Origin of the sequence: Providencia vermicola (assembly GCF_020381325.1) — a bacterium.
Classification (GTDB): Bacteria; Pseudomonadota; Gammaproteobacteria; order Enterobacterales; family Enterobacteriaceae; genus Providencia; species Providencia vermicola.
Genome location: NZ_JAGSPI010000008.1, coordinates 173,015 through 230,685 on the forward strand (window position 1 = coordinate 173,015; position 57,671 = coordinate 230,685).

Genomic DNA, 57,671 nt, shown 5'->3' on the forward strand with positions numbered 1-57,671 from the left:
GAAGAATTGAAAAGCCTGCCAGTGCCGTTCTTACGGATTTATGGTTACCTCGATGGTTTAGTGCCGCGAAGGATAGTGCCTATGTTGGATGCGTTTTATCCAAACTCTCCATCCGTGATTATGCGTAATAGTGCTCATGCACCATTTATTTCACACCCCGATGAGTTTTGTGAATATTTGTTGGATTTTCAAAGTCGGTTGGAAGAGTAAAGCGAGTAAGCCGCTGAGGTTGTGGCTTACTTTATCTTATATACAAAATGGGCGCAGTCGGTGCTTTCTGGGCAGCCTTTGCAGCTGGAGCCCGTTAAGCAGGCGCTTATATCCACCTGCTCAATTTTCCCTAAGCTTTCCAACTTTTCCACCATCGCTTTTATCATTGGCGTTGGGGTCTTAAGTTGTTCGCTAAGTAGCGCGATGTCAGCTTGCCCGTATAAAGCAATCAAATCTCTCACTTGTAGCAAGCTGACCATCGTTTAGTCCTTAGTGGCAGGTATTGCTAGAGCAGCCAGAGCACTGCTGTGCGGTTTTGCTTTTAATATTCAACGTCACGCGGCTACGCATACGACGTAGGAGCATGAACAGGGCGATATTAAATACCACAACAGCGATGATGGTAATTAGGCTACTTTGTGGGTGCTCACTGAACGTCGCGGTTTGGTAAAACAGCGCTGACAGGCTATAGGCCACATTCAGTCCCCAGAAGATGGAGAAACTCATCCAGCTTTTGTTCGTTTCACGAGCAATTGCCCCCATGACTGACACACAAGGCACATACAGTAAGACAAAAATCAGGTAGCTATAGGCAGCGATACCTGAGCCAAATTTCGCGGCCATGGTGCCCATTGAGCCTGATTCCATTTCGCCATCTCCTTTGCTAGCTTCGATTGGGTTCGATAACGCGCTTAGGGTAAAGGTTTCTTTTAAGCTATCCCATGTTTCAGATACCGCATCTTCCAGCTCATCCCATAAGTTGAAGGACTCTGCATCGAATGGCTCCGAGGTAATCGCTTCGGCGGTGTAGAGGGTATTTAACGTCCCAACGACCACTTCTTTTGCCATTGCACCGGTAATCAAGCCCACCGTTGCTTGCCAGTTGTCGGCGTGAACACCGATTGGCTGCAATGCAGGGGTGATCACTTTACTGACGGAAGCCAGAGCTGAGTCATTAATGTTATCAACAGGTTTACCTGAGAATGAGAAGCTATTGAGTGCGCCGATAAAGATACTCGCCACGACAATGACCTTACCTGCACGCACCACGAAGCCTTTTAAGCGCTGCCAGGTTTGGATCAATAATGTTTTGACGTGTGGCACGTGGTACACGGGTAATTCCATCACGAATGGCGAAGCTTCACCACGCATTAGGGTATGTTTAAGTAGAAGCCCAGTCAGGATAGCCACCACAATCCCTAAAATATACAGGGAGAACACGACACTCGCGCCATTTTTACCAAAGAAGGCTGCGGCAAATACCGCGAAGATTGCCAACCGTGCACCACAAGACATAAACGGCGCCATGAGGACGGTAATCAGCCTTTCACGTGGGGCATCTAGGGTACGAGCGCCCATAATAGATGGAACGTTACAACCAAAACCGACGATTAATGGGACAAACGATTTGCCTGGTAGGCCCAGCGCCTGCATCAATCTATCCATCACGAAAGCGGCACGCGCCATATAACCTGAGTCTTCTAGAATAGAAAGGAACAGGTACATCATCCCGATTTGTGGCACCAATGGTAGGACGGTGTTAATACCACCACCGACACCTTGTGCCAAGAAGATAGTGAGCCAATCAGGGAAACTAAAATAGGCACCAACCCACTGAATACCATGAATAAATATTGCCTCAGAAGCCCCTTCAAAGAACGGCTGGAGTGCCCCACCAATATTGATGGCAAGGACGAACATCAGGTACATCACAAACAAGAAAATGGGTACGCCTAGCCAACGGTTGAGGATAAATTTATCCAGTGATTGCGTCAGTCTGTTAGGTTCAGCGGCACTATTGTTGATCGCCGCTTGGCAAATGGTCGCAATAGATTGATAACGCGCATCAGCAATCAGCAGTTCAGGTTCTTCATTTAATGTTTCAGTGAGTTGCTGGCGAGTGGCTTGTAATTGCATTTCTGAAATTTCAGCACGTTGGCGACTATAAATATCCCCTTCAAGGATTTGTAAGGCCAGCCAGCGACGTTGTTGGTGGCTAAATTGTTGAGCTGAAATTTGTTCAGATAATGAATCAACAGCTTGTAATAGCTGTGGTGGATATTCAACAAGGGCTTTTTGGTTATTTTGCGGATGAGTATCAATGGTTTTTTTCAGTTTATCGATACCCGTTGCACGGGTTGAAACCATTGGGATCACAGGGCAGCCCAGCTGTTTTTCCAGTTTAACAATATCGATATCAATATGTTGGCTTTGGGCGATATCCAACATATTCAAGGCGACAATACAGGGGACGCCTAACTCAACGAGTTGTAGTGTGAGATAGAGATTGCGTTCTAGGTTCGACGCATCGACGACGTTAATCAACATGTCAGCTTCGCCACTTAAAATAAAGTAGCAGGCGATTTGTTCGTCGAGGGAGGTTTGTTCTGAAATGGTTGTGAGCGAGTAGGTGCCAGGGAGGTCGACAAGCTCAATTTTGTGGTCATCCGTGTGAAAGCGGCCAACCTTGCGCTCAACGGTGACGCCAGCCCAGTTACCAACACGTTGCCTTGACCCCGTTAGCTGGTTAAAAAGGGTCGTTTTACCTGCATTGGGGTTACCAATTAAGCCGATAGTCAATCGTTTCATAGTGTTTGCCAATAATCAAAAGAGAAGACTTAAGCGGTAGGCGCTTCATCAAGGTTTAGTAGGGCGAGGTCCTTTTTGCGTAGCACTAAGCTGACGCGGTGAGTTTCGATTTGTACAGGATCGCCAAAAGGCGCTAAACGCACCACTTTAAAAACGGAGCCCGGTAATAAACCGAGAGACAATAATTTTTGTCGGTATGCAGGGCTTATTTCGGGAGAGAAGCCCAGAATTTTGTAACTGCATTGAGGAAGTATAGCCATAGTGTCTTCCTATTATCTTCCTAACGATTCAATTCATAATGATACGGATAATTATTGTTAGAAAAGTTTGTGTCCACAAGCAAAACGCAGAGTAAAACAAAAATAAATCTAATTAACAATGAGAATCATAATCATCCACCTTTTGTTATATTTAGCCTCTTTTTTCGTCAATTTGACTTGATGTGGATCAACGAAGCATGGAGTTAGCGGTGTTTTTTAGATAGCGATGGGATAAAGCGAAAAGAATTGGCTGGGTTGATTTTTGAACAATATATTGGATTTATTTATTAATTTAGCAGTGAAGATATTTCTAGAAAATACTAAATACCCCAATGAATTTATTGGGGTATTTAGCTTAGTCAGATTACTTTTTTTTGCCAAATGCAGCAGCAAGAGCGTCGCTCATAGCACTGTTGCCTGATGAATTCGCGTTTTGGCGCGAGTTACCACGAGGTGCAGGGGCTTTACGTGCGTTTTTATCTTGCGCTGGCGCGGCTTTGCGAGGTGAGCTGTTGGAATCACCTGCTTGCTCGTCCAAACGCATGGTGAGGGCGATACGCTTGCGGGCAATATCCACATCTAACACTTTCACTTTCACAATATCGCCCGCTTTCACCACTTTGTGTGGGTCTTCGACGTAACTATTGGAGAGAGAAGAGATATGCACTAAGCCGTCTTGGTGTACGCCGATATCCACAAATGCACCAAAGTTGGTCACGTTGGTCACTGCACCTTCTAAAATCATGCCAGAAACGAGGTCATTCATCGTTTCCACACCTTCTGCAAAGGTAGCGGTTTTAAATTCAGGGCGTGGGTCACGACCTGGCTTTTCTAACTCTTTGATAATATCCGTAACGGTGGGTACACCAAATTGTTCTGTGGTGAAATCACGCGGACTCAGTGTGTTGAGCACTTGAGAATTACCCATAATGTCTTTCAATGGCTGGCGTACGGTTTGCAGAATTTTTTCAACAATAGGGTAAGCTTCAGGGTGAACTGTTGATGCATCTAGCGGGTTCTCACCATTAGTGATACGCAGGAACCCTGCACATTGTTCAAAGGCTTTAGGCCCAAGACGAGCTACTTTCAACAACTGTTTTCGGTCATTGAATTGGCCGTTTTCATCACGCCAATCAACTACGTTCTGCGCGATCATTTTGCTCAAGCCTGCAACACGAGTCAGCAAGGCGACGGATGCAGTATTTAAGTCTACACCAACGGAGTTTACGCAATCTTCAACGACGGCATCCAGTTTACGGGCGAGTTGGGTTTGGCTAACATCATGTTGATATTGACCCACGCCAATAGATTTCGGGTCTATTTTAACTAGCTCAGCTAGCGGGTCTTGTAAGCGACGAGCAATCGACACAGCACCACGCAAAGACACATCCAAGGTTGGGAATTCTAGCGCAGCCAGTTCAGAGGCCGAGTACACTGACGCCCCAGCTTCACTGACAATCACTTTTTGCGCAGTCACTTCAGGGTATTGTTTTTGCACCTCCGCAAAGAAACGTTCAGTTTCGCGAGACGCGGTACCGTTGCCAATCGCCACTAATTCAACGTTATGTTTCTGGCACAATGCCGCCACGATGGTTGCTGCTTTCGCTGCTTGCCCAGTGTGCGGGTAGATAGTATCGGTCGCGATCAGTTTCCCTGTCGCATCCACAACCGCAACTTTCACCCCGGTACGTAAGCCAGGATCGAGACCCATCGTTGCACGCATACCTGCAGGCGCGGCCATCAGTAAATCGCTGAGGTTACGGGCAAAAACATTAATCGCTTCTTCTTCAGCTTTTTCACGTAGAGCGCTCATTACTTCTGTTTCTAAATGCAAAAGCACCTTGACGCGCCATGTCCAGCTAATGACCGCTTTGCGCCATTGGTCGGCAGGGGCGTTGCTCAAACGCACATCTAAGTGGCGAGTAATAATCTCTTCGCAGTAACTTTCTTTGGGTGGCTCATCAAACTGTGGGTCACAGTTTAACGAAAGTTGTAAAATACCTTCGTTGCGACCGCGGAACATCGCCAGTGCGCGGTGTGAAGGCACTTGAGAAACGGGTTCTTGGTGTTCGAAGTAATCGCTAAATTTGACGCCTTCTGCTTGTTTGCCTTCTGCAACGACGGAAACGAGGTGCGCATTTTTCCAAATATAGTCGCGAACTTTCGCCAATAAAGCTGCATCTTCGGCGAAACGCTCCATCAGGATGTAACGTGCGCCATCTAAGGCAGCTTTCACATCCGCCACACCTTTATCTGCATCTACATAAGTTTGTGCGAGTGCTTCAGGGGATTGACTTGGGTCTGCCCACAGCGTATCCGCTAATGGCTCCAGCCCTGCTTCAATGGCGATTTGCCCACGAGTGCGACGTTTTGGTTTGTAGGGTAAGTAAAGGTCTTCAAGCTCGGTTTTATTGAGTGTGCTGTTGATTGCAGCAGCGAGTTCAGGGGATAACTTTCCTTGTTCATCAATCGATTTGAGAATGGTTTGCTTACGGTCGTTGAGTTCGCGTAAGTACCCTAAGCGGCTTTCTAGCTGGCGAAGCTGAGTATCGTCCAACCCTCCGGTAACCTCTTTACGGTAACGCGCGATAAACGGGACAGTATTGCCTTCATCCAACAATGTGATGGCAGAAAAAACCTGTTTCGGTTGGGCTCGCAGTTCTGCTGCAATAATTTGGCTTAGAGTTTCATTCATGTCGTGTTTAAATACCTACTGAAAGAACAGTTAAAAAATTTACTGCACTGTTATACTTGGTGGTAGCAAGAATTTCCAGACTGAATTTCGGTCTATTGGTAGGAAAGTCTCAGATTATGTTCTATAAAATATTATAATTATTGTCCTTATTGACTAATATTCTAAGGTTATGGCGAAAAGTCTATTAATAACGCGTGAAGGTTGGGATACGCTCGACAAAGAGCTTAAGTATCTGTGGAAAGAAGAGCGGCCTAGAGTGACCCAATCGGTCTCAGAGGCTGCGGCACAAGGCGATCGCTCAGAAAACGCTGAATATATTTATGGTAAAAAAAGGCTGCGTGAGATAGACCGACGCATTCGTTTTTTATCTAAAAGATTGGATCAGCTCAGGATTATCGAGCCAGATCCTCGCCAAGAAGGCCGTGTCTTTTTTGGTGCATGGGTTAAACTTGAGGATGATAATGAAAATATCAGAATATTCCGCATAGTTGGCGCGGATGAGTTTAATCCTGCAAAACAATGGATTTCAATTGACTCTCCTGTTGCACGCGCTCTGATTGGTAAGCAGGTTGATGATGAAATTACGGTGAACACGCCAGGTGGGGATGTCACCTATTTTGTTTTAGAAATAAGCTATAAGCCACTAACCGACTGAAGTGTAAAATGATTCATTAAATCTATGGTTAATGGTAAATTAGTGAACATTAAACGTGTTTTTGTTCACTTTTAGAACAATAATTTGAAAGATGCACATCTTGAGGGCTACAAAATGCAGGAAAGTTATAAAGTTCTTGTCGTCGATGATGATATGCGTTTACGTGCACTGCTGGAGCGTTACCTCACTGAACAAGGCTTTCAGGTCAGGAGTGCTGCAAACGCCGAACAAATGGACAGGATCCTGACGAGGGAATCTATTCATCTGATCGTGTTAGATTTAATGCTTCCAGGTGAAGATGGCCTATCAATTTGCCGTCGTTTACGTAGCCAAAATAACCCAATCCCGATCATTATGGTTACAGCAAAGGGTGAGGAAGTTGACCGTATTGTTGGTTTAGAAATCGGGGCGGATGACTATATTCCTAAACCGTTCAACCCACGTGAGCTGCTGGCCCGTATTCGCGCCGTATTACGTCGCCAAGCAAATGAATTGCCAGGTGCGCCATCTCAGGATGACGCAGTCATTACCTTTGGTAAATTTAAGCTAAATCTTGGAACGCGTGAAATGTTCCAAGGTGATGAAAATATGCCATTGACCAGTGGCGAGTTTGCGGTATTAAAAGTGTTGGTTTCTTATCCAAGGGAGCCGCTATCTCGTGACAAGCTCATGAGCCTAGCAAGAGGCCGCGAGTACAGTGCGATGGAGCGTTCTATTGACGTTCAAATTTCGCGTCTGCGCCGCATGGTTGAAGAAGACCCAGCGCACCCACGCTATATTCAAACGGTTTGGGGCTTGGGCTATGTGTTTGTTCCAGATGGAAGTAAAGCATGAAGCGACTGAGGTTCTCACGACGTAGTACATTTTCTCGTTCGTTGTTTTTATTTGTTGCGCTGCTGTTCGCGAGCTTAGTGACCAGCTATATGGTGGTATTGAATTTTGTTGTGATGCCTAGCTTACAACAATTCAATAAAGTCCTCGCGTACGAAGTTAGAACATTGATGACCGAGAAAATGGTTCTACAAGATGGAACCTCAGTGCGGGTTTCCCCCGCTTTGCGTAAGAAAATCTACAATGAATTAGGTATTACGTTCTATGCCCATTCTGCCGCCATGGAGGAAGGGCTGAATTGGGCTAAAGAGTATGATTTTCTGAGCGAACACATGTCGCAATACTTAGGCGGTAAGGCAAATGTTCATCTTGAACTTGGCCGTGAGTATCCGATTTTGTGGTTAACGTCTTATCTCGCACCAGATATCTGGGTGCGAGTTCCTCTGACTGAAATTGGTCAAAACCAGTTTTCCCTCGTTTTTAGGTATACCTTAACCATTTTCCTCACCATCTTTGCAGGGGTATGGCTGTATATTCGTTACCAAAACAAGCCATTACTTGAATTGGAATACCATGCAGGGGAGGTCGGTAAGGGCTTTGTATTGCCCCCGATGCAAGAAAAGGGGGCAACGGAAGTTAGGGCAGCAATTCGGTCTTTTAACCACATGGCCGCAGGGATTAAAACCCTTGAAAATGACCGAACTGTCTTGATGGCAGGGGTCAGCCATGACTTAAGAACACCATTAACTCGTATCCGCTTAGCGACAGAAATGATGAGCCCAGAAGACAGCTATCTGGCAGAGTCTATCAATAAAGATATTGAAGAGTGTGACGCGATTATTGGCCAATTCATGTCTTACCTGAAAACGGGTCAAGAGATGGATATGGAATTCTGCGATCTCAACGCGATTCTGATGGAAGCCGTCAATTCAGAAAGCAGTGTGGTTGGCGAAATTGAAACGGCGTTAGAACCAGGATCCATGATTGTGAACGGTAACCCGTTGGCCATCAAACGTGCAATCACTAATATGATTGTAAATGCGTACCGCTATGGAAATGGCTGGATAAAAGTCAGTAGTGGAAAAACCGAAGATTTTGTCTGGTTCCAAGTGGAAGATGACGGCGCGGGTATCAAAGACGAAGATATCCACCGCTTATTCCAACCGTTCGTGCAAGGCGAAAAAGCACGAAGTAATACAGGGACAGGCCTGGGGCTAGCGATTATACGCCGTATAGTGGACGCCCATGAAGGGAGTATTGAGATCCACAAAAGTGAGCGCGGCGGGTTTGCGATTAGGGCTTTGCTTCCTCTCAAAGAAAAAGAAGACTGATATCTCGTCATATTTCAAGCCGTAGGGGTGTTGCCTGCAGCTTGAACTATTTAGAGCTATCCCTTTACTCTTCACACTTTGCGCCGCAGCGTTGTTGGCTGCACTCGGCTACTCGGGTCACATACTTGTGTATGCTCCCCGAGCTAAATACTCTTCACACTTTGCGCCGCAGCGTTGTTGTCTGCACTCGGCTACTCGGGTCACATACTCATGTATGCTCCCCGAGATACCCTCGTTTGCCGCCTAGCTGCGACACAAATTGTTTTGAGTATTATCTGTATTCAAGCTCCTTTGGCGCCTAGCTGCGACACAAATTGTTTTGAGTATTATCTGTATTCAGGCTCCTTTGGCGCCTAGCTGCGACACAAATTGTTTTGAGTATTATCTGTATTCAGGCTCCTTTGGCGCCTAGCTGCAACACAAATTGTTTTGAGTATTACTTTATAGTTACAGGATAAAAATATTTTCGCTTTTATGACAGCCTGTCATTTTTCTTTTTCAAACATATTTTGATGTGACATTTATTTAATTATTTGAATTTACTTTGTTTTTATTTTTATCCTTCCTGGTTTTATCTCGTCCTCAGTGAAAAAATAATCAATTGTCATAAAACTGTCATAAAAACGACATGTTGTCGTAACTAAATTGTCCTATTTTTCCTACCGTGACATACACCCAACAATTTTATACTTGATTGTTTCTATACATCCCCGGAGGGATTATGAAAATGACGCGTACCACCTTAGCAAGCGTAATGGCAGCAACTTTATCTCTGACTGCAATGTCTTCTTTTGCTGCTACCAGCCTGACCGGAGCTGGCGCGACCTTCCCTGCTCCTGTTTATGCGAAGTGGGCAGACTCTTATCAGAAAGAAACAGGTAATAAAGTGAACTATCAGGGGATTGGCTCTTCTGGTGGTGTAAAACAGATTAATGCAAAAACAGTTGATTTCGGTGCATCTGATGCGCCATTGACTGATGAAAAACTAAAAGAAGATGGTTTGTTCCAATTCCCTACCGTTATTGGTGGTGTGGTGTTGGCGGTTAACGTAAAAGGTATCGAATCAGGTCAACTGACTTTAGATGGCAACACATTAGGTGATATCTATTTAGGTAAAATCACCAAATGGAACGACCCAGCTATTGCAAAATTAAATCCGAAAGTGAGCTTGCCAGACCAAGCTATTGCGGTGGTAAGACGTTCTGATGGCTCAGGTACTACATTTGTTTTCACCAGCTACTTAGCAAAAGTCAGTGCGAGTTGGAAAGATGAAATCGGTGCGGGCTCAACCGTTAACTGGCCGAAAAACAGCGTAGGCGGTAAAGGTAACGACGGTGTTGCCGCATTCGTACAACGTCTGCCAGGCTCTATCGGCTATGTGGAATATGCTTACGCAAAACAAAACAATCTTGCGTATACTAAGTTAGTGTCTGCGGATGGCGAAGCTGTATCACCAACAGGCGAAAGCTTCAGTGCAGCAGCGAAAAAAGTTGATTGGTCGAAGTCGTTTGCTCAAGACCTGACTAACCGTGATGGTGCAAACGCTTGGCCAATCACGTCAACAACGTTCATCTTAGTACACAAAGAACAAGCCAATGCTGAAAAAGGTAAAGCCGTTCTCGACTTCTACAACTGGGCGTACGATAAAGGCGGTAAACAAGCAGAAGCGCTGGATTACGCCGTTTTACCTCAAGAGGTTGTAACAGCCGTTCGTGCAGCATGGAAAACAGAAATTAAAGATAGCCAAGGTAAAGCATTGTTCTAATGCACCTCGGGTTGGAAATGGCGGGTAAGTACTGAGGAACAGGGCTTACCCGCTCATTGTTGTAACACAATCCTACAGTACAAGTAGGAATGGAAAGAGAACAAAGCGCATGGCCGAAAAAACAACGGCATTTAGAGCTCCCAGCAAATCAGGTGATATAATTTTTGGTGCACTGGTAAAGATTGCCGCGCTAATCACCTTATTAATGCTAGGTGGCATTATTATTTCCCTTATTTTTGCATCTTGGCCAAGTATGCAGAAGTTTGGGTTTTCGTTTTTATGGACCAAAGAGTGGGATGCGCCTGCAGAACAGTTTGGTGCCCTTGTGCCAATTTATGGCACCATTGTAACCTCGTTAATCGCCCTGATTATCGCCGTCCCTGTCAGTTTTGGTATCGCGTTGTTCTTAACGGAACTTGCGCCAAACTGGCTAAAACGCCCATTAGGGATTGCTATTGAATTGCTCGCCGCCATTCCCAGTATCGTTTACGGGATGTGGGGCTTATTTGTTTTCGCACCACTCTTTGCCGAATATTTCCAAGAGCCAGTTGGCAACGTGATGTCGAGTATTCCAATTGTCGGCGAATTATTTTCAGGCCCTGCATTCGGGATAGGTATTTTAGCGGCGGGGATCATCCTCGCGATTATGATTATTCCATACATTGCGTCTGTAATGCGTGATGTGTTTGAACAAACCCCAGTGATGATGAAAGAGTCAGCCTACGGGATTGGCTGTACCACTTGGGAAGTGATTTGGAACATCGTATTGCCGTATACCCGTAACGGGGTAATAGGCGGGGTGATGTTAGGGTTAGGCCGTGCATTGGGTGAAACCATGGCGGTAACCTTCGTGATTGGTAATACCTACCAGCTCGATAGTGTGTCCCTCTTCATGCCAGGAAACAGTATTACTTCTGCATTAGCGAATGAGTTTGCGGAAGCAGAAAGTGGCTTACATACCTCAGCGCTGATGGAACTTGGGCTTATCTTGTTTGTTATCACGTTTATTGTGTTGGCGATTTCCAAGTTGATGGTAATGCGTCTTGCGAAGAATGAGGGGCGTTAATATGTCAGAATCTCAACCTTTTATCATCAATGAGAAAGAACGTGCACGCCGTCAAGCATGGCGTCGCCAAGTTAACAGAATGGCACTGCTTGTCTCAATGTTGACCATGGCATTTGGGCTGTTCTGGTTAGTGTGGATTTTATTTTCGACGGTGACCAAAGGGATTGACGGTATGTCCCTTAACCTGTTTACCGAGATGACGCCACCACCGAATACGGAAGGTGGTGGTTTAGCGAATGCGATCGTCGGAAGTGGTTTATTAATCCTGTGGGCTACCGTGATTGGAACACCTTTAGGAATTTTAGCGGGGATTTACTTGGCAGAATATGGTCGTAAATCATGGTTAGCCTCTGTAACCCGCTTTATTAATGACATTCTGTTATCAGCACCATCTATTGTTGTCGGTCTGTTTGTGTATACCATCGTGGTTGCGCAAATGCAGCACTTCTCTGGATGGGCTGGGGTGATTGCACTGGCATTGCTGCAAATCCCCATTGTTATTCGTACCACTGAAAACATGCTGAAACTGGTACCAGATAGCTTGCGTGAAGCGGCTTATGCTCTTGGAACGCCGAAATGGAAAATGATTTTATCCATTACATTAAAGGCATCTGTATCTGGGATTATTACAGGGATCTTACTGGCAATTGCGCGTATTGCGGGAGAAACCGCACCGCTCCTGTTTACTTCACTGTCGAACCAGTTCTGGAGTACAGATATGAGCGAACCAATTGCTAACTTACCTGTAACTATTTTTAAATTCGCAATGAGCCCATTCTCCGAATGGCAAGAGCTCGCATGGGCTGGGGTGCTGTTAATTACCCTGTGTGTCCTGCTGATTAACATCATTGCCCGCGTTGTGTTTGCACAGAAAAAACACTAAGCGCCCAGATAAATAAAGATTTAGAGAGAAAGTAACCATGATTAATGCAAACGAAATTGCGAACAGTAAAATTAAAGTCCGTGACCTCAATTTCTTTTATGGCAAGTTTCACGCACTGAAGAATATCTCTTTAGATATTGAAAAAAACAAAGTGACAGCATTTATCGGACCATCAGGTTGTGGTAAATCGACGTTATTGCGTACATTTAATAAAATGTATGAACTGTACGGTGAACAACGCGCTGAAGGTGAAATTTTACTGGATGGTCAAAATATCCTGACGGACAAACAAGATATCGCATTATTACGTGCAAAAGTGGGGATGGTGTTCCAGAAACCAACGCCATTCCCAATGTCCATCTATGACAACATTGCATTTGGTGTACGTTTATTTGAAAAGCTGTCTCGTGTGGAAATGGATGAGCGCGTGCAGTGGGCACTTACCAAAGCAGCGCTGTGGAATGAAACCAAAGACAAATTGCACCAAAGTGGTTACAGCTTGTCGGGGGGTCAGCAACAACGTCTGTGTATTGCGCGAGGTATTGCAATTCGCCCAGAAGTGTTATTGCTGGATGAGCCTTGTTCAGCATTGGACCCTATTTCCACAGGGCGCATTGAAGAGTTAATCAGTGAGTTAAAATCAGAGTATACGGTCGTGATTGTTACCCACAACATGCAACAAGCGGCACGTTGTTCTGATTACACAGCATTTATGTATTTAGGTGAACTGATTGAGTTTAATCATACCGATAAGATGTTCACTACCCCAGAAATGAAGCAAACCGAAGATTATATTACTGGCCGCTACGGTTGATATGGAGCCGACGATGGATACGCTGAATCACAATAAACATATATCTGGGCAGTTCAATGCGGAACTGGAACATATCCATACTGAATTAATGACAATGGGAGGGCTGGTCGAAGAACAGCTCACCAAAGCCATTACGGCAATGCATAACCAGGACGAAGCCCTAGCGCGCGAAGTTATCGAAAATGACCACAAAGTCAATATGATGGAAGTGGCCATTGATGAAGAGTGCGTCAAAATTATAGCCAAGCGCCAGCCAACGGCGAGTGACTTGCGACTGATTATGTCAATTTCAAAAACGATTGCGGAGTTGGAAAGGATCGGCGACGTTGCCGATAAAATCTGCCAAACTGCATTGGAGAAATTTTCGCAGCAACATCAGCCGCTTCTCGTCAGTTTAGAATCGCTAGGCCGCCACACAGTGCAAATGTTGCATGATGTGCTAGATGCGTTTGCGCGAATGGATCTCGAAGAGGCGATTCGTATCTACCGCGAAGATGAAAAAGTTGACCAAGAGTACGAAGGTATTGTCCGTCAGCTCATGACCTATATGATGGAAGACCCAAGAACAATTCCAAGCGTATTAACAGCGCTGTTCTGCGCACGCTCAATCGAGCGTATCGGTGACCGCTGTCAAAACATCTGTGAGTTTATTTTCTACTATGTGAAGGGGCAAGATTTCCGACATGTGGGGGGGGATAATTTAGAAAAAATGCTCACCAAATAAATTTTCGTCATCCTTCGTGCTGTGGCGGTGTTGGCTTTATTCGGCTACTTGGGTCACATACTTATGTATGCTCCCAATTTTCGTCATATTTCACGCTGTGGCGGTGTTGACTGCACTCACTCACCCAAGTCACATACTTGTGTATGTTCCTTGGGATGAGTTCCTTTGTCGCCTAGCCACAACGCGAACTATTTAGAAAATTAAATACTCACTATGTTTTGTGTTGTGGCGGTGTTGGCTTCATTCATCTACTCGGGTCACAGACTTATGTATGCTCCTAGGGATAACGTTGTTTGCCGCCTTGCTACAGCACGAACTATTTAGAGCATTGATACATTTGAACAGTTATTTCCTTAATAACTATTGGTGTATATTTTTAGGTGCAATGTATCTAAAAATTTAGCTTAAGGTTTTTATACAGACTTTCTTCTTGCTCAATAAGAGTCTATTGATGGTGTAAGCCATATTTGGGGGCCTTTGTTATAGCGGTTGCCCCTTTTTTGTATCTCTTCATATTCCATTAAGTTATAAATATATTATTTAATATTATTTCAGGTGCTAAGAGATAGTTGATAGCTTGTGATGGTCGATTTACATAAATTTACCACTAGGGGTATTCAATGAAAGCTCGTATTCTGACGACTGTTTTACTTACAGGTTTGGCGCTGACAGCGAATGTCGCTAGCGCAGATAAATTAGATGATATTAAACAAGCGGGTGTGATCCGTATTTCCGTATTTGATAGCAACCCACCGTTTGGTTTTATTGACCCACAAACAAAAAAATTAGCAGGTTATGACGTTGATATCGCACAAGAAATTGCAGATGGCTTAGGTGTAAAACTTGAACTGCGTCCAACGAACCCTGCAAACCGCATCCCACTGCTGACATCGGGTAAAGTAGACTTGATTGGTGCGAACTTTACGATTACTGATGAGCGTGCAAAACAGGTTGATTTCTCAATCCCTGATTTTGCCACGGGCCAAAAATTTATTGCCCGTAAAGGTGTATTAAAAACCCCTGATGATATCAAACCACTGCGCATTGGTGCGGATAAAGGAACGGTGCAGGAAGTGACGCTGCGTGAACGTTTCCCAGACACCAAAGTGATTTCTTATGATGATACCCCGCAAGCATTCGCAGCGCTGCGTAATGGTAACGTGCAAGCTATCACGCAGGATGATGCAAAACTAGTGGGATTACTAGGTAACTTACCTGAGAAAGTTAAAGCGGACTTTGAAATTTCCCCCTTTAGCTTAACTAAAGAGTATCAAGCTCTGGCAGCTAGCAAAGGCGAAACGCGTTTAGTGGAAAACGTGAATGAAACGCTGCTGAAATTGGAAAAAGACGGTAAAGCTGAAGTCATTTATAACCGTTGGTTTGGTCCAGACACCAAAGCAGCACAGCCACGCGGTGACTTCAAATTTGCCCCATTGAGTGAGCAACAACCACAGTCGTAATCGACAATGGCAAGTACTGAGTAATTTGAAACCCTGCACTGTGTGCGGGGTTCTTGGTTATACGGGGTGAGGTTTTTCGTCACAGGGTGTGAAAGAAATAGGTCGTGAACTATGTTTGAGAAATTTGTCAGTGGTGATTTTTGGTCTGAGCATCTTCTAGCGCCTCAGTACCTTGAATGGTTCGGTTATGGCTTTGTTTTAACAGTCTGGATTTCGATTTGCACCATTATTGCCGCTACCTTTTTAGGCTTTTTAGTTGCATCAGCAAAGGATAGCCAGATTGCCTTTCTGCGTTGGGCAGTCAGTATCTATATTTCTATTTTTAGAAACACGCCTTTGTTGGTGCAGTTATTTTTTTGGTATTTTGCCTCGGGGGAAATACTGCCTTCAGCCGCAATGGAATGGCTCAATACTCCCCATGAAATCAACATATTTCGGATTACCGTGGGCTGGCCGTCCTTTGAGTTTTTAGCCGGTTTTATTGGGTTAACGTTATACACTGTCCCTTTTATTGCGGAAGAAATTCGTGCAGGGATCCGTGGGGTACGCCAAGGGCAAAAGTATGCCGCGTTCGCACTGGGGCTCACTTCATGGCAAGCAATGAAATTAGTGGTCTTGCCTCAAGCGGTCAAAATCGCGATGCCGCCGTTGTTGGGGCAATATATGAATGTCGTTAAAAATTCCTCATTAACCATGGCAATTGGCGTCGCGGAGCTCTCTTATGTATCTCGCCAAGTCGATAGCCAAACGTTACAAACCTTCACCGCATTTGGTGTGGCCACCGTGTTGTATATCGCCATTATTGCCCTGATGGAAGGTTGGGGACAATGGCGCGTGCAACGAAACTTGGCTCAGGGGGTATAATATGGACTTTTCAGTGATTGAACAAAATTGGCAATATTTACTGTTTGGTACTTTCCCTGATGGCCCGTTAGAAGGGGCGGCGTTGACACTCGTGATTAGCCTGCTGGCAGGGGCGGCATCGATTGTCTTAGGGACACTAGGTGGTATTGCTTTGGCAATGTTACGTGGTTTTTGGGTTAATTTATTCGCGGCAGTTTTAGGTTTTTTCCGTGCAATTCCAGTCATCATGTTAATATTCTGGACTTACTTCTTGTTGCCCATTTTGTTAGGTACGGAAATTCCTGGGATCACCACTGTGGTTTGTGCACTCGCCTTAATCACTTCTGCTTATTTAGCACATGCTGTGAAAGCAGGGATCTTAGCGATAGGTGCAGGGCAATGGCAGGCCGGGTTGTCCCTTGGTTTCAACCGTTGGCAGGTATTGTGGAATATCGTTTTACCTCAAGCATTGCGAATGATGGTGCCGTCATTTATCAATCAATGGGTGGCGCTGATTAAAGATACCTCATTGGCCTATGTCGTTGGTGTGGCTGAGCTATCTTTCTTAGCAACTCAAGTGAATAACCGCGAAATGGTTTATCCGTTGGAAGTTTTTTTATTCGTGGCATTTATCTATTTTGTGATGTGTTTTACGGTAGAAATTATTGCCAATGTGGTGGCGAAAAAACTCAGTGCACAAAACGACCCGCACAAGTCTGTGGTAAAACGCAGTTTATTGTTTTGGCGTAGACAAAAATTACTGGCGCTATCCTAAATTTTAATGGCGGTTTTATACCGCCATTCCCCAAATTCTATTTTTATTCTTTTGCTTGATTCATCGCGTGTTGTATCAGTTAGTTAGGACATTTTGCCCATTGAATTTTACGCAATCGTTTTCTTTTTCGATTTTTAATTGTAGTATAGGGCGAAAAAAACTTTTTTTGGGCGCGATATCTAATGAGTAATCAATCTTCTAGCTCGGCACAATCGCAGAGCTTGTTTCAGCGTGTTTTTAAATTACAAGAACACGGCACAACTGCACGAACTGAAGTTGTTGCTGGCTTCACGACCTTCCTGACGATGGTGTATATCGTCTTTGTTAACCCACAAATTTTATCAATTGCAGGCATGGATATTAAAGCCGTGTTTGTTACCACCTGCTTGATTGCCGCTATAGGCAGTATTTTGATGGGCTTACTGGCTAACTTACCGATTGCGGTCGCACCAGCGATGGGGCTGAATGCCTTTTTTGCGTTTGTGGTAGTTGGCGCGATGGGGTATTCATGGCAAGTCGCAATGGGTGCTGTTTTCTGGGGCGCAGTTGGCTTGTTTATCCTGACATTATTCCGCATTCGTTATTGGATTATTGCTAATATTCCCCTGAGTTTACGTGTGGGGATCACCAGCGGTATCGGTCTGTTTATTGCGATGATGGGGCTGAAAAACTCGGGTATTATCGTGGCAAACCCAGACACTTTGGTATCTATCGGTAATTTAACACATCATAACGTATGGTTAGGGGCGTTGGGCTTCTTTATTATTGCCATCTTAGCGGCGCGTAATATTCATGCGGCGGTGTTAGTGTCGATTGCGGTGACTACGTTAATTGGTCTGGCGCTGGGGGATGTAAAATACACGGGTATTTTCTCTATTCCACCAAGTGTTACCAGCGTCGTTGGGCAAGTGGACTTCGCTGGCTCATTAGATTTAGCGTTATCTGGCGTGATTTTTGCTTTCATGTTAGTTAACTTGTTTGACTCATCGGGTACCATGATTGGTGTGACTGACAAAGCGGGGATCACCAATGAACGCGGAACTTTCCCTCGTATGAAGCAAGCCCTATATGTTGATAGCTTAAGCTCTGTAGCGGGTTCGGCGATGGGAACCTCATCAGTTACCGCGTATATTGAAAGCTCTTCAGGGGTTTCAGTCGGTGGGCGTACGGGGTTAACGGCAGTTGTTGTGGGTATCTTATTCCTATTAACCATGTTTATCTCTCCACTTGCGGGTATGGTTCCTGCTTATGCAACTGCAGGTGCATTGATTTACGTAGGTGTGTTGATGACTTCAAGTCTGACTCGCGTGAAATGGGATGACTTAACTGAATCAGTACCTGCATTTATAACCGCAGTTATGATGCCGTTTAGCTTCTCGATCACAGAAGGTATCGCACTAGGGTTTATCGCATACTGCGCGATGAAAATTGGGACAGGGCGCTGGCGCGACCTGGGTCTGTGTGTGATTTTAGTGGCGGCGTTGTTCTTGCTCAAAATGGTGTTAGTCGACGCCTAAAATGCTCGTCATATTTTGCGCCGTAGCGGTGTTGGCTGCGGTTGCTAACCCTAGTCACATACTTATGTATGCTCCTAGGGATTAGCAACTCTTGCCGCCTTGCTACAGCACAAACTATTTAGAGCATTAATGAGTCACATTTTGCGCTGTAGCGGTGTTGGCTGCGGTTGCTAACTCTAGTTACATACTTATGTATGCTCCTAGGGATTAGCAACTCTTGCCGCCTTGCTACAGCACAAACTATTTAGAGCATTGGAATAATTAGAATTACCAAGAATGTAATTCAAAACGATACTCTCCATTCTTGGTACAACCGATTTTGAATATCCTTCAGTTTCGTTCCCTTCTTTTTGCTTGCATGCAACTCGAATTATTTAAGGTATAATCAATAAAGTACTATTGCGAAGGCAGGGTGGAATAAAAAATCCGCTGAAATTGCAAACTAGTGCTTTCCCCCTTTATGGGATCCTGCTAGATTTCGCAGCAGAAACTGACTTTATCAAGGTATCAGACCATGAATGCACCAAAAAAACCGGCAGCTAAGCCAAAGAAAAAATACCGTAAAACCAAAGAAGAATTGAACGCGGAAGGCCGTGAACGTAAACGCGAGAAAAAACATCGTGGTCATAAAGCTGGCAGCCGTTATGAAGAACAAGCATCCAACAAACAAAATGGTGGGCAAAACGCCTCTGCTGACCCGCGTTTAGGTAGCAAAAAACCAGTCCCTTTAATTGTGGATGAAAAACACATTACCAAACCTGTTGTTGAGAAAAAACAGCCAGTCGTTAAAGAAAAACTGACGCCTGAAAAAGAGTTAGAACTGTTAGAAAGCGATGATCGCTTAGATAGCTTACTTGCGCGCCTAGAAGATGGCGAAGCGGTTAACGCAGAAGAGCAAAAATACATCAATACTTGTTTAGACCGTATTGATGAACTAATGAGTATTTTAGGCATTGAATATGCTGACGAAGAAGAAGAGGAAGAAGACGAAGATAAACTAGATGACATCATGCGCATCTTAAAAAGCAAATAACTTCGTTTAATCATCCCTCGCGCTAGCGGGGGATGCGCCTGTTTTTTTCTACAAACACACTTTTCTTTGATGTTGCATCAAGTCTCTTTTCTCTAACATCTTTATAATATCACTATGTAGTGAAGCTTTTTCACACTCACCGAATAACAAATTAAATAAGGTGCAACCCGTCGTCATGGTTTGAGCTTTTGGTCAATTGAGGAATGTTATGTCAGAGCAAAATATTGTTTGGGATCTTTCTCTCATTCAAAAATACAATTATTCAGGGCCTCGTTATACGTCGTATCCCACCGCTTTGGAATTTAATCAAGACTATGATGAACAAGCGTTTATTAGTGCGACAACACGTTTTCCAGACCGCCCGTTATCGCTCTATGTCCATATTCCTTTTTGCCATAAGCTTTGTTACTTCTGTGGTTGCAATAAATTAGTGACACGCCAAAAGCATAAGGCGGATGAATATTTAAAAGTTATTGAAAAAGAAATTATTCAACGTGCATCTTTGCTAAAAAACCGCACTGTCACACAAATGCATTGGGGCGGAGGTACACCAACTTATCTTGATAAAGCCCAAGTTAGTCATTTAGTCGGCTTATTGAAAAAACATTTTCATTTTGCAGATGATGTGGAAATGTCCATTGAAGTTGACCCGCGTGAAATCGAACTTGATATGATTGATCACTTACGTCATGAAGGCTTTAATCGCCTAAGTATGGGCGTACAAGACTTCAATAAAGAAGTTCAGGTGTTGGTAAATCGAGAACAAGACGAAGACTTCATTTTTGCCTTGATTAAACGCGCTAAAGAAACAGGCTTTACATCAACCAGTATTGACCTAATTTATGGTTTACCAAAACAGACCTCAGAAAGCTTTGCTTTTACACTGAAAAAAGTCGCTGAGTTATCACCCGACCGTTTAAGCGTGTTTAATTATGCTCACTTGCCAAATTTATTTGCCGCGCAGCGCAAAATTAAGGATGCGGATTTACCAAGTGCAGAGCAAAAACTCGATATTCTACAAGACACGATTGCAACGTTAACCAAAGGTGGCTATCAGTTTATTGGGATGGATCACTTTGCCCGGCCTGAAGATGAACTTGCTGTAGCGCAGCGTGAGGGGATATTGCACCGTAACTTCCAAGGCTATACGACCCAAGGTGATTGCGATCTCTTAGGGTTAGGCGTTTCGGCGATCAGTATGTTAGGGGATAACTACGCGCAGAATCAGAAAGACTTAAAAACTTATTATGCACAGGTTGAAGAGCAGGGGCATGCCCTGTGGCGTGGTTTAGTCCTAACGGATGATGATTGCTTGCGCCGTGATGTGATTAAAACATTAATTTGTAACTTCCAACTAGATTTCGCACAAATAGAAGCCCTATACCCGATTGATTTTAAATCTTATTTTAAAGAAGATTTGGAATTGCTAAAACCAATGGCAGAAGATGGGCTGGTGGAAATAACCGAAACAGGTATTAAGGTGACACCACAAGGGCGCTTGCTGATCCGCAATGTTTGCATGTGTTTTGATGTGTATTTGCGGGGGCAGATGAGGCAGCGGCAGTTTTCCCGTGTCATCTAAATACTCGTCATATTTCGCCCTGCCGCGTTGTTGGCTGCGTTCGCTAACCCTAGTCACATACTTAGTGTATGCTCCTAGGGCTTAGCTTTCCTTGCCGCCTAGCGACAGAACGAACTATTTAGAGTATTGAATATTCGTCATATTTCGCCCTGTCGCGTTGTTGGCTACGTTCGCTAACCCTAGTCACATACTTAGTGTATGTTCCTAGGGTTTAGCTTTCCTTGCCGCCTAGCGACAGAACGAACTATTTAGAGTATTGAATATTCGTCATATTTCGCGCAACAGCGTTGTTGGCTATGTTCGCTAACCCTAGTCACATACTTAGTGTATGTTCCTAGGGCTTAGCTTTCCTTGCCGCCTAGCGACAGAACGAACTATTTAGAGTATTGAATATTCGTCATATTTCGCGCAACAGCGTTGTTGGCTGCGTTCGCTAACCCTAGTCACATACTTAGTGTATGTTCCTAGGGCTTAGCTTTCCTTGCCGCCTAGCGGCAGAACGAACTATTTAGAGTATTGAATATTCGTCATATTTCGCGCAACAGCGTTGTTGGCTACGTTCGCTAACCCTAGTCACATACTTAGTGTATGTTCCTAGGGCTTAGCTTTCCTTGCCGCCTAGCGGCAGAACGAACTATTTTGAGTATTACATTGTGATATCAATTCTGGTTATCAATCTTTTCAATTAGCTGATAAGCGGCATTAATGCGGTCGGGGATCGGATACCATTTATTAGCAAGGATCACCACGGCGACTTGTTCTTCGGGAATAAACACAGCATAAGTGGCAAAGCCATTGGTTGACCCTGTTTTATTATAAAATGCACGGGTTTCTGGTGGCATTGCGGGTTTAATTGCTTCGACTTTTTGTGGCTGTAATGCCATTTCATCACGGTTACCTTGTTGTAATTGTGATAAAGAGACTGGCCACGGGTAACTTTCCCACATCATATCTTGCACAAATGAATCGGTTAAATATAACCCCGTGTGGGTATCTTCAACGGCTTCTTGCCACGATTTTGCGACTTTTACCGTTTGCATGTTAATTTCAAGAAAACGAATTAAATCCTTCGCGTTCGATTTTAAACCATAAGCCTCAGCATCTAGAATTTGTGGAGTGACTCGTACAGGTTGGTCTTTTTTATTGTAGCCTTGTGCATAATTTTTTTGCTGATTCTTAGGTACATGAATATAAGTGTGCTTGAGGCCAAGAGAAGGTAGCATCAATTTTTCCATGGCTTGTTCAAAAGGCATTTTTAACTGTTTTGCTGCCACAATACCTAATAATCCCACCCCTAAATTAGAGTATGAACGAAACTGACCAATCGCTTTTTCAGGGATCCAGTTTTGGTAATAACGCGTTAATTCCATTGAATTTGTTATTGTTTCAGGTACAAACAAAGATAAACCCGATGTATGGGTTGCAAGATTCATAACGCTAATGTGGTCAAAGGCAGAACCTTTTAATTCAGGCAGATAATGACTCACGGTTTGTGAAAAATCTAATTTTCCCTGCACTTGTGCATAGGCAGCCAAAGTCGCTGTGAAGGTTTTAGACAGCGATCCAATTTCAAACAGTGTATTGTTATTGACAGGCTCTTGGGTTTGTTTGGATTGCACGCCATAGTGGTAAATATAGCGTTTGCCTTCCATGGAAATTGCGACAGACATCCCTGGGATACCTTGCTGTTTCATCAGCGGCTTAATAATGCTATCGACATCTTGTTGGTTTAAAGCGTTAGCTGAAATGGCAGTAAAAGCCAAACTCAGGGCGATAAAAATCCGCCCCTGACGAAAAAGATTTCTCATAGAGTTGTCCAATTAAATAAAAGTTTAAGTTATTGATAGCTGATTTTGAAAAGTACTTTAGTACGACAAATAAGTGCCGTAATATAGCATTTATTCGGTTAAAGTAGCCGTTGAGCAAGAGTATGCGTGTTTTAAGCTATTTTTTAAAACGATATAAAATTCGATGAGCCAAAAGAAAATCTTATGTCAGGAAATTACCGTCATCGCCTTCCACTTAATGCACTTCGTGCATTTGAAGCCTCTGCAAGGCATTTAAGTTTTACGCGAGCTGGGCTTGAATTGAATGTCACTCAGGCTGCAGTAAGCCAGCAAGTTCGGTTGCTGGAAGAACAGCTAGGTTTGGAATTATTCATTCGTTTATCAAGAGGGTTAGCATTAACAGATGAAGGTTTGGCTCTGTTACCTGTGCTGAGTCGTTCTTTTGATCAAATCGAATCGTTATTGTTGCAATTTGAAGATGGCCATTATCATGAAGTGTTAAGTATTTCAGTCGTGGGAACCTTTGCAGTAGGTTGGTTATTACCGCGTTTAAGCAAATTTTCTGATTTATACCCATATATTGATTTACGTATTATGACCCACAATAACGTGGTCAATTTAGCGGCTGAAGGTGTTGATTTTGCTATTCGCTTTGGGGAGGGCTTGTGGCCATTGGTGGAAAATATGCCATTATTTACAACGTCGCATACGGTGTTATGTTCAGAAAAAGTGGCGACTGGCTTAAAATCGCCAGTGGATTTAAAAGAACAAAAGTTACTGCGTTCTTACCGTAAAGATGAGTGGGAAAAATGGTTTCTCGCTGCGCAAATAGATCCATGGCGAGTGAAAGGTCCTGTATTTGATTCTTCTCGATTAATGGTTGAGGCGGCAATCTTAACTGAAGGTGTAGCCTTAGTCCCGAGCTGTATGTTTGAGCACGAAATTAGCGCAGGCACACTCGTTCAGCCTTTCGATATTGGTGTGACGTTAGGGGGATACTGGCTAAGTCGTTTAAAGTCGAAGCCGATGACATCGGCAATGATGATTTTTCAGCAATGGATATTAGAAGAGGCGCAATTTAGTTAAGCCAGCACAACAATGTGACTGGCTTAGGTAAAGTTAATTTGCAGTTTATCTGAGGGCCATGCTTTAAAACACAAGCGTTTCGGCTTCATAGAAACTTTTCTTGTCATGAATAAAATTATTTGCATGATTTAATGGGTTATAGTCAGTGAAAAAATAGGCGGGGTCGATATCGAATATTTGGCAAAGTTGGAATAACGTATCAACATGGATATTTACCTCTCCATTTTCATAGCGAGATTGATGTTGTTGGCTAATTCCTAACAAGGTACTGAGTTCCTTGCCACTCATTCCGTAGCTTTCTCTTAATGACCTAATTTTCATACCAACAGATGTGGATATTTTTTTGTTCATAATATGCCTTAATAGATGTTTATTAATATTACTTCGGATGTTGTTACTTATTCTAATTTAGCTAACTCTTTTATATCTTTATCCGATAATAAATCATAAAAGTTAACTTTAAAGTAATTAACATATTGGGCTAAACGGTCTAAATTAATACGGTTTATTCCCCGTTCATACCTTGATTGCTGTTGCTCACTAATTCCAAAATCATTGGCAATTTTCGATAATGAAATTCCTTTCATTTTCCGATAGTAAGTTATTTTACGACCGACTAATTTTGATGCAGGGTAATATTTCTGCATAGTTGACTCCTTTTATATCGATAAGACTATTTAAAAATGATTACTTTGATATAAAAAAGAATATTAAATTAAAATTAGTTTTTTATGTTGAATGATTACTCTAACAGAGAGTAATTCATATAAAAATAGATATTGATCATTAAAATAAAAAATTTTTAAAGCAGGTTAAATTATAAGTGCTGAATTTATTTCATATTGAAACATACAATATTCTTATTAAGAATATAATTAAATGAGTGTTTCGATTTAATAATATAATATGCTTGTGTTTTTAATGTTATTTTCTATTTTTATCCAACAGTTTAATTGCGATGCCTATTTATGAGTTTCCCCAAAAAGAGTGCTGCGCCTCTCACTACACATTGAATTATTGATCCTTAAAGCGCAATATTGGTTTGCATAAGCAGAAAAGGATGATAAAAATCCAATAATGAATAAATGATAAATTTCACTAATCCTCCTTCATACTTAAGTTAAGTACATCAAAAATTTCTTGATTTTCTTTTTCATTTAAAATAAAGAATCTTTCTAATTCAATTCCAAATATATTGGCATACTCATTTAACCTATCTAAATTAATTCTGTTTATCCCTCGTTCATATCGTGATTGTTGTTGTTCGCTAACACCAATGATAATTGCAAGTTCATGAAGGGACATCCCTTTCATTTTTCGATAATATGTGATTTTATTTCCAATAATTCTGGATACGGGATAATACTCAGGCATTTAACCACCTCTAATCAGAAATAGAGCAATACACTATTTATTCGCATAATTAATGATAAACAAGATTAAACTCTAAATGGCTACGAAATGAACCAGGCTCCATACCGCTACCGTATCCTACCACTCGAGCTGAAAATGAAAATTCTACACTGCGAGTTGGGTAATGAACTGGAACAGAAATCTTATCCCCATTTTTGATTGTGACTTTATTAGCAGTGTTGGCTAAATTCAGGGCGACATTTTTTGCTGTACCATTATTAATAAAATAGTCGGGTGTAGTGGTATCCGGTGTACCACTCAATGTCATGATTGCTTCCGTGGTTGATAAAGGGCAATTTTTTAATTTTACTGAAAAATCCACCCAAGGGGATTTTTGAGTATCTTTAATATTCCAAATATTAATTTTCTTCAGGTCAATCACATAGTTTGTGGTGTCTAATTCACACGGCATCGCCGTAACATAGCCATGAACATTGATATTAATTTGCTGGTCGGCGGCAAACAGTGAACCAGATACCAGCAATAATGAAAGTGCAAATTTTTTCATTATGTAATTCCTTTGCTTATAAATAGGTAATGGTGGCGGTAATATTGGCAGAAATAGACCCTGGTACCACATTACCCACGGCACTGTAAGCACGAGTACGTAATGGAATGGCAATATCAGATTGCCCATTGAGCGGCACCTGTAACACTTTTAAATTACCTAAGGGGGTTGCTCCGTCATCGCTTTGTAATTGCACGGCAACATTTTTTGCAGTACCTAAGTTTTTATATAAGCTACTGGTGGTATCCCCTGTTTCAGCTGTGCCTGTAAAGGTTAGTTTGATTTGGTTCACAAATGATGAGCAGTTATTTAAGTGAATATTAAAGGTATTCCAAGCGGAGCCTGTTTGTGCGCCATCAAATATATCCATGGGCAAACGTTTTAAATCAATATCGATATTATTGCCACCTGAAATATTACAGGTAGCGGCTTTAATATTGCCGGTAAAATTAACCGTAATATTGGTAGCTGCAAATGAAGATAAATGCACAGCGAATAAATTTATCGATAAAATAGTGAGTAATATTTTTTTCATGGCATTATTCCTACTCATAACGAATATTAATAGTGGCTGTACCATTTGCAGGGCCTGGGGTAATTTTATCGGCGGTTTTAATATATCGCGCTTTCCAACCGAAAATATAATCACCCGCGGTAGCATTATTTCTTATCGTTCTTTTACTTCCCAATGGGATAGGTGTTTTATTGGCATCGATAATTTGTATTGCAACCCCAGTGGCTTTGTTTGTGCCTGAAAGTGCGAGTTGACCTTGTGCGGCATTTACAGTGCCGCTGGTTGCTGTGACAGTTGCTTTAATATTGGTACCTGCTATGCAGTTTAATGTAATGGGGATATCGACTTCTGTACTGGTGCTACCAACCGTAGGGAACTGAGTATCGTACCAATCACCTAAGTTAATTGTTGGTACGGGACTTTTTAATGAACAGCTGAGTACATTTATTCGATAGCCACTTTGAAACCGTAAAATAGAACCTACAAATCGAGTTCCTACGGTTGTGTTATATTGTGTTAAATGAGCCACTTCCCCACTTCTTATTGTACCCGATGTGGTAATGGCTCCAGTTTTTATTATATCAATAACCCAAGATGTGGCTCCAAACCCCCAACTAGTTTCAGTTTTTTGAGATTGAATAGGAATATAACCACTATTGCCAAATGTATTTAGCCTAACTCTGATTCCAATTCCAGGAATGGCAGTTGGTGCAATTTTACTTGCATTACTACTCCAGCTATTAACATAGTATAAATCTTGGTACCCACCGCAATATTGCGCATTAGCATTGGCGAAATTGTAGCCTGATAAACCTGGAAAGGCAGCAACACTATGTGTTGTTATAACATAATTATTGGTCCACGTATTATCATATTGTATATTCAGTGTGCTATTGGGTATATAAGCTGCCAGTCTATTTGTGGGGTTTTGTGTGCAAGCAGCACTCGCATACCCTGAATATAAATATAAACAGCTAGCCGCTAATATTGATGGATAAATTAATTTTTTCATTTTCTATTTCCTTATTATCGGCAAACCGCAGTAGTTTTATATAACCCCATATAATCTGAAATCCCTGCTAAGTTATAATTCACTTGGCATTGTTGTTTCTCGTTATATTGAATAATAAATTGACCACTTTCCGCTAAACCGGATAAATACACTTCACCGTCATTGCCGACTAGGCTATTTAATTGGTTGTTATCGTTAAAGATGGCCTGCGCCCCAAATGGTACGGGCTTGCCGTCTGCAAAAGTCAACGCCATAATTGCGCGATAACCGACATTCGCCGCAAAGCTCGCTTTTACTAAGGCACCGCGGCTTGGTGCGACGGTTTGGCTGGTTAACTCCATTTCGGTATTATTGGGTAACGCCGAGGTATCGATATCCACGGCATTTTTGCGGTAAGCCGTCACGTACGGCACTAACGCATAACCTTGGTTATTGGTTACCACGCCCGCTTGATTCATAATCGGCACATCCCCTGCATTCGGGATTTCCACAAGAGCAGCAGTCTCACCTAATTGTTGGCCTAACACTAACCCGTTTGAATGTGCGACTAAGCTACCGTTCACTCCGTAATAGAGGTTATAGTTGTCTTTGCTATAACCCGAACCACCAGAAACTTCACCGTATTGTCCTTTATAGGATGCGTTCAAGTTACCTGTTGTTCCCGTTTCTTGGTTGGTAAAGCCTTGTTGCATACTCCAATTTAAACGGTTATTAAGCTGAGATGCAGAAACCCCCATGCTGCCTGTGCTGGAGTCACGGCTGCTATGATTACTGACAAAGTTGATGTACGCCGTGTCATCAAATAAATTAAACGGAATATTCACCGAGAATGTGAATAAGTGGTCTTCATCACTCTGATTTTTCGTTCCTGTTGTATATGAATAGCTGCGGGTATTTTTGTTATAGGTATAATTCAGCCCGTAACTGATCCCCTGCCAGCTATTGTTATAACCCAGTGTGGCGGACTGAGTTTTGCGGTCACTGTTCCAATAGTCTTCGTTAACATAACCTGCTGAAATCGAACCGTAAGCATCCCCAAGATTTTGGCTTAAGGTAATTTCCCCTCGATTACGGCGGCGTTCGATTTCAGGCACATAGTTGGTATCACGGAAGGTATCGAACACTTCCGATAAACTGTAAAACCCTTCAGTGGAATAGCGGTAACCCGCTAATGCGATATTGGTGCCGATATCATTCAGGTTTTTGTTATAGCGAAAACGGTATGATTGCCCGCGCTCTTTGAGGTCACTACGCAACTTAGCGTGGGACTGGGTGATGTCTATGGACACTGCCCCAAATCGACCTAAGTTTTGCCCCGCACCTACTGAATATGATTGATAATCTTCACTTAACTGGCTACCACCGTAGGCAGTTACGCCATAGGGCAAGCCATAAACGACAGTAAACTGGCCAAACTTAGTTTTATCTACATGGCTGTCATAAGCGCGATATTGCCCCGCGGTGGCGCTATAGGCTAAATACCCCTCGCGCTGCAACACAGGCAGTGATGCAAATGGCACGATCTGCACCTGTTCGCTGCCGTTCGACTCTTTTATCGTCACATGCAAATCACCGCTACCCCCAGTCGGGTACAGATCACTGATTTCAAACGGCCCTGCAGCCACGTCGGTTTGGTAGATGGTATAGCCATTTTGGCGAATAGTGATTTGTGCATTGCTGCGCGCTATTCCACGGACCACGGGGGCATAACCGCGTAAACTTTCGGGGTACATATCGTCATCAGTAGCGAGCTGCGCCCCACGAAATGGCACGCTGTCAAATACTTGAGAAGGTGATACGCTGTCTCCGAGGATTAACTGGCTTTTTAGGCTATTGATCCCACGCGAGGCATAAGTGTAAATGGTGTCCCATTTATTGGATTGCCCGCTGCTATTTGACCACGTCGTGTAGTTGCGCAGGCGCCATGGGCCGATATTAATCCCAGGGCGCAGGTTTACGTAGTTTGATGTGGTATCTTCGCCACCTTTACGGTCAGTATTCTTCGACCCACTGTAGCTGTAATTAAGTAGCAGGGCGGTGATGCCATTGTCAATATCCGCTAAGTCTACGTAACCTCGCGGGTTTTTCGCCAATGCGATTTGTGGAATGCTTAAATACAAACGTTGAGAATCAAAATCAAAGTCGCTTTTGGCATCGGGGATCGCGGCCAAATTGACACAGCCATCTTGGCTATTGTTTAATTCAGGGTAATCTGCAACTTTAATATCAAAACTTTTTAAATCATCCAGCGTCAAACAAGGTGCTAATGTATTGTTGCTATTTTTATCGAACTTTAAATTTTTGGCGCCAATTAAATTAGTGTTCACATAAATATCGACATAATAACTGCCGGCTAATTGTTGGTTATTTTCAAATTGGCTTAAATCCACCGCCTCTTTATTTGGCAGTTCTAAAAAGTCAGGATCAAAATATGTTTTTCCTTCTGCCGTATTATTGTTGGTCGGGTTTTCTGCGTATAAAGGTACCGTATAGCCTAAATAAATGAATAGGCTAAGGCATATTTTATTTATTTTCATGGTGACAACCTACAAAGATATTGGGCTATATTTTTGCTTCAGACGCCTCAGCGGCAGAGCCATAATCATTAATTACTTCCCATTTCACGGTGCCGTGGGCGGCGTTGTCATTGATGTCAAAGGTCGCGCTAGAAAAGGGTGCAGCGTAGGAGACATCACTCACTTTTTTGCCATTAAATGAGATACTTTGGAAATTCATAAAATAGGGTGTTGGGTTCTTTACGGTTAATTGGCTACCCGTTTTAGACCATGTCAGCTTTTTTTGTTGTTCTTCAAAGTTCACGTCTTTAATGGCAGAAGGTCGGTAAATTAATTTCATTTGTGTTTTAAAGGCAATCTGCAAAGAATTTTCCGTGCGTTCGGTCGCTGGGATAGTTTTAATATTGAGCCAAAATAACGATTCTTTATCTTTGGGTAAGGTATTCGCGGTTAAAAAGATACGCAGTGCATTGGTTTTATCGGCATTTAATCGGAATAGTGGTGGTGTAATAGTAAAATCCGATTGTTTTTTTTCGTCGATACCATCAATCCACGATTGAATTAAATAGGGAATTTTATCAGGGTTTTCGACACTGATACTGACATCTTTATTCCCTTCATTATAAATAACACGAGTGCCGCCAATAATTACACCCGCGTTAGCCGTTTGTATAAATAAGAATAAAGATATAAAAAAACAAATTAAGCGTTTCATATTATCACCTAGTAATACAGGAATAAGGTTTAAGTCCGTTTAAACCTTAAAGTCCAATTAGTTATAATTGATTGTGAACGTTGCGGTGCCGTTAGCAGGACCCGTTGTTACCGTGTCAGACTTCGCAATATAACGCGCTCTAAAATCTAAGTTATTTTCCACATTTTGCTGTAATGGGTAGTTTTTAGATGCTGTAAACAGTGGAACAACGGTATTTACATCATCGGTAATTTGGATCCCTACACCTGTAGCCACACCCGCTTCTTCTTTCAGTTTGATAACCGTGTCATCCCCTAAATACGAGTCAGCATCGAATTTTACGGATGCTGTGGTGACGGTGGCAGGGCAGTTAATTAATTTGATGGTGAATTTAGTGGCAGCGGCAGTGCTTCCAGCACTAGGTAATGCGGTTTTAGAGACTTTCCCTAAGTTTACTTTTAATGCATCAGAGCCCGCTGCTAATTCACAGGCTTGGTCGGTAATTTCACCCGTGAAATCGATAGTTCCGTCAGCGGCCAATGCATTATTAATAGCAAAAATAGACGACGCTGCAATTAACGTTGCGATGATATTCTTTTTCATTTATGACTCTCCAAGGAAGATATTTTATTTGATGGTATTGAGAGCGGGCTAAATATTCGCTTACTCAATAGGAGGGTATTTTGTGATTATTTTTTTAAATAAACAAGTCAGCGAGGAAATAGAATTAAATAATAATTTAATTCTATTCTTGGTTTTTTTAGAATAAAAAACACATTATGTGTTAGGGAATGGGGTTATATCGTGAAATGAAAGATATTTTACTTTTTATTAATGAAGCGCTAAAGTTAAATAAAAATAAAAAACCAGTAATAAATTTAGTGTGATTTTAAAGTTTTATTCCTCTCGTATAGTGTGATTTTTGGGTTTTTAATCTTAAGTTAAATTTTCTTTTTGTTTGGAAAGAAAACAAAATAACGGAAAATAATGATTGATATTGTAATGTCTAAATGCGTAATTCAAAATGGTATAGTCTAATTTCATTATTTTTATAGAAAATATCTTCATTATTGCTAACAAGCCTTATGATGATAGAATAAAAAAAACACGATAAAGAAGATGTTTATTTTAGTCGTTAATTTTTAGGTTTTAATCATAAAGTGGAATTAACCTATTTGTAGAGGAAATAGTGCTGTTCAGGTGATAATAATAGCTCCGCTTCAATAAGTTGTTTGTTGGTGGTCTGGCAATTAGGGCTTTGATTTTCATGTGGTACTATGAAATCAGACATGAGAACTTCTACACTAACCCCAAAAATTTCAGCAATACGGAATAGTGTATCAACATGAATGCGTATCTCTCTAATAATTTCACTGAGCTAAATAATATATATAATTCTATTGAAATGAATCATTAATGTATTGTATTAATTAGAATATCGTACCTCAATGGTCAATATAAGGAGTGGAATATGGCTAGGTTGTCTAAAATAGAGCATGCTTATTTTTTCTAATATTAAACGATAATAAAACTATTTTATATTTAATATAAAGAAGTAGAGTTCTTCTCTACTCCTTTTTGAATGATTGTTAAAATCAAGTGAAGTTACTTAATTTTATTGTGGTTTATTCAATGCCTAATTCTTTTAATTTACGGGTTAGGGTATTTCGCCCCCAGCCTAATAAACGGGCCGCTTCCTGTTTATGTCCATCGGTGTGCTTCAGTGCGCAGTTAAGTAGAGTGCGTTCTAATAGCGGCACTGTTTGTGCTAGTAAATCGTCTTTACCTGCTGATAATGCGTGATCAGCCCATTTTTCCAATAATTCAAACCATTGTGCATCTGAGGTGAATTGATGCACAGATAAAGAAGCCTTTGCTGGTTCATTAGCCTTCAGTTTATTGGTTTCAGTATTTTGTATTGAGTGCTCTTCCAGTAAATCATCTGGCAAATCTTGCGGTAAAATTTCTTGGCTTGCCGCCATAACGGTCAGCCAGCGACAGACATTTTCCAATTGGCGAACATTACCTGACCAATAATAGCGCTGCAGAATTTTTTCACTGTCAGGGTGCAGTACTTTACTTTCTACACCTAACTCTTTTGCAGTATTTTGTAAAAAATAGTGTGCAAGACGTGGAATATCTTCCGTTCGTTCTCGCAAAGGAGGAAGTTGAACTCGAATTACATTTAATCGGTGAAATAAATCTTCACGAAATAAACCTTCTTTAACCCGTTTTTCAAGATCTTGGTGGGTGGCGGCAATAATTCGCACATCCACTTTCACAGGAGTATAGCCACCAATACGGTAAAATTGCCCTTCAGCAAGAACACGTAATAACCGTGTTTGTACATCAAGGGGCATATCCCCAATTTCATCTAAAAATAATGAACCGCGGTTGGCTTGTTCAAAACGCCCTTGACGAACTTGGGTTGCCCCTGTGAACGCGCCTTTTTCATGACCAAAAAGCTCCGACTCGATGAGATCTTTTGGAATAGCGGCCATATTCAGGGCAATAAATGGTTCATTAACTCGTGGACTATGTTGGTGCAACGCGTGAGCAACGAGCTCTTTCCCTGTCCCTGACTCACCGTTAATCAGTACGCTAATTGATGAGCGCGATAAGCGGCCGATAATGCGGTACACCTCCTGCATTGCAGGCGCTTCACCGATCATGGTGGATGATACGATCGGCGCTTTTTGCTTTGTTTCACGCCCCGTGTGGTTCTGTTCACGGCTATGATTTAACGCACGTTCAACCAATGCCACAGTTTCATCGATATCAAACGGTTTAGGCAGGTAATCAAAGGCACCAGATTGATAAGCATTAACGGCAGCATCGAGGTCTGAATGAGCTGTCATAATGATGATTGGCAAAAGGGGATGGGATTGCTTAATGGTATTAAGTAGCTCAATACCATTGGTTCCAGGCATGCGAATATCGGATAACAAAACATCAGGGAGTGCGTTTTCCAATGCAGCAAGTACCGCATCAGCACTGTCAAAGCAGGTGCAGACAAATTCTGCACTGTTGAGTGCTCGCTCTAAAACCCAGCGAATGGAACTGTCGTCATCTACGACCCAAATTTTTCCCTGTGACATGGTTATCCCCTATTTTTTGATGGGTAGATAAATAGAAAACTCAGTGTGCCCAGGCCAACTCGTAAACTCGATTTTCCCAGCATGTTGGTCCACTAAACTTCGCGCAATTGACAGGCCAAGCCCTGTCCCATCAGGCCGTCCACTCACCATTGGGTAGAAAAGCGTATCTTGGATAGCTAATGGGATACCAGGGCCATTATCTTCAATATCAATACGCGCAGCTAACCGATAGCGCTCCCCTTGTAGCATGACTTGAAATGCAGTGCGTGTGCGTAGTGTGATATGACCGCCCGTATCAGCGACGGCTTGTAGCGCGTTACGGGTGATGTTCAGTAAAACTTGTTCGATTTGATCGGGGTAATAGTCTAAATCGGGCAAACTTGGATCATAGTCGCGAGTTAATGTGACATTAGCAGGTTTTTCGAGGGAAACTAAGCGCACCACATTTTCCATAATATGGTGAATACTTTGCTGAGTTTTTGGTCCTGGATACTGTGGCCCTAGCAATCTATCGACCAAGGCTCTTAAGCGGTCGGCTTGTTCGATAATGACTTGAGTATATTCATTTAATTGTGGGGAGGGCAGCGCCTTAGATAACAACTGCGCAGCACCTCGCAATCCACCTAGTGGGTTTTTTATTTCGTGAGCCAGACCGCGGATCAGCTCGCGCGCGGCAAGTTGCTGTGCATTTTGCGCCAATTCTTGGCTAAGGCGCCGCTGGCTATCGAGCTGAGATAGCTCAACTAAAATAAATTGTTCTGAAAAAGGCTGTGCGCTAAATGACATTACGTGGGAATGGTTGTTAAACACCAACGTGACCTCATTTTCAGTAAAACTGTGGCCTTCTTTTAAACTATTGAGCATTAATTCATCATTGAGTGAGCAATAGCTAAATAAGAGTGGAAGGGGAGTACCATAGAGTTTGCGCTGACTTTGGGTTAGGATTTGCAATGCGGCATGATTGGCATAATGGATAACCAAATCGTAATCCAAAATAAGCACGCTATTAATGAGGGAGTCGAGGATTTGTTCGGGTGCTGGCAAATGTTCGGTTTTCATGTCATGTCACTCCTGCACTATTTTGGTGCATTATACCTGATAGACCAAACAACCGATATTTGATTTTTGTTTCTTTGGTGCAGTTTTAGAGAGAAAAGGCCCCATCAAAAGATGGGGCAAGTGCTTCACGGCAACAAAGACTATCAGTGGAACGGCGTGTTACACACTGTAGTACATTTCAAATTCGAGCGGGTGTGGTGCCATACGGACACGTTGGATGTCAGCACGGGTTAATTCAATGTACGCATCGATAGCATCATTTGTGAATACACCACCACGAGTTAAGAACTCGCGATCGTTATCCAGTTCCGCTAGTGCTTCATCTAAAGAACCTGAAACAGTTGGGATTTCTTTTGCTTCTTCTGGTGGTAAGTCATACAGATTTTTATCCATTGCATCACCAGGGTGGATCTTATTGATAATGCCATCAAGACCCGCCATTAACTGCGCTGCAAACGCTAAGTATGGGTTAGCTGCTGGGTCAGGGAAACGCACTTCAATACGACGTGCTTTGGTACTTGCAACCACAGGAATACGGATAGATGCAGAGCGGTTACGTGCAGAGTAAGCTAGCATTACAGGGGCTTCAAAGCCTGGAACTAAACGTTTGTATGAGTTCGTTGTTGGGTTTGTAAATGCGTTCAGCGCACGAGCATGTTTAATGATACCGCCGATATAGTACAGCGCCATTTCAGATAAACCGCCGTATTTGTCACCCGCAAACAGGTTCACGCCGTCTTTTGATAAAGACATGTGGCAGTGCATACCTGAACCGTTATCACCGACTAATGGCTTAGGCATAAAGGTGGCAGTTTTGCCGTATGCATGGGCAACATTGTGTACAACATATTTATAAATCTGAGTTTCATCCGCTTTTTTGGTCATTGTATTAAAGCGGGTAGCGACTTCGTTTTGGCCTGCAGTTGCCACTTCATGGTGATGAGCTTCAACAACTAAGCCCATTTCTTCCATTGTGGTACACATTGCAGAACGCAGGTCTTGTGATGAGTCTACAGGTGGTACTGGGAAGTAACCGCCTTTAACGGCTGGACGGTGGCCTTTATTGCCGCCTTCGTATTTTGTGCCAGTGTTCCATGCCGCTTCGATATCATCGATATGGTAGTAGCTGCCGTGCATATTGTTGCCGAAACGAATATCGTCAAAAACGAAGAATTCAGGTTCTGGACCAAATAACACGATGTCAGCGATACCGCTTGAACGCAGGAAATCTTCCGCACGTTTGGAAATGGAGCGTGGGTCTCTGTCGTAACCTTGCATGGTACCTGGCTCTAAAATATCGCAACGGATAATTAAGGTCACATCAGCAAAGAATGGGTCTAACATTGCCGTAGATGCATCTGGCATCAGTACCATGTCAGATTCGTTGATGCCTTTCCAGCCACCAATTGATGAACCGTCGAACATCTGGCCTTCTTCAAAGAAGTCTTCGTCAACTTGGTGAGCAGGGATAGTGATGTGTTGCTCTTTACCTTTTGTGTCGGTAAAACGCAGATCAATAAATCTTACATTGTGCTCTTTAATTAACGATAAAACATGTTCAGCGGACATTCTCGGCTCTCCTGGTCGGGTCTAATCAACAAACCGCATCATATTTTGCGTTTGTTGGTTTGTCTGGCATGGCGGCGGTGATTAATCACATTAATGCACGTTGCTCGCTCACTATAAATACTATAAGCGAAAATCGTGCCAACTTTTAAAAGAATAGTAAATACGGATTGTTACGAGAGAATGTCAATCGATTGAGTTAAAAATAGTCACAATTTGCACTTAGTTGGTGCGTTTTTGATGATGAGCGCACTATTTTAGTGCAAGGAAGAGAAAGGGATAGAGAAAAAAGCCAGCTTTGTGCTTAATAATAAGCCCAAAGCTGAATTGGCAGACATTATTTAACGAGCGAGGAGGTGTTATTCATCATCACTGTTGGTTAATAAGGTATTCACTTCTTCAATCTGTTTTACGGCATCATTGATAATGGAAGCAATTTGACGCGTTTGTTCTTCATTCAATTGTTTCAGAACCATTTTGTGGCGCAGTAGGGCTTTAAAGCGGCTGACTGCCATTTCAATGTCTTCTGCTAAATTGCTGCCTTGTTGCATATCACGTGCTTTCGCCAGCTTACGAGCAATAACCGCTTCTGTTTCTTTATTTTGTGCTAAGTGCGCAGCGCCTTCTGGCGTAATAGTAAAACTTTTGCGATTGCGCTCAACAATTTGAGACTCTAAAAAGCCTTGTTCTTCCAATAGTGTTAGTGTTGGATAAATAACGCCTGGGCTAGGGACATAGAGGCCATTTGAGGCTTCTTGGATGTCTTTAATGATTTCGTAGCCATAGCTTGGTTTTTTCGCCACTAATGAAAGAACCATAATGTGAAGATCCCCGTGGTCGAATAAGCGACGTAGGCCTTTGCCTCTTCCGCGGCCTCTTTGACGCTCATCACTGTGGCCATGACGGCCTTCACCGTGGCAACGTTCACCGTGTCCGTGGCCATGACGGCCTTCACCGTGGCAACGTTCACCGTGTCCGTGGCCATGACGGCCTTCACCGTGGCAACGTTCACCGTGTCCGTGACCATGACGGCCTTCACCATGGCAACGTTCGCCGTGTCCGTGACCATGACGGCCTTCACCATGGCAACGTTCGCCGTGTCCGTGACCATGACGGCCTTCACCGTGGCAACGTTCGCCGTGTCCATGGCCATGACGGTCATCACCGTAATAATGGTCGCCGTGGCTGCGATGTTTACCTTCATGACAACATTCACCATGACCATGGCGGCGTTCACTGTGCCCATGACGGCCTTCTCCATGGCAACAGCCATCGTGGTGGCCGCGCTGATTTTCGTCATGGTGTGCATAATATACATGACGACAAGATTTAATTAGCATATAGTTACTCCTTAGTTTGTAACTTTAGATATATCGAATTCATTTTGTTGTTTCACTATATTTAGATATATCTAATTAGTCAATTTAGATATATCTAAATAACATAAAAAGACATTAAAAATGGCGGTTAAGAAAGAAAGTCTATTTTTTGTTCTTTTTTGGGGCTGCTAATATTAAGTTTTTAGCGTATTATTCTGTCACTTCGTGGTTTCGCAGAGATGATGCTCATTATTTTGTGGGGAAATCTGGCACTGTTACGCAACTGAATGTTTTTTCGTTAAAAACTTTTTATACAGTGATGGGTTTCACATTTATTCCACTTGTGCGGAAAAACGTGTAAAATAACAGCAAATTAACGTAGAAAGTATGTTTGGGTAATTAGAATACCACAAAAAACATATTCCTTTCCTGTCAATTAAACGGTAAAAATCCTTGTCAATTCAAAACTTAAGAAACATCGCCATCATCGCTCACGTTGACCATGGCAAGACAACACTGGTTGGTAAATTATTGCAACAGTCAGGTACGTTCGGCGAACGTGAAACTGTTGATGAGCGTGTTATGGACTCCAACGACTTGGAGAAAGAGCGTGGTATTACCATTCTTGCTAAAAATACTGCAATCCAATGGAATGGTTATCACATCAATATCGTAGACACCCCAGGCCACGCCGATTTCGGTGGTGAGGTTGAGCGCGTAATGTCTATGGTTGACTGCGTTCTGCTGGTTGTTGATGCGATGGATGGCCCAATGCCACAAACACGTTTCGTTACGCAAAAAGCGTTCGACCACGGTTTGCGTCCTATTGTTGTTATTAACAAAGTTGACCGCCCAGGTGCACGTCCTGATTGGGTTGTTGACCAAGTATTCGACTTATTCGTGAACTTAGGTGCAACGGATGAGCAACTCGATTTCCCTATTGTTTATGCATCTGCATTAAACGGTATCGCAGGTCTTGACCACACTGAAATGGCTGAAGATATGACGCCGCTGTACGAAGCTATCGTAGAGCATGTTGCGCCACCAGCAGTTGATGTCGATGGTCCTTTCCAAATGCAAGTTTCGCAGTTGGATTACAACAGCTACTTAGGTGTTATCGGTATCGGCCGCATCAAACGTGGTGTGGTTAAACCTAACCAACAAGTGACTATTATTGATAGCGAAGGTAAAACTCGCAACGGTAAAATCGGTAAAGTACTCACTCACTTAGGTTTAGAGCGTATCGATTCACAACAAGCTGAAGCGGGCGATATCGTTGCGCTGACAGGTTTAGGTGAACTGAACATCTCTGATACTATCTGCCAAGTGGGTAGCGTTGAAGCACTGCCTGCATTAGCAGTTGATGAGCCAACAGTTAGCATGTTCTATTGTGTTAACACCTCACCATTCTGCGGTAAAGAAGGTAAATTCGTGACTTCACGTCAGATCCTTGACCGTCTGAATAAAGAACTGGTTCACAACGTTGCACTGCGTGTTGAAGAAACTCAAGACCCTGATGCATTCCGTGTATCTGGTCGTGGTGAGCTGCACTTATCTGTTCTGATCGAAAACATGCGTCGTGAAGGCTTCGAGCTAGCGGTATCTCGTCCAAAAGTTATCATTCGCGAAATCGATGGTCGTAAACAAGAACCATTCGAGCAGGTGACTTTAGACGTTGAAGAACAAAACCAAGGTGATGTCATGAAAGCGTTAGGTGAGCGTAAAGGCGACCTGCGTGACATGATGCCAGATGGTAAAGGTCGTGTGCGCCTTGACTACATCATCCCAAGCCGTGGTCTGATTGGCTTCCGTACTGAGTTCATGACAATGACTTCAGGTACTGGCTTACTGTACTCAACATTCAGCCATTACGACGATGTTCGCCCAGGCGAAATCGGTGGGCGTCAAAACGGCGTGCTGATCTCTAACGGCCAAGGTAAAGCAGTTGCTTACGCGCTGTACAGCCTGCAAGATCGCGGTAAACTGTTCTTAGGTCACGGTGCTGAAGTGTATGAAGGCCAAATCATCGGTATTCACTCACGTTCGAATGACTTAACGGTTAACTGCTTAACGGGTAAAAAACTGACTAACATGCGTGCGTCAGGTACCGATGAAGCAACAACATTGTCACCACCAATTAAAATGACTCTGGAACAAGCGCTTGAGTTTATTGATGATGACGAATTAGTTGAAGTGACTCCGCAGTCTATCCGTCTGCGTAAGCGTCACCTGACTGAGAACGATCGCCGTCGTGCAAACCGTTCTAAAGAAGACTAATTTTTAGATAAATTAGACAGTGAAAAGGCGCCTGTAAGGCGCCTTGAGGTTGTTGACAAAGCAGGATAAAAACGTGGTTTTTCCTGCTTTGTGTTATCAGCCGAAAATCAATAAATTGATTTTCCTAATTTATTTTCAAAACCTATTCAACCTGCAGTCAAACCTAATCGGTTTGTCAGCAGTCTGAGGCGCCTGTAAGGCGCCTTTTTTTATGGATTGAGCTGCGGGTAAACCCCAGGCCCGATAGGTAAGCCAGCAAAGTACCAACCGACCAGCAATAGCATCCAAACAATAAAAAATACAATTGGATACGGTAATATTAAAGTGTAATAAGTCCCTAGCTGTGCATTTTTATAGTAGCGTTGTAAAAAGCCTAAAAATAACGGAAGGAACGGAGACATTGGTGCAAGGGGTAACACTGCGGAGTCAGCGATACGAAACACAATCTGTGCGAATGCAGGGTGAAAGCCAAGTAATACAAACATCGGTACAAATATTGGTGCCAGTATTGACCAAATGGCGGAGCCACTGGCAATAAACATACACAGAAACGCAGATAAAAACATTAAGCCGATAAACGCAGGTACACCTGTCATTCCCAAGTTTTCGAGCAAGTCAGTTAGACCAATCGCCATGAATTTCCCCATGTTACTCCAGTTAAAGAAAGCAACAAACTGGGAAAGTGGGAAAACCATCACAATGAAACCTGCCATGCTTTTCATTGGGTCAACTAATAAGTCTGGGATATCATTCGGCTTTTTGATTTGTTTGGTTGATACACCATAGGTAATGGAAACGACGAAAAAGAAAATAATAATGACAGGAACGATACCCTTGATAAACGGCGAAGGGATCACAGTATCAGTCACTGGATCACGCAGTGGTGCGCCTTCTGGGGCAACCATGAGCGCAACTAAACCGATAAAGATTAATGCAGATAAGCCACTCATCAATAAGCCACGATTTTGAATTGGCGTCAATTCTTCGAGTCGGTCATGTGACGTGCCTTCCCACACAGGTAAACGGGGTTCAATAAATTTGTCTGTCAATAGCGCACCTGCGATGGTTAACACAATCACCGATGTGGCCATAAAGTACCAGTTATCGATAACGCTGACATGTAGATTTGGGTCAATCATCATTGCCGCTTCTGTACTGATTCCGGATAACAAGACATCGGTGGTGACAATTAATAAGTTTGCGGTAAAACCCGAAGCGACTCCAGCAATTGCGGCTAATAGGCCAGCGACAGGATGACGACCCACCGCGATAAAGATCAAGGCACCTAGTGGTGGCATGACAACTAACGCCGCATCTGAAGAAATATGGCTAAAAAAGGCGATAAACAGCACCATATAACTGGCATAGCGCTTATTAATACCTGATGCCATTTTGTACATTAAAGCTTGAAGTAAGCCTACTTTCTCAGCTAAACCCGCCCCAATAACTAATGCGAGAATGGCACCTAGGGGAGCAAAGCTACTAAAATTCTTAACGATATTAGGTAAAATCCATTGCAACCCCTCCACGCTTAATAAGTTTTTGACGCTGACCATCTCGTCATTGGCGGGGTTTTTAACAGATAAATCAAACCAAGATAATACAGCCGTCGCAATCATCAGCACGGCAATTAAATAAACGAACAAAATGAATGGGTTTGGGATTTTGTTTCCCACGCGTTCTATCCAGCGAAAAATTGCCCCGGGGCTTTTGTGCACAGTTGTTGAGTCGCTCATAGGGTTTCCTTGTGTCTATCTTCATTGTTATTGTTATGACTTATGGGCGGGTAAACCCCGCCAGTATTAAGGAACTGCTTATTTTAATTTTGAAGGCTTAACATCTTTTGGAATAGGGCACTGATAAGGGGTAACTTGCCTTTGCTGCGTAAATTCAGCTTTTGCTTGCGCTAACAAATCGGGCTTCAAGAACAACTCAAGGGCGCTAGAGGCCATGATTTTCCCCGCAAGTAGCATCCCTTTATGGGCAATAGAGGTGCGCCCTTGTGCCACTAATTGCCAAGTATGCAGTGCGGTACCAAAGGCAAAACATGGGCTAAAACATTGAACGGTAGGGGCAACCCAACTAACATCACCCACATCGGTTGAGCCGTACATTAACTCTTTGGACTCAACGTAAGGCAGTACTTCATTCGTGAGTACTTTATTGCCTTGCCTTTCATACCAACGTTTGCCTTCTTCTCCTCCACTGCGGGCAGCATTCAGCTTGGCATTGCGTAAATCATCTTTCGTCAATGTATTGTGAATTTGCTCAGCAAATTGGCGTTCTTTATCGGTATATTCAGGGATGCCAAATTCAGTTATGTGGTTAAACATGGCGTGTTCTAGCGTCCGATTAGGTACATAGTTTGAGCACGCTTTATCAAAGCGGACTTCTAGTTGCGTCCCTGTCATCAGGGCAGCCCCTTGTGCAATATTAATCACACGTTGGTAAATATCTTGTGCTTCATCAAGTTGAGGGGCACGGACAAGGTAGAGGGCTTCTGCGTCAGCTTGCACGACATTTGGGGATGCGCCCCCCGTGTTGGTGACGGCATAGTGTATCCGTGCGTCTTGAATAATGTGCTCGCGTAAAAATTGCACGCCAACATTCATCAAGGTGACGGCATCAAGTGCACTTCTACCTAGGTGTGGGGAGTTTGCTGCGTGGGAAGCTATACCTTTAAAGCGAAAGGCTGTTTGAATGTTAGCAAGGGATTGCACATTAAAGACGCCACTAAATGATTCAGGATGCCATGTAATCGCGGCATCAATATCATCGAATAATCCCTCTCTGACCATAAATGTTTTACCCGATCCGCCTTCTTCCCCTGGGCAGCCATAAAACCGTACAGTGCCTGGTAAGTTATTTTTGCGCAGCCAGGCTTTGACAGCAAAAGCGGCCGATAATGCGGCGGTACCGAGTAAGTTATGCCCACATCCGTGACCATTACCATTTTCCACTAAGGGATTCGGCTCGCTACAAGATGAGTGTTGGCTTAACCCTGCGAGTGCGTCATATTCGCCCAATAATGCAATGACAGGTGAGCCCTCACCATAGCTGGCGATAAACGCTGTTTCAATATCACCAACCCCTCTTTCAACGTGGAAGCCCTCTTGCTCTAATGCGTCAGCCAGTAAATTAGCAGAATAGGTTTCTTCAAAGCGGGTTTCAGGGTGATCCCAAATATTGTCGCTTAGCGCGGTAAACTGGGCGCGATGATTTTCAATATAATCACCAATAAATGATCTGAATTGTTTATCCATTTTTAGCTCCGAATTCAGGGAGGTGCAGGGCAATAGTCGACAGCGTTTTTACTGCTGTTATCATCACATTTTCATCAAAATCAAAGCGTTCATTGTGGTGACCTGCACTGAGATCTGTACCAAAAATCATGTAAGTGGCTTGGCCTCCACGCTCTTTTACGCGTTCCATGAAATAGGTCGCATCTTCCGAGCCTGCGGCTTGGTGGCGGTTTTTGACGATAGAGGTTAATTCAGGAAGCTGGTTTTTTGTTAAATCGCAAATAAAATCAACCCACTGATTGCTTGGGTGGCTACTTTGTGCGGCTCCCATCAGTTTGATATCAAAAGCGACATCTTGCATTTTGGCGGCGCCTTCAATAATGTGCATCGCTTTTTCGTAGACAAACTTATTGATTTCATTGGTTTCCCCGCGTGTTTCAACTTTGAGCAGTGCCGTATCGGGAATGACATTGCGGCCAATACCTGCTTGTAATACACCGACATTAATGCGTGAGCTTCCTTCACTGTGACGCGGGATACCATATAAGCCTAGGGTTGCATGAGCTGCGGCAATTAATGCATTTTTTCCATCTTCAGGTTTTGCACCTGAATGTGCCGCAACACCTTGATAGGTCACATCAAACTTTGTGGTAGCTAAAAAGTTTTTACTGCCGCAGACGACTTCGCCTTTTGGCACACCTGTACCGATATGGATAGCCACAAAGAAATCGACATCATCAACCACACCTGCTTCCATCATGGATTTGGCACCTCGGGTACCTTCTTCCGCAGGTTGAAAGATAACCTTGATGCGACCAGACAGCTTCGCTTCATATTGCTTGAGAATACGAGCAAGCCCAAGGCCGATGGCGGTGTGCCCATCGTGGCCGCACGCGTGCATCATGTGCGGATTACAGGAAGCAAAACCTTCATTATGTGGACGGTGTTGGCACGAATGTTCTTCATTTAAATCAAGGGCATCCATATCGACACGAAAAGCAAGTGTTGGGCCTGGACGGCCAGTATCGAGTGTAGCAACGATACCCGTGAATCCCCCTGAAAAGTGAGGTAGCCATTGGGTTAAAGCGCCTTGTTCAATCGCTCTTTTTTCTTGTTCTGCCAATTTTTCTTCGGAGGGAAGACCCATTCGCGCCTCCGCTTTAACGACTTCTTTGCCCAGTTGCAGTTGGTAACCAAGTTGATGCAGTTCTTCGGTAACAAGCGTTGCTGTACGAAATTCAAACCAACCTGATTCTGCATATTGATGAAAATCACGCCGCCATGCTTGTAATTGTTGTGCCATCTGTTGGATGGTGCTATCTAAGTCAGTATTCATTTTGTATCTCTTTTAGTTATCACAAGAAAAGTCAGTACAGGGATATTGAAATAGGGATGTGTATGAGTTTTAAAATTAAAATTCGTTTAATTTTAAAAAGTAGTATATTAATTTGCTTTGGTTATTTTAATTTATAAAAAATTATTTAATTTGCTAAATGTTAATTTTTTGTTTCTCTATTTTCTGACTGTACACAATCAAATTAGAGTGAAAAAGATACAATTATCTTTAGCTATATAACTAAAAGTTATCGGGGGATTGATATGGCACCACCCATAAAATTAAATCAGCTCAGGGCGTTCGTCGAAATCAGCCGCCATGGCAGTATTCGAGCTGCCAGCCGTTTTCTACAGCTTTCTCAGCCTGCATTGACGAAATCTATTCGTGAATTAGAGAGCAGCTTGGGAGCTAAACTGTTCATTCGCAGCAACCAAGGGATTTATTTAACCGAATGTGGGGAGGGTTTTTTACGCCGTGCAAGCTTGATTCTTGAAGAATTACGGGTCGGGCAAGAAGAGATTTCACAGCGCATCGGATTGATTGGTGGAACGGTGAACATCGGTGTTGCAGGCAGTATTGCTCGGTCATTAATGCCAAAAGTCGTCACTCAATTTCACCGCGATTACCCCAATATCAAATTGCGCATTATGGAAGGGCAACTCTTAACGATGCTAACTCAATTGAGGCAAGGGGAACTGGACTTCACGATTAACACTTATTACCCAGGAAGCTTGGATGCGGAGTTTACTTTTGAGCGACTAATGCAAAAAGAATACAAAGTGATTATGCGTAAAGATCACCCCTTACGGCATGCGAAGTCGCTTACTGAATTAGTGGATTGCGATTGGACGATGCCAACCCCAAAGGGCACATATTACAAGCAGCTCGCCGATGTGTTCTCCATGATGGAGCGTCCCATGGATTTCAGTGTGACCTGTGAAACCTTAATTGGTTGTTTAAGTTTAGTTGCACAAAGTGATTTTTTAACCATTGTGTCAATAGACACGGTCGATGAGCCTCTCTTTGAGCAACGGTATATCGCATTGGATTTAATCGAAAAATTACCTTATGCCACGTTTGCGCTCGTGCAGCGTCGGGACGCAACGTTAACGCCGGCAGGGGAACATTTAGCGCGGTTATTCCGTATTTATTGCCGTAGTAAAGAGCCTGCGTAAAAGTGATAGATAGCCTTGTTAGTGTATCTGAAGTAAAAAGGGTTAGGTCGGCAGCAATTTTCTGGTTTAGTGCTCAATCAATAAATTGACAAAATAACGTGAATTATCACCAATTAGGGCTGTTCAGTTGGACGAATAATGATTAAAGTAAATTTAGTGAATAACAAAGAGGAAAATTTATGCTGTATATCTTCGATATGGGTAATGTGATTATTGATATCGACTTTAATCGTGTGTTTGATAAATGGTCTGAACTGAGCGGCACACCAAGTGAAGAAATCAAATCACGGTTTACTTTTGGCAATATCTTTCAATTACATGAGTGTGGAAAAATTTCAGATATAGAGTTTGCAGAGCTACTTTGTGAAGAAATGGGGATCACTCTGAGCTTTGAAGACTTTGCTGAAGGCTGGCACGCTATTTTTATTTCGTTAAGACCTGAAGTGATTGACATTATGGAGCGCCTGCGTGAGCAAGGGCACCGTGTTGTCGTCTTATCGAATACTAACCGTCTACATTTAGACTACTGGCCAGAACACTACCCAGAAATTGCAGCTTCCTCCGATTTTCTCTATTTATCCCAAGATTTAGGTATGCGTAAACCTGATCCTGAAATCTTTAAATACGTTCTGCAATCCGAAGAATTTGAAGCAGCAGATGCCGTTTTCTTCGATGATGTAGAGGAAAATGTTAAAGCCGCGCAAGCTCTTGGTATCCATAGTATTCATGTTGTGGATAAAGATACCGTTCCTGAATATTTCCGTACTTACGATTTTAGTGCTGAAGTTGAATAATATTTGATATTGAAGATGGAGCAACGGCTAACGTTGCTCCATCTTTTTGTGCAGAGTAATCATGATTGCATTAATCCAGAGAGTCACTCATGCGAGTGTGGTTGTTGATGAACAAACTGTTGGGCAAATAGACTCAGGTTTGTTGGTTCTGCTTGGCGTCGAAAAAGACGATGACGAGCAAAAAGCAAAACGCTTATGTGAAAAGGTGCTGGGCTACCGTATTTTTAGTGATGAACAAGGGAAAATGAACCTGAATGTTCAGCAAGCGGGAGGCAGCTTATTGGTTGTCTCACAATTTACGTTAGCGGCGGACACCAAAAAAGGCATGAGACCCAGTTTTTCTGGCGGGGCAGAGCCTGAAAAAGCCGATAAACTGTACCAGTATTTTGTGGAACAAAGCCGTCAGCATGGCGTCACGACTGAAACTGGGCAATTTGCTGCTGATATGCAAGTGAGCTTAACTAATGACGGCCCTGTGACCTTTTGGCTGCAAGTGTGATTCCATTTTTAAAGGGGGAAACGATGTACCATTTACGTACACCGAAAGATGAAATTGAATTTGCAACTTACTACCACTTTCGTTGGGAAATGTTGCGAAAACCCTTCAATCAACCCCTCGGTTCTGAAAAAGACGGTTATGATTTAACGGCTCACCATCAAATGGTAGTGGATGATAAAAACCGTATTTTAGCGATTGGCCGTTTATATATTAATGCCGATAACGAAGGGGCAATTCGCTTCCTCGCTGTTAACCCCGTCATGCAAGGTAAAGGGCTGGGGAAGTTGATTATTATGGCTCTGGAGTCAGTTGCACGGCAAGAAGGTGTAAAACGTATTGTTTCCAGTGTGCGTGAAGAAGCCGTTCCTTTCTTTAATAAGATGGGGTTTGAGAATAGGGGGCAAGTTGCAGGGCAGCTTAAAACACCTGTGCGTCATTATTTAATGATCAAGCCAATTGAAACCCTAGACCAAATCTTACATCGCCCTGATTGGTGCGGTGAATTACAGCAAGCATGGCATAAATACATCCCGTTAAGTGAAAAAATGGGTGTTCGCATCGAACAATATACAGGGACCCGTTTTATTACGACAATGCCAGAAGCGGGCAATCAAAACCCCCATGAAACTATTTTTGCAGGTAGTCAATTTTCACTCGCAACATTAACAGGTTGGGGGCTTATTTGGCTGTTAATGCAAGAGCATCAACTGGGTGGTGATATTGTATTAGTGGATGCAAACATCCGCTACGGCAAGCCCGTGAGTGGCAGGCCAACGGCAATTGCGGATTTAGCGAATATGAGTGGTGATCTTGACCGCTTAGCGCGAGGCAGCAAGGCGCGAGTTAAACTAAAAGTGGAAGTGAGTAACCCAAATAACCAAGTTGGTGCAGTTTTCAGCGGGGTTTATATGGTGCTGCCTGTCGAAAAAATAAAGTAGAAGATATTATTGCAAGTTGAATAATACGAAGAAGGCAGGTCAACCGACCTGCCTTTTGCTTGTTCACTATTGAGCCATTAAAGAAGGAGCTTGTGGTGTTGCATCTTGTGGCACTGGTGTTGTTCCGATGTTAGGTGCTTCTTCTTGTGTTTCTACTGAAGAGGTCACAACCCCTTTTACGACCGTACGATATAAGCGCTTACCTTGAAGGGGCATCGCCATCAGCTCGCCATTTACGCTTTTAGCAACTGAAGGTGCGAGGAAATCACCCTGTAAGGTTGCATCAAAATCCCCAATAACTTGTGCTGGGAAACCTGACCATCCCCATTGATTTAAATCGATTAAATCAATGTTAGTCCCTGAGGCTCGTAGCAAAAATGGCACTTTCTTCGCTTCTTGTTTCACTAATACACCAATCTTGCTGATGCCTCTTTCCGTACTGACTGTTAAACTTGCTGCTGCGGAGGACTTCCCACTCTGACGTACTTCTAAGAACGGACGACGGACTAAAACTTGGTTAATTGTGCCGCTATCGGCATTGAATGTCGCCTTACCGCTCCAAACTCCCCACTGTTTTTGCTTAATGAGGTCAACATTTTCAATGTTGGCGCTTAACGCTGTGAATTCGAACGGGAATTCTGGCTGGATATTCATCAGCAACGATTGGGAGACAGTGAATTTTTTGATGGATAGGCCCGATAACCAAGAGGGCGCGGGTTCAGCAAAAAAAGCGAGCCAAGTTTCTGGTAGGGTGTATAAAATGCCGCCTAACTTACCTTCATTAATGGTAAGAGTTTGATCATTACGTTGCCAAGCACCACTTAAATTAAATATGCCTTTGTTATAGTAACCTGATAACTTGTTGATGTTTAGTTTGTCTCCATCAATATTCAAGTCACCAATTAGTGTACTTAGCTGTTGATCTTTCATGACTAATTGGTCAACATTAAAGCTAATTTTACTTTTAGGGCTTGTCCAGCTACCTCTGACCAAACTTAGCTGATCGATTTCTGTACTTAGCCCTGAAAGCGCCCAATCTTTTCCTTGAATATCAATGTTAGCTAATTCAAGGTTTTTGATTTGAATGGTTCTATCACTCTTAATTGCATCAAATAATGTATCGAAATCAATACTGTTTTCCCAGCCAACCTTATTCATTGCCAATGAGTCAATCGTAATTGCACCATCAGTAAATACTTTACCTTCACCTGCAATATAACCGTTATTTAGGTATGCACTCGCTTTGCTGATTTCAGTGACTTGTTCTTGTAACTTTCCAGTCAGTGCCACATTTTTAAATGGTAATTCATTAATTTTTAATTGGCTGGAGGTGAAACGAAAGTCGCCATAGCCAAATGGATGATTTACTGTCGGCCTCCATGGCGTGATCCCCCCAGTAAACCCTGTAGCGAAAATAGTGTCATCACCCTGTTTAAGAGTTAGCTGACTATTTTCAAATTGCAGAATATCCGCCGAAATAGGCAGTGGTGTTGACTCAGGGGATAAGGTGGTAGAAAGCTCACCTTGTGTGATGATGAAGCGGCGGATCGCTGTACCACTGAAAATATTGCGCCAATTTACATCAACCACGATTTGACGTGCTTCTAGGGACAAGTCTTTATTTTGTGAAGCTAATTGCACATCTTGGAAGATGAATTCGCCAGGGTTGGAAAATTCATGTCCCATAATCCCTACATGAATATCGTAGTCAGTAAACTTGCTAAGAAATTGACTCGAATAGGATGCTCCCCAGCGCGTTTGTAACCCAATGTAGGCGGCGATAAACAATAGCAGCAGTAGCAAGAATGCATAGGTAACAAATTTAATTAACCATTTCACAGCTAGCTGCTCCTCAAATTTGTGGGGGAATGCGTTTAATATCGCGATAATTTAAGGATAGCATACAGAAGAACCGCCAGAATATTCAACTCTAGCGGTTTAGATGGACGATTATTTTTCGAGAGGGAAAACTAAATTCAGCACAATTGCTGTTAATCCGCCTGCGGCAATACCAGAAGAAAACAAGGTTTTCAGCCAGTCTGGGGCAAATTGTAGAATTAACGGCTGCTGTGAAACTCCCATCCCAACAGCGAGTGACAGCGCGATAATCATAATCGCCCGGCGATTAAGTGGCTCGCGGGAAACAATACGCACACCAGATGCCGCAATCGTCCCAAACATCACAATGGTTGCACCGCCAAGAACGGGTTCAGGGATTTGCTGTACAAAACCTGCAACAGCAGGGAATAGCCCTAGTAAAACAAGCATCAATGCGACGATATAACCCACATAGCGGCTAGCAACACCAGTTAATTGAATAACCCCGTTGTTCTGACCAAAACAGGAATTCGGGAAGGTATTAAACACGGCGGAAACCATTGAATTTAAGCCGTTTGCTAATACGCCACCTTTAATGCGTTTCATGTAAAGTGGGCCTCGAACGGGTTGTTCAGAAACGTCAGAGGTTGCAGTGATATCACCAATGGTTTCCAAAGAGGTTACCATAAAGATTAAGATCAGGGGAATCAACAAGTTCCAATCAAATGATAAACCATAATAGAAAGGTTCAGGTACAGTGATAATAGACTGATTTGGCTCAGTTGGCTGCGCATTTGGTAGCATATCCATCCACCAAGCAGCAAGATAGCCTACTGCCATTGCTATAACTAAAGAGGCAACGCGTAGATAGGGGTTTTTTTGGCGGTTGAGCAGAATAATGACTGCGAGAACAATGCCTGCCAAAATTAAATAGTCAGGGGAGCCAAAGGTATTATCGCTAATTGCGCCATAACCGCCACCAATAGAGGTGAGACCGACTTGGATCAGTGATAATCCAATAATCATTACAACGACACCAGAGACCAATGGCGTAATGACACGACGCGCTAAATGTAAGAAGCGAGACAAAATAACCTCAGTGAGCGCAGCAACTAATAACGTACCAAATAGCGCCGCCATCATGGACGGAATATCTGCTCCACCTTGCTTGAGTGCAACACCCCCCATAATTAAAGGTGCAACAAAGTTGAAACTGGTTCCTTGGATAGATAATAACCCTGAACCAATAGGCCCCCATGCTCTAATCTGAATTAAAGAGGCAATACCAGAAGCAAATAAAGACATGCTAATAATGCGCTGGGTATCATGTGCAGGTAGCCCGAGGGCTTGGCAGATCAGCATTGCAGGGGTGATAACAGCAACAAACATCGCGAGGAGATGCTGCCCAGCCGCGAATAGGGCTTGGGGAAGCGGTGGTCTGTCTTCTAATTTATAGATAAGCTCACTTTGGGTGTTTATCGTTGATTCCGTATTTTGTTTTTCAGACGTTGCTGTATTCATTGCCTTCATTTCCCACCAACAAAAAACGCATTGTAAAGCGACTAAATTAAAAAGCAATCGTTTGCGCAAAATAAATATTGTAAATAGTTAAACTAAGTTCATCACATTTTTATATCTTTTAACTTGTATTTATAACAGTTTTTTTTTCTAATCTGTTCACCTGTTTTTGGCGTTTTAAGGAAGAAATTAACGTCTTACTAATATTTAATAATTTTAACAACAGACGAGGTACGTAAATGTATCATCTCGATGTCTACGGGACTTTGGTAGCAGCTACATTAGTATTACTGCTTGGACGGAAACTCGTTAAAACCGTTCCTTTTTTAGAAAAATACACGATTCCTGAGCCTGTTGCAGGCGGATTGTTAGTCGCTTTTAGTCTACTTTTGCTGAAGCAAATGTTTGATTGGAGCTTGTCTTTCGACTTATCACTGCAAGAACCGATGATGTTGGCATTCTTCGCCACCATTGGTCTAAATGCCAACCTAGCGAGTTTAAAAGCAGGTGGTAAAGCATTGTTTATCTTTATTTTTGTGGTTGTCGGTTTATTACTTGTCCAGAATACTGTGGGGATTGCCCTTGCAAAACTACTGGGACTAGACCCATTAATGGGGCTACTAGCTGGTTCAATCACACTCTCTGGCGGCCATGGTACTGGCGCGGCATGGGGGAAAATATTCTCTGAGAGCTATGGTTTTAAAAGTGCAACCGAAGTTGCAATGGCATGTGCAACATTTGGGTTGGTCTTAGGGGGATTAATTGGAGGCCCTGTTGCACGATTCCTAACGCGAAATATTCCGACGCCAGGTACACTAGAAGACGATAAAGACGTTCCAACAGCGTTTGAAAAACCACAGTCAGGCCGTATGATAAGTTCAATGGTACTGATTGAAACCATTGCCTTAATCGCTATCTGTTTATTAGTCGGTAGCTACCTTTCGGGTTTATTAGCGGAAACGGTGTTTGCTTTACCGAAATTTGTGTGTGTTCTTTTTGTTGGTGTGATCCTCAGTAATGGCTTATCCATACTGGGCTTTTACCGGGTGTTTGACCGTGCGGTTTCTGTATTAGGTAACGTTAGCTTGTCATTGTTCTTAGCGATGGCATTAATGAGCTTAAAATTATGGGAGTTAGCATCATTAGCTATTCCAATGATTGTTATTCTAGCCGTGCAAGCGTGTGTAATGGCGGGGTACGCGATTTTCGTTACTTTCCGTGTGATGGGCAAAAACTACGATGCGGCTATTTTAGCGGCAGGCCACTGCGGTTTTGGTCTTGGTGCAACGCCAACAGCGATTGCAAACATGCAAGCAGTTACAGATAGATTGGGGCCATCGCACTTAGCATTCTTAGTTGTACCAATGGTTGGTGCATTCTTTATTGATATTGTGAATGCAATAGTCATTAAATTGTATCTGATGTTACCCGTTTTCCCGACGATAGTGGGATAATTAATATTCTAATCATTGATAGTAAAACAGGTATTGCCGTGAAAAATTTCACGGCAATTTTCGTTTAAGGGAGTGTATTTAGAACGTGGATTATGGATTATGCATGCCCATATTGCTCGCGCTCAGGTAGCCAGCGTTCAATAATTTGTTGTGCATTTTCAGGATATTGTTGTTGAATATGGCGAGCAATGCGCTGCACTTCTGGCAACATATATTGATCACGAAGTAAGTCAGCCACTTTAAATTCAGCATTACCTGTTTGCCTCGTGCCTAATAATTCCCCTGGCCCACGAATTTCTAAGTCTTTTTGGGCGATGACGAAACCATCATTGCTATCACGTAAGACTTGTAGGCGTTGCTTGGCGATATGAGTGAGAGGTGTTTTATATAAAAGTACACAGTGAGAAGCAATCGCCCCACGACCTACGCGCCCTCTTAATTGATGCAGTTGAGCAAGGCCTAAACGCTCAGGATTATCAATAATCATTAAACTGGCATTGGGGACATCAACCCCAACCTCAATCACAGTTGTTGCGACAAGTAGCTGAATTTCATTATTTTTGAATGCCGCCATAATACTTTGCTTTTCAGCAGGCCTCATTCGGCCGTGAACGAGGCCCACTTTGAGTTCAGGGAGTGCTAGTGCCAGTTCTTCACTTGTCACTTCAGCTGCTTGGGCTTCTAATAGCTCAGAATCTTCGATGAGTGTACATACCCAATAGGCTTGGCGACCTTCGTCAATACAAGCTTGGCGTACACGTTCGATAATATCACTACGTCGTGTATCAGGGATGGCGACGGTAGTCACGGGTGTTCGCCCAGGAGGAAGTTCATCAATAACCGAAGTATCTAAGTCTGCATAGGCAGTCATCGCCAGCGTGCGTGGAATTGGTGTAGCGGTCATAATAAGTTGATGAGGGTGAAACCCTTGCTGCTCTCCTTTTTCACGCAGAGCGAGGCGCTGGTGAACGCCAAAACGATGTTGCTCATCAATGATCACTAAACCTAAGCGATTAAACTTCACTTGCTCTTGGAAAATAGCATGTGTTCCAACTACCATTGAAACCTCACCACTTGCAATAGCTTCCTGTTGTTGCTCCCTCGCTTTCCCTTTTTGTTTGCCAGCAAGCCAACCGACCTTGATGCCCAATGGTTCGAGCCATTGTTTGAAAGTATTTGCGTGTTGTTCAGCTAAAATTTCAGTCGGTGCCATTAAGGCAACTTGCTTACCATTTTCGATAGCACATACAGCGGCTAATGCAGCAACAAGGGTTTTTCCTGAGCCCACATCTCCTTGAATTAAACGCATCATTGGTGAGTCTTTCGCGAGATCAGCTTCAATTTCATCCACAACACGGTTTTGTGCATTGGTTGGTGAAAAAGGTAACTGTGCGAGCAGTTGTGCCTTTAGCTTGCCCTTGGAGGTTAACCGTTGTGCATACAAACGTTCGTTACCAGCTCGAATTGCTAACATACTTAAGTGGTGAGCTAACAATTCCTCAAGTATCAAACGTTTTTGTGCAGGATGATGACCTTTTTCTAACTCACTGAGTGCAACATTGGGGGGAGGGTTATGCAGTAATCGTATTGCATCAGGCAGGCTTATCATGCCACGGCTCAGTTCTTCAGGAAGTAACTCTTTAATTTTATTGTTATCAAGCATGGCCAAAGCTTGATCCATTACTTTGCGTAATGTGGTTTGGCGAACACCTTCTGTGGTGGGATAAACTGGTGTCAGATTTTCCTGCAGCGTAATATTGCCTGTATCTTGCGAAACTTTATATTCAGGGTGAATAATCTCAGGGCCTGTATTACCTCTGCGAATTTCGCCATAGGCGGTAACTTGTCGGCCTTCTGCTAAGTTGTTTTTCATCGCAGCAGAGAAATTAAAAAAGCGCAGTGTTAAGTTACCTGTTCCATCAGTAATGAGGCTGGTCATCATTCGCTTTCGACCAAAAACCACTTTTGTTTGGATCACTTCACCTGTGATAGTCGCTGTTGTTCCAGGTAAAAGGTCTTTGATTTGGTACAAACGGGTATGGTCTTCGTAGCGAAGTGGAAAATGAAGAAGTAGGTCTTGAACGGTGTTCAAACCGATTTTACGCATTTTTTCTGACTGGCTTGCACCAATTCCATGCAGTGAAGTCAGTGAAATGGCATCAAGTAGCCCACTATTCATATTTTTTCCTTTTCCTTAACCAAATTGTTGTCTTTTCATTTTTTCGGTTAGTTGCATTTGAACCCACCAATCATCAGTGGCTTCAATTTGCCCTTGTTCATTGATATATGGACGCGGTAAGCCTTTGCGTTTAGCCACTTCAGCAAGTACAGGATAACCCCCTTCAAATAGCCACTCTTGCTGCTCTTGCGCTGACAGCGTGCTGTGTTGGCGGTCATACATGCCTGCTAATTGCCGTTGCCTTTGCGCTTCATAGAGTATTAAGGCAGAGGCGACAGAAACATTCAATGATTGCACCATACCCGCCATTGGAATAATGATGTGCTTATCTGCCAGTGCGAGCGCTTGCTTTGAAATACCTTTTTTCTCTTGTCCCACCATAATACAAGTTGGGCGGGTATAATCAATTTCGCGAAAATCAACAGCGCGCTCAGATAAGTTTGTCGCTAATACCTGCATATTTTGCGATTTTACTTGTGAAATAGCATCTTCAGTTGATTGATGAGAGATAACCTTTACCCAACTGTTACTACCCGCGGCGGAAGAGACGGATAATTTAACCTGTTGGTCTGGCCAAATAGCATGAATTTGGTGAATACCCACAGCATCAGCGCTGCGGACTATCGCAGAAACATTATGGGGTTTATGAATTTCTTCAAGGCAAATCGTGAGGTCTGGCTGCCGCATCGCCATCATTTGGCAAATGCGGCGATAGCGGCGTTCATTCATATTTGTTAGTTACGGTTTCGGCTTACTCGTAGAACATCTGGCATGATACGTATCTTACGCATAACATTTGCCAGCTGAACACGGTTTTTAGTGGTCAGGCGGATAAAGGCACAGTATACACGACCATCTTTCTCCTCAGTATTCATACTCTGAATGCTTGAGTTGGCATCATTAATTGCAGCCGTAAGGTTTGCAAGCGCACCTTGATGGTTAATCATGTCTACTTTGATTTCAGCGATGAAATCGGTATCAGTTTCGTTATCCCATTCAACGGCCATAAATTTATCGGGCTCTTTTTGGTAGCCACGGATATTACGGCAAGATTCATGATGAATAACTAGGCCTTTTCCAGGGCTAATATGTGCCACGATAGGGTCACCAGGAATTGGGCGGCAACATTTTGCAAAGGTGATTAAAACACCGTCAGCACCTTTGATAGAAAGTTTATGACGGCTTTCAATGACAGCTTGATCTTCTTGTGTGGCCTGCGGATTATTTTGTAAGTTACGCGCGACAACAACACTCATTGCGTTGCCTAAGCCTATTTCGGCAAGCAAATCATCAATAGAATTGAGCTTCATACGAGCCAGTTCAGCATCGATATGATTTTGAGGAATATCGGCGAGTTTATTTCCTGCCCCTAATGCATGATTAAGTAACCGTCGACCAAGATTAATTGAGTCTTCGCGTTTTAAATTTTTCAGTAGCTGACGAATTTTGGCGCGAGCTTTTGAGCTGACAACAAAATTAAGCCAAGCGGCATTTGGGCGTGCACCTGGTGCTGTAATGATTTCAACGGTTTGACCACTACTCAATGACTGAGATAACGGATATGGTTGTCGGTCAACACGTGCACCCACACAAGCGTGTCCAATATCAGTATGCACCGCATAAGCAAAATCAACAGGGGTTGCACCTGTTGGTAACTCAACAATACGGCCTTCGGGGGTGAAAACGTAGATCTCATCAGGGAATAAGTCTGATTTCACGCTTTCGATAAATTCAAATGAGCTACCTGCACTTTGCTGTAATTCAAGCAGGCTTTGCATCCAACGCTGTGCTCTGACTTGCGCTGTAGTGCCTTGTTCGCCTTGCTCTTTATAGGCCCAGTGAGCAGCAACCCCCATTTCTGCCATTTGGTCCATATCCTCGGTGCGAATTTGGACTTCAACTGGCACGCCGTGTGGCCCAATTAAGGAGGTATGCAGGGATTGATAGCCGTTAGCTTTAGGGATAGCAATATAGTCTTTAATACGCCCTGGGCGTGGTTTGTATAAGCTATGCATCTGACCTAAAACACGGTAGCAGGTATCTACATCTTTGACGATGACCCTAAAAGCATAGATATCCATGATGGAATGGAAACGTTGCTCTTTTTGGTGCATTTTACGGTAGATAGAATATAGGTGTTTTTCTCGACCACTGACACGACAAGGAACACCGGCTTCAGTGAGTCGACCGTCAATTTCAGAGAGAATTTTTTGGATCATCTCTTTTCGGTTACCACGAGCCGCTTTAACGACTTCTTTGATAACTCTGTAACGGTTAGGATAAAGTGCTTCAAAACCAAGCTCTTCGAGCTCTGTTTTTATATGATGTATACCCAGCCGATGTGCTAGCGGGCTATAAATCTCTAGGGTCTCACGAGCAATACGACGACGTTTATCAGGCCTTAATGAGCCTAATGTGCGCATGTTGTGAGTGCGGTCTGCCAGTTTAATCAAAATGACGCGAATGTCTTTGACCATCGCCATAATCATTTTGCGGAAGTTTTCTGCTTGAGCTTCTTTTTTGTCGCGAAAGTTTAGCTTATCAAGTTTGGAAACACCTTCAACAAGACCTGCGACGGTTGTTCCAAACAATTCTTCTATGTCCTGAAATGTTGCTGGAGTATCCTCAATCACATCATGAAGTAGCGCAGCCATAAGAGTTTCATGATCCAGACGCATTTGGGCAAGAATACAAGCAACAGCGACAGGGTGAGTAATATAAGGCTCACCACTTGAACGGGTCTGTCCTTCATGGGCATCCCGTGCGACAACATAGGCTTGTTTTAGTAATTCAACTTGCTCCTTAGGGAGGTATTTTTGAATAACTAAATTAAGGC

General features: G+C 43.0%; 48 protein-coding genes (2 of these 48 running past the window's edge). 22 read left to right on the plus strand and 26 right to left on the minus strand.

Translation table 11 applies throughout. From position 1 onward, the window contains the following. Positions 1–210: the 3' portion of a pimeloyl-ACP methyl ester esterase BioH gene (bioH, locus tag KDJ85_RS13380; RefSeq protein ID WP_225820097.1), read on the plus strand. The gene continues 567 nt to the left of window position 1, outside the view; only the last 210 of its 777 coding nucleotides appear in the window; the start codon falls outside the window, past its left edge; its stop codon occupies positions 208–210. Positions 211–236: 26 nt separating this feature from the next. Here bioH and KDJ85_RS13385 read toward each other — a convergent pair whose 3' ends face one another. From KDJ85_RS13385 to KDJ85_RS13400, 4 genes are all read right to left on the minus strand, one after another. Then, on the minus strand, positions 237–470 hold the full coding sequence (locus tag KDJ85_RS13385; protein ID WP_225820098.1) for a FeoC-like transcriptional regulator: 234 nt from the start codon (positions 468–470) through the stop codon (positions 237–239). 10 nt (positions 471–480) lie between these two features. After that, positions 481–2,799, minus strand: coding sequence for a Fe(2+) transporter permease subunit FeoB (gene feoB / locus KDJ85_RS13390; RefSeq protein ID WP_225820099.1), 2,319 nt, complete (start codon positions 2,797–2,799; stop codon positions 481–483). A gap of 29 nt (positions 2,800–2,828) precedes the next feature. Next, positions 2,829–3,059 carry a ferrous iron transporter A gene (gene feoA, locus KDJ85_RS13395; protein ID WP_047756225.1) on the minus strand — a complete coding sequence of 77 codons (231 nt, stop codon included), beginning with the start codon at positions 3,057–3,059 and terminating at the stop codon, positions 2,829–2,831. Between the two features lie 364 nt (positions 3,060–3,423). Then, entirely contained in the window at positions 3,424–5,754 is a 2,331-nt protein-coding gene (locus KDJ85_RS13400) for a Tex family protein (RefSeq protein ID WP_225820100.1), read from the minus strand. A 169-nt stretch (positions 5,755–5,923) separates the two neighbouring features. On the opposite strand from KDJ85_RS13400, the gene greB reads away from it, so the two are divergent. The 14 genes from greB (at position 5,924) to hemN (ending at position 21,033) form a co-directional block, all read left to right on the plus strand. Continuing rightward, positions 5,924–6,409: a transcription elongation factor GreB gene (greB, locus tag KDJ85_RS13405; RefSeq protein ID WP_225820101.1), complete on the plus strand. Its 486-nt coding sequence runs from the start codon at positions 5,924–5,926 to the stop codon at positions 6,407–6,409. Between the two features lie 114 nt (positions 6,410–6,523). Beyond that, positions 6,524–7,243 (plus strand): osmolarity response regulator transcription factor OmpR, encoded by a 720-nt coding sequence (gene ompR / locus KDJ85_RS13410; protein WP_042847751.1) that lies wholly within the window; start codon positions 6,524–6,526, stop codon positions 7,241–7,243. Continuing rightward, complete coding sequence (gene envZ / locus KDJ85_RS13415; protein ID WP_225820102.1) at positions 7,240–8,571, plus strand: two-component system sensor histidine kinase EnvZ; 1,332 nt, start codon at positions 7,240–7,242, stop codon at positions 8,569–8,571. Before ompR ends, envZ begins: the two co-directional genes overlap by 4 nt. A gap of 721 nt (positions 8,572–9,292) precedes the next feature. Then, a complete protein-coding gene (pstS, locus tag KDJ85_RS13420) occupies positions 9,293–10,336 on the plus strand; it encodes a phosphate ABC transporter substrate-binding protein PstS (protein ID WP_225820103.1) in 1,044 nt (347 codons plus the stop codon). Positions 10,337–10,445: 109 nt separating this feature from the next. Continuing rightward, positions 10,446–11,402, plus strand: coding sequence for a phosphate ABC transporter permease PstC (gene pstC, locus KDJ85_RS13425; RefSeq protein ID WP_225820104.1), 957 nt, complete (start codon positions 10,446–10,448; stop codon positions 11,400–11,402). A 1-nt stretch (position 11,403) separates the two neighbouring features. Next, positions 11,404–12,285: a phosphate ABC transporter permease PstA gene (gene pstA / locus KDJ85_RS13430; protein WP_047756180.1), complete on the plus strand. Its 882-nt coding sequence runs from the start codon at positions 11,404–11,406 to the stop codon at positions 12,283–12,285. A 37-nt stretch (positions 12,286–12,322) separates the two neighbouring features. Further along, positions 12,323–13,099 carry a phosphate ABC transporter ATP-binding protein PstB gene (gene pstB, locus KDJ85_RS13435; protein WP_206084970.1) on the plus strand — a complete coding sequence of 259 codons (777 nt, stop codon included), beginning with the start codon at positions 12,323–12,325 and terminating at the stop codon, positions 13,097–13,099. A 13-nt stretch (positions 13,100–13,112) separates the two neighbouring features. After that, entirely contained in the window at positions 13,113–13,823 is a 711-nt protein-coding gene (gene phoU, locus KDJ85_RS13440) for a phosphate signaling complex protein PhoU (protein ID WP_206084968.1), read from the plus strand. Positions 13,824–14,443: 620 nt separating this feature from the next. After that, positions 14,444–15,283, plus strand: coding sequence for an ABC transporter substrate-binding protein (locus tag KDJ85_RS13445; RefSeq protein WP_206084966.1), 840 nt, complete (start codon positions 14,444–14,446; stop codon positions 15,281–15,283). Between the two features lie 111 nt (positions 15,284–15,394). Next, a complete protein-coding gene (locus tag KDJ85_RS13450; protein ID WP_225820105.1) occupies positions 15,395–16,147 on the plus strand; it encodes an amino acid ABC transporter permease in 753 nt (250 codons plus the stop codon). A 1-nt stretch (position 16,148) separates the two neighbouring features. Further along, entirely contained in the window at positions 16,149–16,901 is a 753-nt protein-coding gene (locus KDJ85_RS13455; protein ID WP_225820106.1) for an amino acid ABC transporter permease, read from the plus strand. A gap of 182 nt (positions 16,902–17,083) precedes the next feature. After that, on the plus strand, positions 17,084–18,418 hold the full coding sequence (locus KDJ85_RS13460; protein ID WP_225820107.1) for an NCS2 family permease: 1,335 nt from the start codon (positions 17,084–17,086) through the stop codon (positions 18,416–18,418). Positions 18,419–18,932: 514 nt separating this feature from the next. Beyond that, positions 18,933–19,451 carry a Der GTPase-activating protein YihI gene (gene yihI / locus KDJ85_RS13465; RefSeq protein ID WP_225820108.1) on the plus strand — a complete coding sequence of 173 codons (519 nt, stop codon included), beginning with the start codon at positions 18,933–18,935 and terminating at the stop codon, positions 19,449–19,451. A 208-nt stretch (positions 19,452–19,659) separates the two neighbouring features. Further along, complete coding sequence (hemN, locus tag KDJ85_RS13470) at positions 19,660–21,033, plus strand: oxygen-independent coproporphyrinogen III oxidase (RefSeq protein ID WP_225820109.1); 1,374 nt, start codon at positions 19,660–19,662, stop codon at positions 21,031–21,033. 659 nt (positions 21,034–21,692) lie between these two features. On the opposite strand, the gene ampC is transcribed toward hemN, so the two are convergent. After that, positions 21,693–22,841 (minus strand): class C beta-lactamase, encoded by a 1,149-nt coding sequence (ampC, locus tag KDJ85_RS13475; protein WP_225820110.1) that lies wholly within the window; start codon positions 22,839–22,841, stop codon positions 21,693–21,695. Between the two features lie 183 nt (positions 22,842–23,024). Between ampC and KDJ85_RS13480 the strand changes: the two genes are divergently transcribed. Continuing rightward, entirely contained in the window at positions 23,025–23,906 is an 882-nt protein-coding gene (locus KDJ85_RS13480) for a LysR substrate-binding domain-containing protein (RefSeq protein ID WP_225820111.1), read from the plus strand. 63 nt (positions 23,907–23,969) lie between these two features. Here KDJ85_RS13480 and KDJ85_RS13485 read toward each other — a convergent pair whose 3' ends face one another. The 13 genes from KDJ85_RS13485 to KDJ85_RS13545 all read right to left on the minus strand — a co-directional run bounded on the left by KDJ85_RS13485 (position 23,970) and on the right by KDJ85_RS13545 (position 37,626). Then, complete coding sequence (locus tag KDJ85_RS13485) at positions 23,970–24,257, minus strand: helix-turn-helix domain-containing protein (RefSeq protein WP_225820112.1); 288 nt, start codon at positions 24,255–24,257, stop codon at positions 23,970–23,972. Positions 24,258–24,304: 47 nt separating this feature from the next. Further along, positions 24,305–24,553 (minus strand): helix-turn-helix domain-containing protein, encoded by a 249-nt coding sequence (locus KDJ85_RS13490; protein WP_225820113.1) that lies wholly within the window; start codon positions 24,551–24,553, stop codon positions 24,305–24,307. A 451-nt stretch (positions 24,554–25,004) separates the two neighbouring features. Next, on the minus strand, positions 25,005–25,280 hold the full coding sequence (locus KDJ85_RS13495; protein ID WP_225820114.1) for a helix-turn-helix domain-containing protein: 276 nt from the start codon (positions 25,278–25,280) through the stop codon (positions 25,005–25,007). A gap of 49 nt (positions 25,281–25,329) precedes the next feature. Next, positions 25,330–25,827, minus strand: a complete 498-nt coding sequence (locus KDJ85_RS13500; RefSeq protein WP_225820115.1) for a fimbrial protein — start codon at positions 25,825–25,827, stop codon at positions 25,330–25,332. Positions 25,828–25,843: 16 nt separating this feature from the next. Continuing rightward, on the minus strand, positions 25,844–26,362 hold the full coding sequence (locus KDJ85_RS13505) for a fimbrial protein (protein WP_225820116.1): 519 nt from the start codon (positions 26,360–26,362) through the stop codon (positions 25,844–25,846). Positions 26,363–26,372: 10 nt separating this feature from the next. Beyond that, the gene (locus KDJ85_RS13510) at positions 26,373–27,353 is read right to left on the minus strand and encodes a fimbrial protein (protein WP_225820117.1); all 981 of its coding nucleotides are present in this window, start codon (positions 27,351–27,353) and stop codon (positions 26,373–26,375) included. 14 nt (positions 27,354–27,367) lie between these two features. After that, positions 27,368–29,890, minus strand: a complete 2,523-nt coding sequence (locus KDJ85_RS13515) for a fimbria/pilus outer membrane usher protein (protein WP_225820118.1) — start codon at positions 29,888–29,890, stop codon at positions 27,368–27,370. A gap of 25 nt (positions 29,891–29,915) precedes the next feature. Beyond that, a complete protein-coding gene (locus tag KDJ85_RS13520) occupies positions 29,916–30,584 on the minus strand; it encodes a fimbrial biogenesis chaperone (RefSeq protein WP_225820119.1) in 669 nt (222 codons plus the stop codon). 57 nt (positions 30,585–30,641) lie between these two features. Next, the gene (locus tag KDJ85_RS13525) at positions 30,642–31,166 is read right to left on the minus strand and encodes a fimbrial protein (RefSeq protein ID WP_225820120.1); all 525 of its coding nucleotides are present in this window, start codon (positions 31,164–31,166) and stop codon (positions 30,642–30,644) included. A 1,022-nt stretch (positions 31,167–32,188) separates the two neighbouring features. After that, positions 32,189–33,661, minus strand: coding sequence for a nitrogen regulation protein NR(I) (glnG, locus tag KDJ85_RS13530; RefSeq protein ID WP_225820121.1), 1,473 nt, complete (start codon positions 33,659–33,661; stop codon positions 32,189–32,191). 9 nt (positions 33,662–33,670) lie between these two features. Beyond that, complete coding sequence (gene glnL, locus KDJ85_RS13535) at positions 33,671–34,720, minus strand: nitrogen regulation protein NR(II) (protein WP_225820122.1); 1,050 nt, start codon at positions 34,718–34,720, stop codon at positions 33,671–33,673. Between the two features lie 159 nt (positions 34,721–34,879). Continuing rightward, positions 34,880–36,289: a glutamate--ammonia ligase gene (gene glnA / locus KDJ85_RS13540; RefSeq protein WP_225820123.1), complete on the minus strand. Its 1,410-nt coding sequence runs from the start codon at positions 36,287–36,289 to the stop codon at positions 34,880–34,882. A gap of 356 nt (positions 36,290–36,645) precedes the next feature. Next, positions 36,646–37,626: a PadR family transcriptional regulator gene (locus KDJ85_RS13545; RefSeq protein ID WP_225820124.1), complete on the minus strand. Its 981-nt coding sequence runs from the start codon at positions 37,624–37,626 to the stop codon at positions 36,646–36,648. A 432-nt stretch (positions 37,627–38,058) separates the two neighbouring features. Here KDJ85_RS13545 and typA point away from each other — a divergent pair, with 432 nt between their 5' ends. Continuing rightward, complete coding sequence (gene typA / locus KDJ85_RS13550) at positions 38,059–39,882, plus strand: ribosome-dependent GTPase TypA (protein ID WP_225820125.1); 1,824 nt, start codon at positions 38,059–38,061, stop codon at positions 39,880–39,882. A gap of 209 nt (positions 39,883–40,091) precedes the next feature. Here typA and abgT read toward each other — a convergent pair whose 3' ends face one another. From abgT to KDJ85_RS13565, 3 genes are all read right to left on the minus strand, one after another. Beyond that, positions 40,092–41,618 (minus strand): p-aminobenzoyl-glutamate transporter, encoded by a 1,527-nt coding sequence (gene abgT / locus KDJ85_RS13555; protein WP_225820126.1) that lies wholly within the window; start codon positions 41,616–41,618, stop codon positions 40,092–40,094. 78 nt (positions 41,619–41,696) lie between these two features. Then, on the minus strand, positions 41,697–43,145 hold the full coding sequence (locus KDJ85_RS13560) for a M20 family metallopeptidase (protein WP_225820127.1): 1,449 nt from the start codon (positions 43,143–43,145) through the stop codon (positions 41,697–41,699). Next, positions 43,138–44,460, minus strand: a complete 1,323-nt coding sequence (locus KDJ85_RS13565) for a M20 family metallo-hydrolase (protein ID WP_225820128.1) — start codon at positions 44,458–44,460, stop codon at positions 43,138–43,140. Before KDJ85_RS13565 ends, KDJ85_RS13560 begins: the two co-directional genes overlap by 8 nt. Before the next feature lie 263 nt (positions 44,461–44,723). Between KDJ85_RS13565 and KDJ85_RS13570 the strand changes: the two genes are divergently transcribed. The 4 genes from KDJ85_RS13570 to fabY all read left to right on the plus strand — a co-directional run bounded on the left by KDJ85_RS13570 (position 44,724) and on the right by fabY (position 47,866). Next, positions 44,724–45,635, plus strand: a complete 912-nt coding sequence (locus KDJ85_RS13570; protein ID WP_225820129.1) for a LysR family transcriptional regulator — start codon at positions 44,724–44,726, stop codon at positions 45,633–45,635. A 179-nt stretch (positions 45,636–45,814) separates the two neighbouring features. Beyond that, complete coding sequence (gene yihX / locus KDJ85_RS13575; protein ID WP_206084909.1) at positions 45,815–46,429, plus strand: glucose-1-phosphatase; 615 nt, start codon at positions 45,815–45,817, stop codon at positions 46,427–46,429. 61 nt (positions 46,430–46,490) lie between these two features. Beyond that, the gene (gene dtd, locus KDJ85_RS13580; RefSeq protein WP_225820130.1) at positions 46,491–46,928 is read left to right on the plus strand and encodes a D-aminoacyl-tRNA deacylase; all 438 of its coding nucleotides are present in this window, start codon (positions 46,491–46,493) and stop codon (positions 46,926–46,928) included. 23 nt (positions 46,929–46,951) lie between these two features. After that, positions 46,952–47,866, plus strand: coding sequence for a fatty acid biosynthesis protein FabY (fabY, locus tag KDJ85_RS13585; protein ID WP_225820131.1), 915 nt, complete (start codon positions 46,952–46,954; stop codon positions 47,864–47,866). Between the two features lie 66 nt (positions 47,867–47,932). Here fabY and KDJ85_RS13590 read toward each other — a convergent pair whose 3' ends face one another. After that, positions 47,933–49,705, minus strand: a complete 1,773-nt coding sequence (locus tag KDJ85_RS13590; protein ID WP_225820132.1) for an AsmA family protein — start codon at positions 49,703–49,705, stop codon at positions 47,933–47,935. A 111-nt stretch (positions 49,706–49,816) separates the two neighbouring features. Next, complete coding sequence (locus KDJ85_RS13595; protein ID WP_206084876.1) at positions 49,817–51,205, minus strand: uracil-xanthine permease family protein; 1,389 nt, start codon at positions 51,203–51,205, stop codon at positions 49,817–49,819. A 236-nt stretch (positions 51,206–51,441) separates the two neighbouring features. Here KDJ85_RS13595 and gltS point away from each other — a divergent pair, with 236 nt between their 5' ends. Further along, on the plus strand, positions 51,442–52,656 hold the full coding sequence (gene gltS, locus KDJ85_RS13600; RefSeq protein ID WP_225820133.1) for a sodium/glutamate symporter: 1,215 nt from the start codon (positions 51,442–51,444) through the stop codon (positions 52,654–52,656). Positions 52,657–52,753: 97 nt separating this feature from the next. Here gltS and recG read toward each other — a convergent pair whose 3' ends face one another. The 3 genes in view from recG to spoT are tightly spaced (at most 15 nt apart) and all read right to left on the minus strand, a layout consistent with a single transcriptional unit that may run on beyond the window. After that, on the minus strand, positions 52,754–54,835 hold the full coding sequence (recG, locus tag KDJ85_RS13605) for an ATP-dependent DNA helicase RecG (protein ID WP_225820134.1): 2,082 nt from the start codon (positions 54,833–54,835) through the stop codon (positions 52,754–52,756). A gap of 15 nt (positions 54,836–54,850) precedes the next feature. Next, the gene (gene trmH, locus KDJ85_RS13610) at positions 54,851–55,564 is read right to left on the minus strand and encodes a tRNA (guanosine(18)-2'-O)-methyltransferase TrmH (RefSeq protein ID WP_225820135.1); all 714 of its coding nucleotides are present in this window, start codon (positions 55,562–55,564) and stop codon (positions 54,851–54,853) included. Between the two features lie 5 nt (positions 55,565–55,569). Continuing rightward, positions 55,570–57,671, minus strand: the 3' portion of a protein-coding gene (gene spoT / locus KDJ85_RS13615; RefSeq protein ID WP_225820136.1) for a bifunctional GTP diphosphokinase/guanosine-3',5'-bis pyrophosphate 3'-pyrophosphohydrolase. 16 nt of this gene lie beyond the right edge of the window; only the last 2,102 of its 2,118 coding nucleotides appear in the window; its start codon lies off the right edge, out of view; it ends in the stop codon at positions 55,570–55,572.

Coding starts and splice junctions, on each gene's coding strand:
- KDJ85_RS13385 (WP_225820098.1), bottom strand. CDS start 470: ATGGTCAGCTTGCTACAAGTGAGAGATTTGATTGCTTTATACGGGCAA.
- feoB (WP_225820099.1), bottom strand. CDS start 2,799: ATGAAACGATTGACTATCGGCTTAATTGGTAACCCCAATGCAGGTAAA.
- feoA (WP_047756225.1), bottom strand. CDS start 3,059: ATGGCTATACTTCCTCAATGCAGTTACAAAATTCTGGGCTTCTCTCCC.
- KDJ85_RS13400 (WP_225820100.1), bottom strand. CDS start 5,754: ATGAATGAAACTCTAAGCCAAATTATTGCAGCAGAACTGCGAGCCCAA.
- greB (WP_225820101.1), top strand. CDS start 5,924: ATGGCGAAAAGTCTATTAATAACGCGTGAAGGTTGGGATACGCTCGAC.
- ompR (WP_042847751.1), top strand. CDS start 6,524: ATGCAGGAAAGTTATAAAGTTCTTGTCGTCGATGATGATATGCGTTTA.
- envZ (WP_225820102.1), top strand. CDS start 7,240: ATGAAGCGACTGAGGTTCTCACGACGTAGTACATTTTCTCGTTCGTTG.
- pstS (WP_225820103.1), top strand. CDS start 9,293: ATGAAAATGACGCGTACCACCTTAGCAAGCGTAATGGCAGCAACTTTA.
- pstC (WP_225820104.1), top strand. CDS start 10,446: ATGGCCGAAAAAACAACGGCATTTAGAGCTCCCAGCAAATCAGGTGAT.
- pstA (WP_047756180.1), top strand. CDS start 11,404: ATGTCAGAATCTCAACCTTTTATCATCAATGAGAAAGAACGTGCACGC.
- pstB (WP_206084970.1), top strand. CDS start 12,323: ATGATTAATGCAAACGAAATTGCGAACAGTAAAATTAAAGTCCGTGAC.
- phoU (WP_206084968.1), top strand. CDS start 13,113: ATGGATACGCTGAATCACAATAAACATATATCTGGGCAGTTCAATGCG.
- KDJ85_RS13445 (WP_206084966.1), top strand. CDS start 14,444: ATGAAAGCTCGTATTCTGACGACTGTTTTACTTACAGGTTTGGCGCTG.
- KDJ85_RS13450 (WP_225820105.1), top strand. CDS start 15,395: ATGTTTGAGAAATTTGTCAGTGGTGATTTTTGGTCTGAGCATCTTCTA.
- KDJ85_RS13455 (WP_225820106.1), top strand. CDS start 16,149: ATGGACTTTTCAGTGATTGAACAAAATTGGCAATATTTACTGTTTGGT.
- KDJ85_RS13460 (WP_225820107.1), top strand. CDS start 17,084: ATGAGTAATCAATCTTCTAGCTCGGCACAATCGCAGAGCTTGTTTCAG.
- yihI (WP_225820108.1), top strand. CDS start 18,933: ATGAATGCACCAAAAAAACCGGCAGCTAAGCCAAAGAAAAAATACCGT.
- hemN (WP_225820109.1), top strand. CDS start 19,660: ATGTCAGAGCAAAATATTGTTTGGGATCTTTCTCTCATTCAAAAATAC.
- ampC (WP_225820110.1), bottom strand. CDS start 22,841: ATGAGAAATCTTTTTCGTCAGGGGCGGATTTTTATCGCCCTGAGTTTG.
- KDJ85_RS13480 (WP_225820111.1), top strand. CDS start 23,025: ATGTCAGGAAATTACCGTCATCGCCTTCCACTTAATGCACTTCGTGCA.
- KDJ85_RS13485 (WP_225820112.1), bottom strand. CDS start 24,257: ATGAACAAAAAAATATCCACATCTGTTGGTATGAAAATTAGGTCATTA.
- KDJ85_RS13490 (WP_225820113.1), bottom strand. CDS start 24,553: ATGCAGAAATATTACCCTGCATCAAAATTAGTCGGTCGTAAAATAACT.
- KDJ85_RS13495 (WP_225820114.1), bottom strand. CDS start 25,280: ATGCCTGAGTATTATCCCGTATCCAGAATTATTGGAAATAAAATCACA.
- KDJ85_RS13500 (WP_225820115.1), bottom strand. CDS start 25,827: ATGAAAAAATTTGCACTTTCATTATTGCTGGTATCTGGTTCACTGTTT.
- KDJ85_RS13505 (WP_225820116.1), bottom strand. CDS start 26,362: ATGAAAAAAATATTACTCACTATTTTATCGATAAATTTATTCGCTGTG.
- KDJ85_RS13510 (WP_225820117.1), bottom strand. CDS start 27,353: ATGAAAAAATTAATTTATCCATCAATATTAGCGGCTAGCTGTTTATAT.
- KDJ85_RS13515 (WP_225820118.1), bottom strand. CDS start 29,890: ATGAAAATAAATAAAATATGCCTTAGCCTATTCATTTATTTAGGCTAT.
- KDJ85_RS13520 (WP_225820119.1), bottom strand. CDS start 30,584: ATGAAACGCTTAATTTGTTTTTTTATATCTTTATTCTTATTTATACAA.
- KDJ85_RS13525 (WP_225820120.1), bottom strand. CDS start 31,166: ATGAAAAAGAATATCATCGCAACGTTAATTGCAGCGTCGTCTATTTTT.
- glnG (WP_225820121.1), bottom strand. CDS start 33,661: ATGTCACAGGGAAAAATTTGGGTCGTAGATGACGACAGTTCCATTCGC.
- glnL (WP_225820122.1), bottom strand. CDS start 34,720: ATGAAAACCGAACATTTGCCAGCACCCGAACAAATCCTCGACTCCCTC.
- glnA (WP_225820123.1), bottom strand. CDS start 36,289: ATGTCCGCTGAACATGTTTTATCGTTAATTAAAGAGCACAATGTAAGA.
- KDJ85_RS13545 (WP_225820124.1), bottom strand. CDS start 37,626: ATGCTAATTAAATCTTGTCGTCATGTATATTATGCACACCATGACGAA.
- abgT (WP_225820126.1), bottom strand. CDS start 41,618: ATGAGCGACTCAACAACTGTGCACAAAAGCCCCGGGGCAATTTTTCGC.
- KDJ85_RS13560 (WP_225820127.1), bottom strand. CDS start 43,145: ATGGATAAACAATTCAGATCATTTATTGGTGATTATATTGAAAATCAT.
- KDJ85_RS13565 (WP_225820128.1), bottom strand. CDS start 44,460: ATGAATACTGACTTAGATAGCACCATCCAACAGATGGCACAACAATTA.
- KDJ85_RS13570 (WP_225820129.1), top strand. CDS start 44,724: ATGGCACCACCCATAAAATTAAATCAGCTCAGGGCGTTCGTCGAAATC.
- yihX (WP_206084909.1), top strand. CDS start 45,815: ATGCTGTATATCTTCGATATGGGTAATGTGATTATTGATATCGACTTT.
- dtd (WP_225820130.1), top strand. CDS start 46,491: ATGATTGCATTAATCCAGAGAGTCACTCATGCGAGTGTGGTTGTTGAT.
- fabY (WP_225820131.1), top strand. CDS start 46,952: ATGTACCATTTACGTACACCGAAAGATGAAATTGAATTTGCAACTTAC.
- KDJ85_RS13595 (WP_206084876.1), bottom strand. CDS start 51,205: ATGAATACAGCAACGTCTGAAAAACAAAATACGGAATCAACGATAAAC.
- gltS (WP_225820133.1), top strand. CDS start 51,442: ATGTATCATCTCGATGTCTACGGGACTTTGGTAGCAGCTACATTAGTA.
- recG (WP_225820134.1), bottom strand. CDS start 54,835: ATGAATAGTGGGCTACTTGATGCCATTTCACTGACTTCACTGCATGGA.
- trmH (WP_225820135.1), bottom strand. CDS start 55,564: ATGAATGAACGCCGCTATCGCCGCATTTGCCAAATGATGGCGATGCGG.